The sequence below is a fragment of the Kribbella sp. NPDC049174 genome, assembly GCF_043197365.1.
In the GTDB taxonomy this organism is placed as follows: domain Bacteria; phylum Actinomycetota; class Actinomycetes; order Propionibacteriales; family Kribbellaceae; genus Kribbella.
Genome location: NZ_JBICSZ010000002.1, coordinates 163,266 through 219,075 on the forward strand (window position 1 = coordinate 163,266; position 55,810 = coordinate 219,075).

At 69.1% G+C, this 55,810-nt stretch carries 52 protein-coding genes (2 of these 52 only partly in view); 28 read left to right on the plus strand and 24 right to left on the minus strand.

Annotation, left to right across the window (positions count from 1 at the left end):
* The 5 genes from ACGFIF_RS11300 to ACGFIF_RS11320 all read left to right on the plus strand — a co-directional run.
* Positions 1-304, plus strand: partial view of a YgfZ/GcvT domain-containing protein gene (locus tag ACGFIF_RS11300; RefSeq protein ID WP_393154064.1) — the final stretch only. Its footprint begins 692 nt before the window's first position; the window shows 304 of its 996 coding nt (coding positions 693-996); the start codon falls outside the window, past its left edge; the stop codon is at positions 302-304.
* 58 nt (positions 305-362) lie between these two features.
* Complete coding sequence (locus ACGFIF_RS11305) at positions 363-1,319, plus strand: asparaginase (protein ID WP_393154066.1); 957 nt, start codon at positions 363-365, stop codon at positions 1,317-1,319.
* Between the two features lie 73 nt (positions 1,320-1,392).
* Complete coding sequence (locus ACGFIF_RS11310; RefSeq protein ID WP_393154068.1) at positions 1,393-1,893, plus strand: helix-turn-helix domain-containing protein; 501 nt, start codon at positions 1,393-1,395, stop codon at positions 1,891-1,893.
* 54 nt (positions 1,894-1,947) lie between these two features.
* A complete protein-coding gene (locus ACGFIF_RS11315) occupies positions 1,948-2,481 on the plus strand; it encodes a hypothetical protein (RefSeq protein WP_393154070.1) in 534 nt (177 codons plus the stop codon).
* 100 nt (positions 2,482-2,581) lie between these two features.
* Positions 2,582-2,935, plus strand: a complete 354-nt coding sequence (locus ACGFIF_RS11320) for a DUF2516 family protein (protein ID WP_132208725.1) — start codon at positions 2,582-2,584, stop codon at positions 2,933-2,935.
* Between the two features lie 55 nt (positions 2,936-2,990).
* On the opposite strand, the gene ACGFIF_RS11325 is transcribed toward ACGFIF_RS11320, so the two are convergent.
* The gene (locus tag ACGFIF_RS11325) at positions 2,991-3,782 is read right to left on the minus strand and encodes a L,D-transpeptidase family protein (protein ID WP_393154072.1); all 792 of its coding nucleotides are present in this window, start codon (positions 3,780-3,782) and stop codon (positions 2,991-2,993) included.
* Between the two features lie 133 nt (positions 3,783-3,915).
* On the opposite strand from ACGFIF_RS11325, the gene ACGFIF_RS11330 reads away from it, so the two are divergent.
* The gene (locus ACGFIF_RS11330) at positions 3,916-4,419 is read left to right on the plus strand and encodes an O-acetyl-ADP-ribose deacetylase (protein ID WP_393154074.1); all 504 of its coding nucleotides are present in this window, start codon (positions 3,916-3,918) and stop codon (positions 4,417-4,419) included.
* Positions 4,420-4,448: 29 nt separating this feature from the next.
* Here ACGFIF_RS11330 and ACGFIF_RS11335 read toward each other — a convergent pair whose 3' ends face one another.
* Positions 4,449-5,012, minus strand: coding sequence for a L,D-transpeptidase (locus tag ACGFIF_RS11335; protein ID WP_393154076.1), 564 nt, complete (start codon positions 5,010-5,012; stop codon positions 4,449-4,451).
* 198 nt (positions 5,013-5,210) lie between these two features.
* Complete coding sequence (gene typA / locus ACGFIF_RS11340; RefSeq protein WP_393154078.1) at positions 5,211-7,073, minus strand: translational GTPase TypA; 1,863 nt, start codon at positions 7,071-7,073, stop codon at positions 5,211-5,213.
* 282 nt (positions 7,074-7,355) lie between these two features.
* On the opposite strand from typA, the gene ACGFIF_RS11345 reads away from it, so the two are divergent.
* Positions 7,356-7,991, plus strand: a complete 636-nt coding sequence (locus ACGFIF_RS11345) for a TetR/AcrR family transcriptional regulator (RefSeq protein WP_393154080.1) — start codon at positions 7,356-7,358, stop codon at positions 7,989-7,991.
* Between the two features lie 77 nt (positions 7,992-8,068).
* Positions 8,069-9,364 (plus strand): erythromycin esterase family protein, encoded by a 1,296-nt coding sequence (locus ACGFIF_RS11350; protein WP_393154082.1) that lies wholly within the window; start codon positions 8,069-8,071, stop codon positions 9,362-9,364.
* On the opposite strand, the gene ACGFIF_RS11355 is transcribed toward ACGFIF_RS11350, so the two are convergent.
* Positions 9,358-10,107 (minus strand): SDR family NAD(P)-dependent oxidoreductase, encoded by a 750-nt coding sequence (locus ACGFIF_RS11355; RefSeq protein WP_393154084.1) that lies wholly within the window; start codon positions 10,105-10,107, stop codon positions 9,358-9,360. The genes ACGFIF_RS11350 and ACGFIF_RS11355 overlap by 7 nt on opposite strands.
* Positions 10,108-10,192: 85 nt before the next feature.
* On the opposite strand from ACGFIF_RS11355, the gene ACGFIF_RS11360 reads away from it, so the two are divergent.
* The 4 genes from ACGFIF_RS11360 to ACGFIF_RS11375 all read left to right on the plus strand — a co-directional run bounded on the left by ACGFIF_RS11360 (position 10,193) and on the right by ACGFIF_RS11375 (position 13,755).
* Positions 10,193-11,128: a hypothetical protein gene (locus ACGFIF_RS11360; protein ID WP_393154086.1), complete on the plus strand. Its 936-nt coding sequence runs from the start codon at positions 10,193-10,195 to the stop codon at positions 11,126-11,128.
* A gap of 134 nt (positions 11,129-11,262) precedes the next feature.
* Positions 11,263-12,513, plus strand: a complete 1,251-nt coding sequence (mshA, locus tag ACGFIF_RS11365) for a D-inositol-3-phosphate glycosyltransferase (protein WP_393155463.1) — start codon at positions 11,263-11,265, stop codon at positions 12,511-12,513.
* Entirely contained in the window at positions 12,510-12,998 is a 489-nt protein-coding gene (locus tag ACGFIF_RS11370) for a YbjN domain-containing protein (protein WP_393154088.1), read from the plus strand. The genes mshA and ACGFIF_RS11370 overlap by 4 nt, the downstream gene beginning before the upstream one ends.
* A 10-nt stretch (positions 12,999-13,008) precedes the next feature.
* Positions 13,009-13,755: a phosphoglyceromutase gene (locus tag ACGFIF_RS11375; protein WP_393154090.1), complete on the plus strand. Its 747-nt coding sequence runs from the start codon at positions 13,009-13,011 to the stop codon at positions 13,753-13,755.
* Between the two features lie 333 nt (positions 13,756-14,088).
* On the opposite strand, the gene ACGFIF_RS11380 is transcribed toward ACGFIF_RS11375, so the two are convergent.
* Both ACGFIF_RS11380 and phoU read right to left on the minus strand, forming a co-directional pair.
* Positions 14,089-14,322: a hypothetical protein gene (locus tag ACGFIF_RS11380; protein WP_393154092.1), complete on the minus strand. Its 234-nt coding sequence runs from the start codon at positions 14,320-14,322 to the stop codon at positions 14,089-14,091.
* A 71-nt stretch (positions 14,323-14,393) separates the two neighbouring features.
* Positions 14,394-15,101 carry a phosphate signaling complex protein PhoU gene (phoU, locus tag ACGFIF_RS11385; RefSeq protein WP_393154094.1) on the minus strand — a complete coding sequence of 236 codons (708 nt, stop codon included), beginning with the start codon at positions 15,099-15,101 and terminating at the stop codon, positions 14,394-14,396.
* 207 nt (positions 15,102-15,308) lie between these two features.
* Here phoU and ACGFIF_RS11390 point away from each other — a divergent pair, with 207 nt between their 5' ends.
* The 3 genes from ACGFIF_RS11390 (at position 15,309) to ACGFIF_RS11400 (ending at position 18,362) form a co-directional block, all read left to right on the plus strand.
* Complete coding sequence (locus ACGFIF_RS11390) at positions 15,309-16,523, plus strand: sensor histidine kinase (protein WP_393154096.1); 1,215 nt, start codon at positions 15,309-15,311, stop codon at positions 16,521-16,523.
* Entirely contained in the window at positions 16,520-17,197 is a 678-nt protein-coding gene (locus ACGFIF_RS11395; RefSeq protein WP_131353111.1) for a response regulator transcription factor, read from the plus strand. The genes ACGFIF_RS11390 and ACGFIF_RS11395 overlap by 4 nt, the downstream gene beginning before the upstream one ends.
* Positions 17,198-17,324: 127 nt before the next feature.
* Positions 17,325-18,362 carry an iron-siderophore ABC transporter substrate-binding protein gene (locus ACGFIF_RS11400; RefSeq protein ID WP_393154098.1) on the plus strand — a complete coding sequence of 346 codons (1,038 nt, stop codon included), beginning with the start codon at positions 17,325-17,327 and terminating at the stop codon, positions 18,360-18,362.
* A gap of 190 nt (positions 18,363-18,552) precedes the next feature.
* On the opposite strand, the gene ACGFIF_RS11405 is transcribed toward ACGFIF_RS11400, so the two are convergent.
* The gene (locus ACGFIF_RS11405; protein WP_393154100.1) at positions 18,553-19,131 is read right to left on the minus strand and encodes a hypothetical protein; all 579 of its coding nucleotides are present in this window, start codon (positions 19,129-19,131) and stop codon (positions 18,553-18,555) included.
* Between the two features lie 276 nt (positions 19,132-19,407).
* On the opposite strand from ACGFIF_RS11405, the gene ACGFIF_RS11410 reads away from it, so the two are divergent.
* The 3 genes from ACGFIF_RS11410 to ispF are packed head-to-tail and all read left to right on the plus strand — an operon-like array spanning position 19,408 to position 21,110.
* On the plus strand, positions 19,408-19,893 hold the full coding sequence (locus ACGFIF_RS11410; protein ID WP_012918679.1) for a CarD family transcriptional regulator: 486 nt from the start codon (positions 19,408-19,410) through the stop codon (positions 19,891-19,893).
* A gap of 54 nt (positions 19,894-19,947) precedes the next feature.
* Positions 19,948-20,643: a 2-C-methyl-D-erythritol 4-phosphate cytidylyltransferase gene (ispD, locus tag ACGFIF_RS11415; RefSeq protein WP_393154103.1), complete on the plus strand. Its 696-nt coding sequence runs from the start codon at positions 19,948-19,950 to the stop codon at positions 20,641-20,643.
* Entirely contained in the window at positions 20,640-21,110 is a 471-nt protein-coding gene (gene ispF, locus ACGFIF_RS11420) for a 2-C-methyl-D-erythritol 2,4-cyclodiphosphate synthase (protein ID WP_393154105.1), read from the plus strand. Before ispD ends, ispF begins: the two co-directional genes overlap by 4 nt.
* Here the strand turns inward: ispF and ACGFIF_RS11425 are convergent.
* The gene (locus ACGFIF_RS11425) at positions 21,104-22,081 is read right to left on the minus strand and encodes a nitrilase family protein (protein ID WP_393154107.1); all 978 of its coding nucleotides are present in this window, start codon (positions 22,079-22,081) and stop codon (positions 21,104-21,106) included. The genes ispF and ACGFIF_RS11425 overlap by 7 nt on opposite strands.
* Before the next feature lie 70 nt (positions 22,082-22,151).
* On the opposite strand from ACGFIF_RS11425, the gene ACGFIF_RS11430 reads away from it, so the two are divergent.
* Positions 22,152-23,015 (plus strand): LysR family transcriptional regulator, encoded by an 864-nt coding sequence (locus ACGFIF_RS11430; RefSeq protein ID WP_393154109.1) that lies wholly within the window; start codon positions 22,152-22,154, stop codon positions 23,013-23,015.
* Here the strand turns inward: ACGFIF_RS11430 and ACGFIF_RS11435 are convergent.
* From ACGFIF_RS11435 to ACGFIF_RS11445, 3 genes are all read right to left on the minus strand, one after another.
* A complete protein-coding gene (locus tag ACGFIF_RS11435; protein WP_393154111.1) occupies positions 22,984-24,336 on the minus strand; it encodes a M1 family metallopeptidase in 1,353 nt (450 codons plus the stop codon). The two genes, ACGFIF_RS11430 and ACGFIF_RS11435, sit on opposite strands and share 32 nt — an antisense overlap.
* On the minus strand, positions 24,336-28,262 hold the full coding sequence (locus ACGFIF_RS11440; protein WP_393154113.1) for a Pls/PosA family non-ribosomal peptide synthetase: 3,927 nt from the start codon (positions 28,260-28,262) through the stop codon (positions 24,336-24,338). The genes ACGFIF_RS11435 and ACGFIF_RS11440 overlap by 1 nt, the downstream gene beginning before the upstream one ends.
* Positions 28,263-28,352: 90 nt before the next feature.
* Positions 28,353-29,447 carry a neutral zinc metallopeptidase gene (locus ACGFIF_RS11445; RefSeq protein ID WP_393154115.1) on the minus strand — a complete coding sequence of 365 codons (1,095 nt, stop codon included), beginning with the start codon at positions 29,445-29,447 and terminating at the stop codon, positions 28,353-28,355.
* Between the two features lie 121 nt (positions 29,448-29,568).
* Between ACGFIF_RS11445 and ACGFIF_RS11450 the strand changes: the two genes are divergently transcribed.
* On the plus strand, positions 29,569-31,254 hold the full coding sequence (locus tag ACGFIF_RS11450) for a DUF2207 domain-containing protein (RefSeq protein ID WP_393154117.1): 1,686 nt from the start codon (positions 29,569-29,571) through the stop codon (positions 31,252-31,254).
* A 68-nt stretch (positions 31,255-31,322) separates the two neighbouring features.
* Here the strand turns inward: ACGFIF_RS11450 and ACGFIF_RS11455 are convergent, their stop codons facing one another.
* Together ACGFIF_RS11455 and ACGFIF_RS11460 are read right to left on the minus strand one after the other, a co-directional pair.
* On the minus strand, positions 31,323-33,314 hold the full coding sequence (locus tag ACGFIF_RS11455; protein ID WP_393154119.1) for a neutral zinc metallopeptidase: 1,992 nt from the start codon (positions 33,312-33,314) through the stop codon (positions 31,323-31,325).
* A 284-nt stretch (positions 33,315-33,598) separates the two neighbouring features.
* Positions 33,599-34,675, minus strand: coding sequence for a neutral zinc metallopeptidase (locus ACGFIF_RS11460; protein WP_393154121.1), 1,077 nt, complete (start codon positions 34,673-34,675; stop codon positions 33,599-33,601).
* 301 nt (positions 34,676-34,976) lie between these two features.
* Here ACGFIF_RS11460 and ACGFIF_RS11465 point away from each other — a divergent pair, with 301 nt between their 5' ends.
* On the plus strand, positions 34,977-36,656 hold the full coding sequence (locus ACGFIF_RS11465) for a DUF2207 family protein (RefSeq protein ID WP_393154123.1): 1,680 nt from the start codon (positions 34,977-34,979) through the stop codon (positions 36,654-36,656).
* Positions 36,657-36,710: 54 nt separating this feature from the next.
* Here ACGFIF_RS11465 and ACGFIF_RS11470 read toward each other — a convergent pair whose 3' ends face one another.
* The 4 genes from ACGFIF_RS11470 to ACGFIF_RS11485 all read right to left on the minus strand — a co-directional run bounded on the left by ACGFIF_RS11470 (position 36,711) and on the right by ACGFIF_RS11485 (position 40,883).
* A complete protein-coding gene (locus ACGFIF_RS11470; protein WP_393154125.1) occupies positions 36,711-38,000 on the minus strand; it encodes a peptidase C39 family protein in 1,290 nt (429 codons plus the stop codon).
* Between the two features lie 77 nt (positions 38,001-38,077).
* Entirely contained in the window at positions 38,078-38,635 is a 558-nt protein-coding gene (locus ACGFIF_RS11475) for a GNAT family N-acetyltransferase (RefSeq protein ID WP_393154127.1), read from the minus strand.
* Positions 38,636-38,730: 95 nt separating this feature from the next.
* A complete protein-coding gene (locus ACGFIF_RS11480; RefSeq protein ID WP_393154129.1) occupies positions 38,731-39,567 on the minus strand; it encodes a lysozyme in 837 nt (278 codons plus the stop codon).
* A gap of 104 nt (positions 39,568-39,671) precedes the next feature.
* Positions 39,672-40,883: a neutral zinc metallopeptidase gene (locus ACGFIF_RS11485; RefSeq protein WP_393154131.1), complete on the minus strand. Its 1,212-nt coding sequence runs from the start codon at positions 40,881-40,883 to the stop codon at positions 39,672-39,674.
* 70 nt (positions 40,884-40,953) lie between these two features.
* On the opposite strand from ACGFIF_RS11485, the gene cysS reads away from it, so the two are divergent.
* Positions 40,954-42,390: a cysteine--tRNA ligase gene (cysS, locus tag ACGFIF_RS11490; protein WP_393154133.1), complete on the plus strand. Its 1,437-nt coding sequence runs from the start codon at positions 40,954-40,956 to the stop codon at positions 42,388-42,390.
* Position 42,391: 1 nt separating this feature from the next.
* A complete protein-coding gene (gene rlmB / locus ACGFIF_RS11495; protein WP_393154135.1) occupies positions 42,392-43,354 on the plus strand; it encodes a 23S rRNA (guanosine(2251)-2'-O)-methyltransferase RlmB in 963 nt (320 codons plus the stop codon).
* 56 nt (positions 43,355-43,410) lie between these two features.
* Here rlmB and ACGFIF_RS11500 read toward each other — a convergent pair whose 3' ends face one another.
* The 4 genes from ACGFIF_RS11500 to ACGFIF_RS11515 all read right to left on the minus strand — a co-directional run bounded on the left by ACGFIF_RS11500 (position 43,411) and on the right by ACGFIF_RS11515 (position 47,620).
* Positions 43,411-44,295 carry a S1 family peptidase gene (locus tag ACGFIF_RS11500; protein ID WP_393154137.1) on the minus strand — a complete coding sequence of 295 codons (885 nt, stop codon included), beginning with the start codon at positions 44,293-44,295 and terminating at the stop codon, positions 43,411-43,413.
* A 128-nt stretch (positions 44,296-44,423) separates the two neighbouring features.
* A complete protein-coding gene (locus tag ACGFIF_RS11505; protein WP_393154139.1) occupies positions 44,424-45,302 on the minus strand; it encodes a S1 family peptidase in 879 nt (292 codons plus the stop codon).
* A gap of 48 nt (positions 45,303-45,350) precedes the next feature.
* The gene (locus ACGFIF_RS11510; RefSeq protein ID WP_393154141.1) at positions 45,351-47,018 is read right to left on the minus strand and encodes an alkaline phosphatase D family protein; all 1,668 of its coding nucleotides are present in this window, start codon (positions 47,016-47,018) and stop codon (positions 45,351-45,353) included.
* A 17-nt stretch (positions 47,019-47,035) separates the two neighbouring features.
* Positions 47,036-47,620, minus strand: a complete 585-nt coding sequence (locus ACGFIF_RS11515) for a TetR/AcrR family transcriptional regulator (protein WP_393154143.1) — start codon at positions 47,618-47,620, stop codon at positions 47,036-47,038.
* Positions 47,621-47,705: 85 nt separating this feature from the next.
* Here ACGFIF_RS11515 and ACGFIF_RS11520 point away from each other — a divergent pair, with 85 nt between their 5' ends.
* Positions 47,706-48,854 (plus strand): acyl-CoA dehydrogenase family protein, encoded by a 1,149-nt coding sequence (locus ACGFIF_RS11520; RefSeq protein ID WP_393154145.1) that lies wholly within the window; start codon positions 47,706-47,708, stop codon positions 48,852-48,854.
* Positions 48,854-49,621, plus strand: a complete 768-nt coding sequence (locus ACGFIF_RS11525) for an SDR family NAD(P)-dependent oxidoreductase (RefSeq protein WP_393154147.1) — start codon at positions 48,854-48,856, stop codon at positions 49,619-49,621. Before ACGFIF_RS11520 ends, ACGFIF_RS11525 begins: the two co-directional genes overlap by 1 nt.
* On the opposite strand, the gene ACGFIF_RS11530 is transcribed toward ACGFIF_RS11525, so the two are convergent.
* Genes ACGFIF_RS11530 through ACGFIF_RS11540 form a run of 3 tightly spaced genes read right to left on the minus strand, consistent with a single transcriptional unit; the run spans position 49,614 to position 53,244 of the window.
* The gene (locus ACGFIF_RS11530) at positions 49,614-50,876 is read right to left on the minus strand and encodes an alpha-galactosidase (protein ID WP_393154149.1); all 1,263 of its coding nucleotides are present in this window, start codon (positions 50,874-50,876) and stop codon (positions 49,614-49,616) included. The genes ACGFIF_RS11525 and ACGFIF_RS11530 overlap by 8 nt on opposite strands.
* Complete coding sequence (gene dgoD / locus ACGFIF_RS11535) at positions 50,870-52,015, minus strand: galactonate dehydratase (RefSeq protein ID WP_393154151.1); 1,146 nt, start codon at positions 52,013-52,015, stop codon at positions 50,870-50,872. The genes ACGFIF_RS11530 and dgoD overlap by 7 nt, the downstream gene beginning before the upstream one ends.
* Positions 52,012-53,244 carry an ROK family protein gene (locus ACGFIF_RS11540; RefSeq protein WP_393154153.1) on the minus strand — a complete coding sequence of 411 codons (1,233 nt, stop codon included), beginning with the start codon at positions 53,242-53,244 and terminating at the stop codon, positions 52,012-52,014. The genes dgoD and ACGFIF_RS11540 overlap by 4 nt, the downstream gene beginning before the upstream one ends.
* Positions 53,245-53,389: 145 nt before the next feature.
* On the opposite strand from ACGFIF_RS11540, the gene ACGFIF_RS11545 reads away from it, so the two are divergent.
* The 3 genes in view from ACGFIF_RS11545 to ACGFIF_RS11555 are tightly spaced (at most 10 nt apart) and all read left to right on the plus strand, a layout consistent with a single transcriptional unit that may run on beyond the window.
* Positions 53,390-54,175: an NAD-dependent epimerase/dehydratase family protein gene (locus ACGFIF_RS11545; RefSeq protein WP_393154155.1), complete on the plus strand. Its 786-nt coding sequence runs from the start codon at positions 53,390-53,392 to the stop codon at positions 54,173-54,175.
* A 10-nt stretch (positions 54,176-54,185) separates the two neighbouring features.
* A complete protein-coding gene (locus ACGFIF_RS11550; protein WP_393154157.1) occupies positions 54,186-55,550 on the plus strand; it encodes an ABC transporter substrate-binding protein in 1,365 nt (454 codons plus the stop codon).
* Positions 55,547-55,810: the 5' end (the start) of a carbohydrate ABC transporter permease gene (locus tag ACGFIF_RS11555; RefSeq protein WP_393154159.1), read on the plus strand. Its footprint extends 720 nt past the window's final position; only the first 264 of its 984 coding nucleotides appear in the window; its start codon is at positions 55,547-55,549; the stop codon falls past the right edge of the window. Before ACGFIF_RS11550 ends, ACGFIF_RS11555 begins: the two co-directional genes overlap by 4 nt.

Sequence of the window (55,810 nt, forward strand, 5' to 3'; positions counted from 1 at the left end):
GGTCGCCCGGGTGCACAACCTGGGTCGTCCGCCGCGGCGGCTGGTCCGGCTGCACCTGGACGGTTCGGTCGACCACCTGCCCGCCCACGGGTACGCCGTACGCGCGGGAGAGAAGCAGGTCGGGTTCATCGGGTCCGCGGCCCGGCATCACGAGTACGGGCCGATCGCGCTGGCGCTGGTGAAGCGGAACGTCGACACGGACGCCGTACTCGAGGTGGTGGCCGAGGATCAGCCGACGGTGACCGCGACGCAGGAGCTCCTGGTCGACCCCGAGGTCGGATTGCATGTCCGTTCCCGGCTGTGAGCGGGATCATTCGCATAACACCTTTTTGCACCTGACGTTTCACCCGTACAGTTCAGCCGTGACCGAACCTGTGATCCTGGCCGATGTCGTCCGCAGCGGTTTCGTTGAGGGCCATCACCGCGGCTCCGTCGTGGTAACGAATCCCGACGGCGCCGTCGAGTGGTCCGTCGGCGTGGTCGACCAGTCGATGTTCCCGCGCTCGTCGAACAAGCCGATGCAGGCTCTCGGCATGCTCCGCAACGGTCTTCCGCTCGACGGCAAGCTGCTGTCGCTCGCGGGCGCCTCCCACTCGGGCGAGCAGTTCCACCTGGACGGTGTCCGCGAGATTCTCGCGCTCGCGAACCTGGACGAGTCGGCGTTGCAGACGCCGCCGGCCTACCCGCTGGAGGATGCCGCCCGGGATGCCTGGGTACGCGCGGGGCATGGCCCCGAGCGGATCACGATGAACTGCTCGGGCAAGCATGCGGCGATGCTCCTGACCTGTGTGATCAACGGTTGGTCGATCGAGGACTACCGCTCGCCGGATCATCCGCTGCAGAAGGTGATCCGGACCGCGGTCGAGGACACCGCGGGCGAGAAGGTGTCGTACGTCGCCGTCGACGGCTGTGGCGCCCCGATCCTCGCCATCAGCCTGGCCGGCCTGGCCCGGTCCTTCGGCCTGTTCGCAGCGGCCGCACCGGGCACGCTCGAGGCGCGGGTGAAGGACGCGTTCCGCGCGTACCCGGAGTACGCCAGCGGGAGTACGCGCGACGAGGCCGCACTGATGCGGGCGATCCCCGGCCTGTTCTGCAAGGTGGGCGCCGAGAGCGTGTACGCCGTCGGCCTCGAGGACGGCCGTGGGATCGCGCTGAAGGTCGAGGACGGTACGCCGCGGGCCCGCGCCGTGGTGATGGCCGCCGTACTGCGGAAGCTCGGTCTCGAGCACGAGGTGATCGACCAGCAGTCCCGATTCCCCTTGTACGGCGGCGGCCTCGAGGTCGGCGCCGTCCAGCCACATCCTTCAACGTTCAGCTAGTCGCTACCCCGCGTGAGCGGGCTCACGGTCGGCCTGCTTGCAATTGCAAGCACCTTGCTAGCACACTGGACGCATGGCCAAGTTGAGTGATCGTGTTGCCGGATCGGTGGGCTCCGTCGGGGAGTACCTCGCCGAGCAGCGGCGGCATGCGCAGTTGTCGTTGCGGCAGCTGTCCGACCTGGCCGGTGTGTCGAACCCGTACCTCAGCCAGATCGAGCGCGGCCTGCGGAAACCGTCGGCCGATGTGCTGCAGCAGCTCGCGAAGGCGTTGCGGATCTCCGCGGAGACCCTGTACGTGCGGGCCGGCATTCTCGATCCGGACGACGGCTCCGACGAGACCCGGCGCGCGTCGGGTGTGGTCGACGCCGTACTGCTCGATCCCGCGCTGAACGAGCGGCAGAAGCGCGTGCTGCTGGACGTCTACGCGTCCTTCGTCCGGGAGAACACCCCCGAGTCCGACACCGCCCCCGATCATGAGGCCGCCGAGAAGCCGGGTCCTGCCAGACCGGCTGCCGCTGCTGCGAAGAAGTCGACGGCCAAGAAGACCCCTGCACCACAGCGCACGACCAAGTAGTTCACATCCTGCTGCTGAAAACACAGCCTGCTGAAAATCCCGAGGAGAAGCCTGATGGCTACCCGTACGCCCGTCACCCCGTTCTACGCCCTCGCCGGTGCCGGCGACCTGGCGGTGGAGAAGTTCCGCGCCGTCAGCGACGACGTCACCGCCCGGTTCGCCAAGCTGGACCAGAAGACCCTGCAGACCGAGCTGAGCAAGCGGCAGGCGGAGCTGGCCAAGCTGGTCGAGAAGCGTTTCGAGGCGATCGTCGCCGACGCGAAGACCGCTCCGGCCAAGCTGCGTGAGCTGCCGGCCACCGCGCAGGCCGGTTTCACCGTGGTGCTCGGCCAGGCCGAGGAGACCTACGAGGACCTGGCCGGCCGCGGCAAGGACCTGGTCGAGCGGATCCGCACCCAGAAGGCCACCGAGGACCTGGTCGCCCAGGCCAAGACCACGGTGAGCAAGGCCAAGGCCACCCGGACCACCGCGAAGAAGACCGCCGGCACCGCCACCCGCAACGTCAAGGCGACCGCGACCAGCGCCCGCAAGACCGCGAAGACCGCCTCCAAGGCCGCGTCGACCGCGGCCACCAAGGTCGGCGACTGAGAGTAACAACAGCCCACATCTGGGTGAATCTCAGGCCGGGCGGCCCACAATCTGCACTCAGCAGAGGTGGGCCGCCCGGTCTTTGGGTACGCTCGTACGCATGCTCCCACTCGCCACGTTCCCGAACCTCTTTCCCGGGTTCGCCGGTCCGCTCGAGATCATCTGGTGGGTGCTGCTCGGGATCAAGCTGGTCGCGCTGATCGATGCCGCGTTCCGGCCGCGGGCGGTGTTCGTCGCCGCGGACAAGCTGACCAAGCCCGGCTGGGTGCTGATCCTGGTCGTGTTCACGCTGAGTCAGATCTTCCAGGGCTGGCTGAGCTTCTTCGGCCTGATCGGCATCGTCGCCGCCGCGGTCTACCTGGTCGACGCCCGCCCGGCGCTGCGCGCCGCCGCCGGTCGTGGGCGGGGCGGCTGGGGCGCCATCCGCCGTCGCCGGGGCCCCCGCCCGCTGTAGTTCCCAGCGCATCCGTCGTACGCCGCGTAGCCGTCGTACGGACACCCGGACGCGGCTACGACCGGTAGACGATCACCTTGTCACCGACCTTGATCTGGTTGAACAGGGCCTGGATCTTGCCCAGGTCCCGCACGTTCACGCAGCCGTGCGAGGCGCCGTTGTACCCGCGGGCCGCGAAGTCCGACGAGTAGTGCACCGCCTGGCCGCCGCTGAAGAACATCGCGTACGGCATCGGCGAGTCGTACAGCTTCGACACGTGGTTGCGGCTCTTCCAGCCGACCGTGAAGCTGCCCTCGCGGGTGGCCGTCTTCTGCGCGCCGAACCGCACGTCCAGCTGCATCCTCACCACGCCGTCGACGACGTACCGCAGTTTGCGGCTGGACTTGTCGATGCAGAGGACGACACCGGTCGCGCAGCGCGCGTCCAGCTTCTTGCCGTTGACCACGGGAGCCGGCGGGTAGAGCTCGGTCTGGGTCGGCTCGCGGGTGACCGAGACCAGCTCGTCCCAGCTGTTCTGGTCGAGGTACCCGAGCTGCGGAATGCCCTTGGATTTCTGGAACTTCTTCACCGCGTTCCGGGTCATGGTGCCGAACTCGTTGTCCAGGTAGCGCTTCTCGAGCAGCTTGAGCTGGACCAGCCGGGCCTCGACCTTGCGCACGTTCGTCCCGGTGGAGCCGTTCTTCCACAGGGCCTTCGGGTAGATCGGCAGTTCGCCGCTGACCTCGAAGGGCACCGTCTTGAGATCGGTCGGGGCCGCGGAGGCGGTCGTTCCGAAACTGAGAAGTGCAGCAATGCCGGCGCCGACGACCAGTCCGCTCACCATCTTGCGAATAACCAGTCCGCGCATCGGACACCCCTCTGAGTAGACCCCGTCCTACGCTCGTAGGACGTCCTCACCGGTCTTTTGGTTGGCGCCCCAGCGTAGGTTGAGAACTGCACGATGTGCAGCTCTTGTGAGCAAGTCGTGACCGGAGGAGTCGATGGAGATCGTCCTGAGCACCGCCGACATCACCACTGTGCCGGTGGATGCGATCGTCAACGCGGCCCATCACGCGCTGCGGGGCGGCGGGGGCGTGGACGGTGCGATCCACCGGGCCGGCGGGCCGGAGATCCTGGCCGAGCTGATCGAGCGGTATCCCCACGGTGCCGCGACCGGCGAGGCCGCGTGGACGACGGCGGGTGCGCTGCCGGCGTCGTACGTGATCCATGTGGTCGGGCCGAACTACACCGCCGGTCAACGGGATCCGGCGTTGCTCGAGTCCTGCTACCGCAACGCGTTGCGGATCGCGGACGAGCTGGGCGTCACGACGCTCGCGCTGCCCGCGGTCTCGGCCGGGATCTACGGCTGGCCGGCCCGGTCCGCCGCGGACATCGCCGTACAAACACTTCGCCGTACGGCGACCGACGTCGGGACCGCCACCTTCTGCCTGGTCGAACCCAGGCTGTACAAGGCCTTCCAGAACGCGGCAGCGGCCGGAGAGTAAGGACTCTCCGGCCGCTGTGGAAGCGCGTCTCAGCCGTTGTAGACGACGACCTTGTCGCCGATCTTCACCCGGGCGAAGATCCAGGCGATCTTCTTCTTGTCCCGGATGTTCACGCAGCCGTGCGAGGCGCCGTTGTAGCCGCGGGCCTTGAAGTCCGACGAGTAGTGCACCGCCTGGCCGCCGCTGAAGAACATCGCGTACGGCATCGGCGACTTGTAGATCGACGACACGTGGTTCTTCGACTTGCGGTAGACCTTGAAGACACCGTTGCGGGTCGGCGTCTTACGGCCGCCGAACCGCGCGTCGGCGATCTGAATCGGCTTGCCGTTGACCAGGTACACCAGCTTGCGGGTGCGCTTGTTGATGCACAGCACCCGGCCCTTCGTCATACAGCGCTTGTCGATCCGCAGCTTCCCCGGGACGACCGCGGACGAACTCGCCGCCGCGGTCGCCTGCTGCGGCGCGACCACGACCTGGGGCGCAACCTTCGGTGCGACCGTGGCGGCCTCGGCCGTCGTGGTGGCGGTCAGTGCGCCCACTCCCACGAACGCGGCAGCCGTGACGGTGGCGCCGAGCTTACGCAGAATGCCCATGTTCCTTGTTTCCTTCCCCCAACTGAATCTTGCTTGCACATGACAGACGTCGTCACCGCACGTCTGGTTGGTAACGATCCGGAACTGCTTCCCCCGCCCACGGACCGATGAATGGTGTATCACACCGATGTACTTCAGTTCGCCCCAACTCGGGCGACCGTTTCCACTTCGTGCTGTCGCCTGCGGAGCAGGCGCCGGTCAGGCCTTGTTCTTGCGTCCCAGCTTCGAGCGCTCCACCTGGGTCAGGGCGACCTTTCGCATCCGGACGGCGTCGGGGGTGACCTCGACGCACTCGTCCTCGCGGCAGAACTCCAGCGACTGCTCGAGTGACAGCTTGCGGGCCGGGACCAGCTTCTCGAACTCGTCCGCGTTCGAGCGGACGTTCGTCATCTTCTTTTCCTTGGTGATGTTCACGTCCATGTCGTCACTGCGCGAGTTCTCGCCGACGATCATGCCCTCGTACACCTCGGTGGCCGGCTCGACGAACAGCGTGCCGCGCTCCTGCAGGTTGATCATCGCGTACGACGTGGCGGCGCCGGCCCGGTCGGCCACCAGCGAACCGCTCGGCCGGGTGCGCAGCTCGCCGAACCAGGGCTCGTAGCCCTCGAACACGTGGTGCGCGATACCGGTACCGCGGGTGTCGGTGAGGAACTCGGTGCGGAACCCGATCAGGCCGCGGGCCGGGACCAGGAACTCCATCCGGACCCAGCCGGTGCCGTGGTTCGTCATCTGCTCCATCCGGCCCTTGCGGACCGCGAGCAGCTGGGTGACGGTCCCGAGGTACTCCTCCGGGCAGTCGATGGTGAGCCGCTCGACCGGCTCGTGCCGCTTGCCGTCGATCTCGCGGGTGACCACCTGCGGCTTGCCGACGGTCAGCTCGTAGCCCTCGCGGCGCATCTGCTCGACCAGGATGGCCAGCGCCAGCTCACCACGGCCCTGCACCTCCCAGGCGTCCGGCCGCTCGGTCGGCAGCACCTTGATCGACACGTTGCCGACGAGTTCCTTGTCCAGCCGGTCCTTGACCAGCCGGGCGGTGACCTTGGTGCCCTTGGTGCGGCCGGCCAGCGGGGACGTGTTGGTACCGATCGTCATCGAGATGGCCGGCTCGTCCACGGTGATCAGCGGCAGCGGCTTCGGGTTCTCCGGGTCGGCCAGGGTGTCGCCGATCATGATCTCCGGGATCCCCGCGATCGCGCAGATGTCGCCGGGGCCGGCCGAGTCACCGGGCACCCGCTCGAGCGCCTCGGTGATCAGCAGCTCGGTGATCTTGACCCGCTCGACGCTGCCGTCGTGCTTGCACCACGCGACCTGGGCGCCCTTCTTCAGGGTGCCCTCGTGGACCCGGACCAGCGCGAGCCGGCCGAGGAACGGCGAGGCGTCCAGGTTGGTCACATGCGCCTGCAGCGGGGCGTCCTCGACGTACGTCGGGGCCGGCACGTTGGCCAGGATCGTCTCGAACAGCGGCTCGAGGTCGTCGGAGTCCGGCATCCCGCCGTCGGCGGGCTGGGTCAGCGACGCGCGGCCGGCCCGGGCGGAGGCGTAGACGACCGGGAAGTCGAGGGCGCTCTGGTCTGCGTCGTGGTCGAGCAGGTCGAGGAACAGCTCGTAGGTCTCGTCGACGACCTCGGCGATCCGGGCGTCCGGCCGGTCCACCTTGTTCACCACCAGGATCACCGGCATCTGCCGGGCCAGCGCCTTGCGCAGCACGAACCGGGTCTGCGGCAGCGGGCCCTCGGAGGCGTCCACCAGCAGCACGATCGCGTCCACCATCGACAGGCCGCGCTCGACCTCGCCGCCGAAGTCGGCGTGACCGGGGGTGTCGATGATGTTGAGCGTCATCTGCTCGCCGTTGGCCATCTTGTGCCGGACGGCGGTGTTCTTGGCCAGGATCGTGATGCCCTTCTCACGTTCCAGGTCGCCGGAGTCCATCGCCCGCTCGTCCACGTGCTGATGCGCGCCGAAGGCGCCGGACTGCCACAGCATCGCGTCGACCAGGGTGGTCTTCCCGTGGTCGACGTGGGCCACGATGGCCACGTTGCGCAGGTCGTTACGGACAGGCATGGGGAAGCGCTCCAAGCAATCAGAAGGGTTCAGGCGGTGGCTACGGCTTGTTCACGTGCCACTCGACACAGGGCGCAGCCCGTCCATCCTACCGGCGACAGCTCCCGGCCGACGAATCCGGACAAGCCCTTTGACATTGATTGACTGGACGTCCAGTCTATAGACGGGACGCCTGGGGAGGGGTCCGGTAACAAAGGGGGGGTCCACGCCCGGGAGTGCCGAGCATGATGTGGGGGGTTGCTCGGCCCTCCGGGGCAACGACCAGCAATCGGGGAAGGAACCGTGCCGCGCTCGGCCACCGCGAACCAGGAGCTGCGGGAACGCTCCCGTGAGCGCATCCTCGGCGCCGCACTCGAGGTCTTCGCCGCGAAGGGCTACGAGGCCGCGTCGATCTCCGAGATCACCTCCGCCGCGGGTGTCTCCCGCGGCCTGGTCTCCTACTACTTCGCCACCAAGGAGCAATTGGCCGCCGAGCTGCTGGACCGCTGGCTCGACGGCATCACCGCGATCCTCACGCTGGAAGGTACGCCGGACGAGCGCCTGGCCGGCATCATCGACGGAGCCCTGATGGCGGCCGCCACCACCCTGCCGATCCAGCGCCTGGCCATCACGCTGATGATGCAGCCCACCACCCATGACGTGTTCGCCCAGGTGGAAGCCGACAAGAGCACCCGCCTCGCCCAGGTCGAGGACGCCATCCGCGCCGTCTTCGCCGCCCGCGGCGCCGCCGACCCGGCCGTCGAGGAAATGTTGCTCAGAGCAACCTTGGAGGGCGTCACGGTGAAGCTGGCGATCTACCAGCAGACCTTCCCGCTCGAGGCCGTCCGCCGCCGCCTCTACGTCAGCTACGACCTACCGGCGCCGGCCGCCCCGCTGCCGGTCCCGTCACCGCCGGTCCACCGCCTCCGCGCCAAGTAGGTACGTCGTACGGCGTACAAGCGGAGCCGCCCGCTGACGGATGTCCAGGTCGCCCGGAAACGCCAGTGTTGTGAGGCATGAACAAGACTGGGGTTTCCCGGAGAACGTTGTTGGGTGGCGCGCTCGGTGTCGCCGCGGTCGGCGGCCTGGGGGTGAACAGCTCTGCGTCTCCGGACGAATCGCTCGGCCGATGGATCAGACGGAACGCGGTGCCGCTGGACTCCACCGCTGTGGACGCGTCGTTGCGGGATCTGGAGCACCTGCGCCGATCCGTCGGTAGTGCGCAGATCGTCGGGCTGGGCGAGCCCGTGCACAGTACGGCGGAGATCACCCGGCTGAAGCACCGCATACTGCGGTACCTCGTCGAGCGGATGGGATTCCGGACGATCGCGTTCGAGGACGACTGGTCGCTGTGCACGCAGGTGAACGACTACGTGCAGACCGGTCGTGGCGATCTGCGCGCATTGGTCGGGCAGATGAGCACCGCCTGGCGCTCGGAGGAAGCCGCGGACCTGTTCGAGTACCTGCGTGCCTACAACGCAACGCATCGCGACAAGGTCTACTTCGCTGGTGTCGAGTACTTCGCCACCAGACAGCTCTCGTACGACGCCATCGACCGGTACGTCGCCCGTCATGCGCCCGATCGGTTGGCAGAACTACGCCGCAGCCTGGAGCCGATCACGCCGGACACGACCGACATGGGCAAGTACGTCTGGTGGTACTGGAAGGAGGTCGACAACAAAGCGCCGTACATCAGCAAGGCGAAGGCCGTGTACGAGCTGGTCCGCGCACTGCGGGAGCCCGACGACGTCATCGTGCATCACGCGCGGCAGATCGCGTCGTTCTACGAGGCGTTCAGCCTGCCGGAGGACGAGATCCCGGTCTACCGCGACGCCCGGGCGGCGGAGAACGTGCGCTGGTTGCACCGGCACGGCGACGAGAAGGTCGTCTACTGGGCCGCGAGCGCCCACACCGCGAACGCACCAGGCCTGCGCACGATCGCCCCGCCGTACCCGGACATCGTCTACCCGAGCGCCGGTTCCTACATCACGCGCTGGTACGGCGACCGCTACCGCTCGCTGGGCTTCACCTTCGACAGCGGTACGACGCTCGGCCCGATGGGACCGATCGACATGCCACCGGCGTCACCTGACTGGTTCGAGTATCAGCTGCATGCGGCCGGCACCGACCTGTTCAGCCTGGATCTCCGCAGGCCGGCCAACGGCGCAGTCCGGGAGTGGCTGAACAGTACGGCGAAGACTCGTGGGTACGCGGAGGTCGGGCCGGCGTCGTACATGACCGGCGGCAGCGTCGCCGAGTGGTTCGACGTACTGATCCACTGCCGCCACGTCACCGCGGTGCACGGCTACTGAACGCGGTGCACCTTGTGCTGGGCGGCCTGGGCCCGGGGGCGCACGGTGAGCCGGTCGATGTTCACGTGCGGCGGCCGGGTGGCGATCCAGGCGACGATGTCGGCGATGTCGTCGGAGGTGAGTGGTTCGGCGACACCGGCGTACACGGCGTCGGCCTTCGCTTGGTCGCCGTCGAACCGGGTCAGCGCGAAACCCTCACTGCGCACCATGCCCGGGGCGATCTCGCAGACCCGCACCGGCTGGTCGTACAGCTCCAGCCGCAGCGTGTCGACGACGGCCTTGGCCGCGTGCTTGGCGGCGACGTACCCACCGCCGCCCTCGTAGGCGACCTGGCCGGCCGTCGAGCCCATCACGATGATCGTGCCGCGCCCGGCGATGAGGGCCGGGAGCAACGACTTCGTCACCGCCGCGACGGCGATCACGTTCACCTCGAACATCTGCCGCCAGGCGTCCAGGTCCGCCTCGGCGACCGGCTCGAAACCGAACGCGCCGCCGGCGTTGTTCACCAGTAGGTCGAGCCGGTCGCCGACCGCCTCGGTCAGCGCGGCGACGTCCTCGGCCGAGGTCACGTCGCACTGCACCGCCCGGCCGTCGATCTCCTTGGCCAGAGCCTCGATCCGGTCCAGCCGGCGGGCCGCACAGATCACCTCGAAGCCCTCTCGGGCCAGATGCCGCGCCGACGCGGCTCCGATTCCACTGCTCGCTCCGGTGACGACGGCAAGGGGACGCGCATTCGAAGTCATGTCTCCGAGTCTGGCAGCCCGGTTGCCTTCAGCGGGAACCAGTCCGCACAGTAGAACGTCGAGGTTTTCGGGGAGGGGGCGCGAAATGGACACTCAGCCGAGCGGCGACGACCCGTCCGAGCCTGACCGCGTCCTGCTCTTCTCGCCCGACGTACCGCCGGCGACCCGGAAGCTGCTGTCCGCCCACCCGGATGTCCTGATTCCTGCGAGCACGCCGAAACAGGACGTGGTCGGGCGGCAACCGGTCGGTGAGACGGTTGGCGGTCTGGTCCTGTTCGCCGGGATCGAGTTCGGCCTGTGGATGGCCCTGCGCTGGTTGCTGTACGCGATCTTTCCCGACGGCCTGGCTGTCTGGCTGAGCGGCGGCGCCGCGGTGCTGGGTGGTCTGTTGTTCATCGCCGCGATCGCCGCGATGACCGGCGAGTCCAGGGCTCGCTCGGTCGCCCGCAAGTTCCAGGGCAGGTACTTGCTCGCCGAGGATTGGGACGAGGACGCCGCGGCGCTGATGCGGCGGGCCCAGTTGGCGGTCGACACGATCCAGGACTCCGAGGTGAACCAGCGCGGCCTGCTCGACGCGGCCAAGAACGACGTGATCCTGCCCGAACAGCTGTGGGACATCGGCCGCGTCCTTCAGCAGCTGTCGTCGCTGCGAACTCGTCAGGCCGACATCGAGGAACAACTGCAATCCGCCCGCCTGGAAGCGGTCCTCCAGCCGCAGCGCCAGGCCCTCGAGCTGTCGGCGACCGCGATGGAGACGAAGGTCGCCAAACTCGAGCAGTACGCCGACCAGGTCCGCGAGGCCGACGCCGTCCTCAAGGTCGAGACCGTCCTGGAGGGCGCCCTCCAGGACCGCGATCGGTACGTCGAACTCCTGTCCAGCACCGAGGTCGCCGGCCGGAACGATCTGATCGAAGAGCTCAGCAAGGAGTCCGCCGACCTCCGGGCGGCCTTGTCACGCAGAGTCGCAGCCGCACTCGAAACCGGCCAGGCCCTCGCCCTGCCGACGGAACAGCCGGACTGAGCTCAGACCTGCTTGACGGGCTGGGCTGCTCGCCAGTTGGGCGGCGCCCGAGCACGAGCGGTCGCAGGCGGCGCCGGAGTTACGCTGACCACGTGAGCCTTCCCTCCGCAGACCGTCCGCTCCGGCGGGTCGCGATGATCAGCCTGCACACGTCGCCGCTCGATCTGCCCGGTACCGGGGATGCCGGCGGGATGAACGTCTACGTGGTGGAGCTGTCGAAGCGTCTCGCCGACCTGGGGATCGAGGTCGACGTCTTCACCCGCGCGACCTCCTCCGCCCTGGCCGCCCGCGTCGAACTGATGCCCGGCGTGATGGTCCGCAACGTCGCGGCCGGTCCCTACGAAGGGCTGACCAAGAACGAGTTGCCCGCCCAGCTGTGCACTTTCGCCCGCGCCGTACTGCGGGCCGAGGCGATCCACGAGCCCGGGCACTACGACGTGATCCACTCGCACTACTGGTTGTCCGGCCAGGTCGGGCTGCTCGCCCGCGACCGGTGGGCCGTCCCGCTCGTCCACACCATGCACACGATGGCCAAGGTGAAGAACGCCAGCCTTGCCGACGACGACGTACCGGAGCCGCCCGCCCGGCTGCTCGGTGAGGAACAGGTCGTCGAAGCGGCCGACCGGCTACTCGCCAACACAGCGGACGAGGCGAACGAGCTGATCACCCTGTACGGCGCTCAACCGGCGAAGGTCGGTGTGGTCAACCCGGGCGTGGATCTGGACATGTTCAGCCCGGGTGACCAGGCGGCGGTCCGGCGGTCGATCGGGCTGCCCGAGGATGCCGTCGTACTGGCGTTCGTCGGGCGGATCCAGCCGTTGAAGGCGCCGGACCTGCTGATCCGGGCGGCCGCGCGGATGCTCGAGCGGGATCCGTCGTTGCGGTCGCGCCTCGTGGTCGCGGTGATCGGAGGACCGTCGGGGAACGGCATGGAGCATCCCGAGTCGCATGCGGAACTGGCCCGGGCGTTGGGGGTCGAGGACGTGACCCGGTTCGTCAAGCCGATGGAGCGATCCGCGCTGGCCGACTGGTACCGATCTGCCTCGGTCGTCTGCGTTCCGTCGTACTCGGAATCCTTCGGGCTGGTCGCATTGGAGGCGCAGGCCTGCGGTACGCCGGTGGTCGCGGCGGCCGTCGGCGGGCTGACCACCGCGGTCGTGGACGGGCAGACCGGGTTGCTGGTGCCCGGCCACGGGGTCGACGACTTCGCCGACGCGCTGACCCGGATCGCGACGGATCCGCTCACCCGCGAGACCATGGGCCGGGCGGCGGTCAAGCACGCCCAGGGCTTCGGCTGGGAGCTGACCGCCAAGAAGACGCTGGCCGCGTACCGGGTCGCGACCGAGACGATGGCTGCTGAGCTGGCCGCGGAGGTAGCTGGATGAGAGTGTCGGCGGCGGACGTGATCCGCCAGGTGCTGAAGGAGAACGAGCTCGAGTTCACCGAGAGCGAGCCGGGCGCTTTCACCGCGGACCTGCCGGGGGAGCGGAAGCTGAAGACGACCTGCACGCTGACGGTCGGCGCGCAGGCGGTCCACGTGCACGCCTTCGTCGCCCGGCACCCGGACGAGAACCACGAGGCCGTCTACCGCTGGCTGCTGGAGCGGAACCTGAAGATGTACGGCGTCGCGTTCGCCGTCGACCACCTGGGTGACATCCACCTGGACGGCCGGGTCCCGCTGCACGCGATCACCCCGACCGAGGTGGACCGGCTGCTCGGCGCGGTACTCGAGTACGCCGACTCGTCCTTCAACACGATCCTCGAGCTCGGCTTCTCGTCCTCGATCCGCAAGGAGTACGAGTGGCGGATCTCGCGCGGTGAGTCGACCCGGAATCTGGACGCATTCAAGGGCTGGCTGGAGCCCCAGTAGGCTTGCCGCCATGACCTATCGCCTGATCCTGCTCCGCCACGGCCACAGCGACTGGAACGCGAAGAACCTGTTCACCGGCTGGGTGGATGTCGACCTGAACGCCCAGGGCGTCGAGGAGGCCCACCGCGGTGGCGAGCTGCTGCGCGACCGCGACCTGCTCCCGGACGTCCTGCACACCTCGGTGCTGCGCCGGGCGATCCGCACCGCGACCATCGCCCTCGAGGTGGCCGAGCGCCAGTGGATCGACGTACGGCGGTCCTGGCGGCTGAACGAGCGTCACTACGGCGGGCTGCAGGGCAAGGACAAGAAGCAGACGCTGGAGGAGCTCGGCGAGGAGCAGTTCATGCTGTTCCGCCGCTCCTACGACACCCCGCCGCCGCCGATCGAGCGCGGCTCGGAGTACGACCAGGCCGGCGACCCGCGGTACGCCGGGCTCCCGTCGGAGCTGCTGCCGTCGACCGAGTGCCTGAAGGACGTCGTCGAGCGGATGCTGCCCTACTGGTACGACGCGATCGTCCCGGATCTGCGGGCCGGCAAGACCGTGCTGGTCACCGCTCATGGCAACTCGCTCCGCGCCCTGGTCAAGCACCTGGACAACCTGGACGAGCAGACCATTGTCGGCCTGAACATCCCGACCGGCATCCCGCTGTACTACGAGCTCGACGAGGACTTCCACCCCGTCACCCCCGGTGGCGAATACCTGGACCCCCAGGCCGCCAAGGAAGCCATCGAAGCCGTCAAGAACCAGGGCCGGTAAGCACGCATAAAGGACGCGCCTTCGGCGCGGCTGTTTTGTTGCCGGCTTCGCCGGGTGCGCGGGGTGTGGTCACGAGTCGGCGCGCTCGGCGGCAGGCACCGTGGAAGCGAGGCTTGGCGACCTCGGGTGCGATCGAGGCGGTCATGAGCCGGGGTCGGTAGGTATGCACGCGTGATGGACGCGCCTTCGGCGCGGCTGTCTCGTGGTCCGGCTTCGCCGGGTGTGCGGGCTGTGGTCACGCGTCGGCGTGGTTGGCGCCAGGCACCGTGGGAACGGGTTTGGCGACAAGGGCGCCATCAAGAACCAGCTCCGCTGAAGTTCGGCAGTGCCGGGTCAATCACCGGCTTCGGTGGCCCCTTTCAGGTCCACGGTGCGCAGATAGTCGAGTCGCGCTTGCAGCTGGGGGCGGTCGGCGAGTAGCTCGGCGCTGGCTTCCAGGAGGTCGAGCTCGGCTTTCAAGAGGTCCTTCATCCGTCGCTCGACCGAGTCGAGATGGTCCAGCATCTCCTCGCCGGACAAGTTGGACACATCGGTGCTGATCAACCGCTCGGTCTCTGATTCGTCCATGCCACGGAAGGTATCCCGAAAGGCGCCCCCGGCAACTGCTGCCGGGGGCGCCTTCGGGGTGTTCGGGGGCTTTAGTTGCCGTTCGGGTTCGGGGTGGAGGCGCCGGCTCCGGAGCCGGCGGCGGTGCCGCCGACGGCGACCGGGAGCTCGCCGGTGACCAGGTAGACGACCCGCCGCGCCATCGAGACGGCGTGGTCGGAGATGCGCTCGTAGTACCGGCCGAGCAGGGCGATGTCGACCGCGACCTCGACGCCGTGCGGCCAGGAGTCGTCCATCATCAGCCGGAACTGGTTGGTCCGCAGCCTGTCCATCTGGTCGTCGGTGGCCTCCAGCTTGCCGGCCGCCTCGACGTCACGGGTCTGGATCACGTCCCCGGCCGCGTCGACCATCTTGCCGGCCACGGTGCCCATCTCGGTGATGACGCTGTGCAGCTCGTCGGGGATGGCCGGCGCCGGGTAGCGCAGCCGGGCGATCTTGGACACGTGCGCGGCCAGGTCGCCCATCCGCTCCAGGTCCGCGACCATCCGCAGCGCCGCGACCAGCATCCGCAACTCGTTGGCGACCGGCGACTGCCGCGCCATCAGCTCGAACACCTTCTCCTCGACGCCCTCGCCGGCCGCGTCCAGTTGGATGTCGGCCGCGATGACCTCTTCGGCCTTGCGGATGTCGGCCTCCAGCAGCGCCGCGGTCGAGCGTCGTACGGCGGTGGACACCGTCCGGGTCATCCGCTCCAGCTCGGCGAGGATGTCGTCGAGCTGCTCGTGGTAGGTGTCACGCATTGTGTTCGTTTCCGATCTGTGGTGTCCGGGTGCCGCGGGGGGCGGGGAGGCCGGCACCGCCTGGTACCCGCCCAACGGTGACCGTATGCCGTCGAGGTTGCCGGACGGCGACGAGTGGTGAACGCCTGATGAACAGTTAGGTCGCGTCCCGGTCATCCGGTGATCATTCGGTCTTTCCCTGCTGGTTGCCCGCGTAGCATCGTTGCCGTGGACCCCACGCTGGCTGCGGTGCTGGGCGGCGTCATCGGCGCGGCCCTGGCCCTGCTTTCACTCGGTGCGATGATGCTCAGTGAGCGGGCCCAGCACAAGATCCCGGAGTCCCCGGAGCCGATCGTTCCGAGCGGTGTCGCCACCGTCTTGTCGGTGCTCCGCTCGTCCGCGGTGGTGATGGGCCCGGAGGACCAGGTGCTCCAGGCCAGCGCCCCGGCCCACGTGCTCGGCATCGTCCGGGGCGAGCGGCTGGTGGTCGAGGACCTGCTGACCATGGTCCGGGCGGTCCGCCGCGACGGCGAGATCCGCCAGCAGGACCTGGAGATCGTCCGCGGCCGGCTCGGTGCGACGCAGTACGTGAGTGCCCGGGTGGCGCCGCTGGGCAGCCAGTTGGTGCTGGTCCTGGTCGAGGACCGGACCCGGGAGCGCCGGCTGGAGGCGATCCGGCGGGACTTCACCGTCAACGTCAGCCACGAGCTCAAGACCCCGATCGGCGCGCTGATCCTGCTCGCCGACGCGGTCTCGGAGGCGTCCGACGACCCGGAGGCGGTGCAGCGGTTCTCCGGCCGGATGCGGGTCGAGGCGTCCCGGCTGAGCCGGCTGGTGAAGGAGATCATCGAGCTGTCCCGGCTGCAGGGCGACGACCCGTTGGAGAACCCCGGCCCGGTCGACATCAACGGCGTCATCGACGCCGCGGTGGACCGCTGCCGGGTGGACGCGGAGGACCGCGACATCAAGATCGTGGTGAAGACCGAGCCGGACCTGGAGGTGATGGGCAGCGAGGACCAGCTGTCCATCGCGATCGGGAACCTGGTCGAGAACGCGGTCAACTACAGCCCCGACGGCACCCGGGTCGCGGTCGCGGCACACCCGATCGGCGACCTGGTCGAGGTGACCGTCAGCGACCAGGGCGTCGGCATCCCCAGCAGCGACCTGGAACGCATCTTCGAACGGTTCTACCGGGTCGACCGGGCCCGGAGCCGTGAAACCGGTGGTACCGGTCTCGGCCTCTCCATCGTCAAACACATCGCCTCCATCCATGGAGGCGATGTGCGGGTCTGGAGTGTCGAGGGCCAGGGCTCCACCTTCACCGTGAGACTCCCGCTGCGGCTCGAACCCGCCGCGGGTCAGACCGACTCCTCCAGCCAGGACGAGCCGGCCATCTACCTGGCGCCTACCCCGTCAGACAGAACCAAGGAGGCAGCTTCGTGACCCGAGTGCTGGTCGTCGAAGACGAAGAGAGCTACAGCGACGCGTTGTCGTACGTGCTGCGCAAGGAAGGGTTCGAGGTCGCCGTCGCGGAGACCGGACCGGACGCGCTGGACGAGTACGACCGGGCCGGTGCGGACATCGTCCTGCTCGACCTGATGCTGCCGGGTCTGTCCGGCACGGAGGTGTGCCGGGCACTGCGCAGCCGGGGCAACGTCCCGGTCATCATCGTCAGCGCCAAGGACACCGAGGTGGACAAGGTGGTCGGCCTCGAGCTGGGCGCCGACGACTACGTGACCAAGCCCTACAGCCCACGGGAGCTGCTCGCCCGCATCCGCGCCGTACTGCGGCGTGGTCAGGACGTGGAGCTGCTGCCGGACACGCTCGAGGCCGGGCCGGTCCGGATGGACGTGGAGCGGCACGTGGTGACCGTGTCCGGGACCGAGATCCGGCTCCCGCTGAAGGAGTTCGAGCTGCTCGAGATGCTGCTGCGCAACACCGGCCGGGTGCTCACCCGGGGGCAGCTGATCGACCGGATCTGGGGTGCCGACTACGTGGGCGACACCAAGACCCTGGATGTCCACGTGAAGCGGCTGCGCTCGAAGCTGGAGAAGGACCCGTCGAATCCGCAGCACCTGGTGACGGTGCGTGGTCTCGGCTACAAGTTCGAGTCCTGACGTACAACAGGCCGGGCTCTCGCCGCCCGGTCCGAGTCCTGAGTCACATCGCCCCAGGCTGCACAGGCCGTGGTGGTTAGCTTAGGCTCTCCTTAGTTGAGGCAAGTCATTCGCTAAGGAGAGTCCCATGTCCTGGTCCCGTTCCCGGGCGGCCCTGCGGCCGGCCCGAACCGCCGCGCTGGCGGTCGCCACCGTTCTGGTCGCGACCACGCTGGCCGCGTGCGGCAGCGACGCCGGCGAGCAGAGCAGCGGCTCTGCCAGTACGGCGGCCGCCGGGTTCCCGGTCACGTTGAAGAACACGTTCGGCGAGACCACCATCACCAAGAAGCCGGAGCGCATCGTCACGCTCGGCTGGAACGCCCAGGACGTGGTCTACGCGCTCGGTGAGACGCCGGTCGGGATGCCGAAGGTGACGTACGGCCCGACTCCGGCCGGGGTGACCGCGTGGGATGCGGACAAGTTCGACGCCGCCAAGACCGAACTGCTGGACACCAGCGACAAGTTCCCGTTCGAGAAGATCGCGGCGCTGAGGCCGGACGTCATCCTGGCCCCGTACGAGGGCTTCGACGCGGCCACCTACAAGACGCTGTCGGATATCGCGCCGACCGTCGCCTACCCGGGCGCACCGTGGCAGACCACCTGGCAGGACCAGACCCTGCTGGTCGGTCAGGCGCTGGGCAAGAAGGCCGAGGCCGAGAAGCTGATCGCCGGGATCGACGAGAAGATCAAGCAGGTCGCGACCGAACACCCGGAGTTCAAGGGCAAGACGATCACCGTCGGCTCGTTCGGCGCCGACAACTACGTCTACATGCCTACCGACCCGCGGGTGCAGATCCTGAACGAGATGGGCTTCGTGAACGCCCCCGGCGTGGAGAAGCTGCAGGCCGGCAACACCAAGAAGGAGTTCGCGCTCACCATCAGCAAGGAGAAGGTGCCGGACATCGACGCCGACGTGGTGGTCGCGTACGTCGACGGGCTCGGGGCGCAGAAGTTCCAGGCCGACCCGGTCTACTCCTCGCTGGCCGCGGTCAAGCGCGGCAGCGCGTACGTGATGGAGGACCAGCAGGTCATCTCCGGGATGAGCGCCGTCAGCGTGCTCAGCGTCCCGTGGGTGCTGGACAAGATCATCCCCAGCCTGTCCAAGGCTGCCCAGGCCGCGGGCTGACCGTCCGCCGGGACCTCGGCCACAGGTCCCGCCGGTACGACGAACGGGCCGTCCCGCGCCGGGGCGGCCCGTTCGGCTGTCTCAGGCCCGGGTACGACGCCCGCTCAGGCCTGACGGACGCTCGCTCAGGCCCGGGGTACGGACGCTCGCTCAGGCCCGGGGTGCGGACGCTCGGCGTCGTACCGGAGGCTCAGCCGTGCGACTCCCCATCGGCGCGCGGAGACGGGGAGTAGTGGTCCTCGGTCAGGACCGGGATGTAGGCGGTGATCGGGGCGGCCTCGCCGAACGTGATCACCACGTTGATCATCTGGCCCGGCTTGCCGCCGGTGACCGTGATCGGCTCACCGGGCGCCTCGGCGTTCTCGGCGAGCTCCGGGGCCGGTTCCGGCGGCAGTAGGGTCGACGTCCCGGCCTTCAGGTCCAGGGGCTTGACGTTGCCGAACGTGACCTCGGTCGGCTGGTCGCCGCCGGCCTGGCCGTCCTGGGTCCCCGGCGGCGCCTGCTCGATACCGACCAGGGTGTCGTCGGAGCCGCCGTTGTTGACGATGACGGCGTGCAGCTCGCCCTTGCCGTCCTCGGAGGCGATGACCAGCGCGTTGCGGACCGCGATCGACCCGGAGTCGGCGTTGGTGCCCTCGGCCGGCTGGTAGTTCTGCAGCGTCTGGGCGTTGAAGTTCGCGCCGCAGGCCGCCAGCACGAAACTCAGGGTAGCGGCGGCTCCCGCCAGCGCGGTGCGCCGGACGGGCCGCGAGGACAACGTGATCGGCACTGGAATCCCTCTCCTGCAAAGCTGTTCGACGCCGTCAGGCAGCGGCCTCCGGCGCGTCACAGCGTAGCTCTCGCACCTGCCGGAGCCGACGGCGGGATGCCCATCACGGGCTGTCGCGAGGGTGTCCCGGGCAACCATCCGGGCGCGATTCACGCGCGCACAAGGCACGGCTGAGAGCGTTTGTCAAGCCAGGAAGTGGCCTCTGACCAGCGCAAACGCCCCGGCCGGACCATTGGCCACGTGGTAGGATGGAGCTTGGAAAGGGGCACGTGACATATGACTTTCACAGTCGGCGAGACGGTTGTTTACCCCAATCACGGTGCGGCCGTCATCGAGGACATCGAGACCCGTCAGATCAAAGGTGAGGACAAGACCTATCTGGTCTTGAGGATCGTCGCTCAGAACGACCTGGTCGTCCGGGTCCCCGCGTGCAACCTCGATCTCGTCGGCGTGCGTGACGTCGTGGATCAGGCTGGCCTGGAGCGCGTCTTCGACGTGCTGCGCGCACCGCACACGGAGGAGCCGACCAACTGGTCGCGACGGTACAAGGCGAACCTCGAGAAGCTGCACTCGGGTGACGTAATGAAGGTGGCAGAGGTCGTCCGCGACCTGTGGCGCCGTGAGCGTGACCGGGGTCTCTCCGCCGGTGAGAAGCGGATGCTGGCGAAGGCTCGCCAGATCCTGGTCTCCGAGCTGGCCCTGGCCGAGCACACCAACGAGGACAAGGCGGAAGCCATCCTCGACGAGGTTCTCGCTTCCTGACCCCGGTCGGACCGAGTCGAAGTACGTGATCCTGCCGTCCTGCGCGGGCTCGACATGAGCACCGCGGCCATCATCCCGGCGGCCGGTCTCGGGCTGCGGCTCGGTGGCGAGACACCGAAAGCATTTCGAGAGGTCGGTGGCGAATCGCTGCTGGTCCACGCCGTACGTGGACTGAAGGCAGCGACCGCCGCCGACCTCGCCTGTTTTGTGGTTGCCGTCCCGGCCGGCACCGAGGACGCGGTCCGCAAGGAACTCGAGCCGTACGCCGGGGATGCCCGGCTGCTCGTGGTCGCGGGCGGCGCCGAGCGGGCCGATTCGGTCCAGGCGGCGCTGGAGCTGGTCCCGGTCGACGGGATCGACTGCATCCTCGTCCATGACGCGGCCCGCGCCTTCGTCCCGGCCGCTGTCGTCGAACGCGTCGTTGCCGCGGTGCGTGGCGGGGCCTCGGCCGTCGTACCGGCCGTGCCGGTGACGGACACGATCAAACGGGTCTCCGCGGCCGGTGAGGTCGTCGACACGCCCGATCGCTCGACGCTGGTCGCCGTACAGACTCCGCAGGGGTTCGATCCCGCCGTACTGCGTCGTGCGCATGCGGCCGGTGGCGCCGGGGCGACGGATGACGCGATGCTGTGTGAGCGGCTCGGCGTGGCCGTGCTGACGGTCGAGGGCTCCGAGGACGCGTTCAAGGTGACGCGGCCGCGGGACCTGCTGCTGGCCGAGGCGTTGCTGGCGGACAGGAGGCTGACGTGAAGGTCCCACGGGTCGGGAACGGCGTCGACGTACACCCGCTGGAGGAAGGCCGGCCGATGTGGCTGGCCGGCCTGCACTGGCCCGAGGAGACGTCCGGGTTGGCCGGTCACTCCGACGGTGACGCGGCCGCGCACGCGATCTGCACCGCGCTGCTGAGTGCGGCCCGGCTGGGCGATCTGGGGTCGAACTTCGGCACCTCCGAGCCGGAGTGGGCCGGCGCCTCGGGCGTTGCGCTGCTGGCCGAGGCGGCGCGGCGGGTCCGGGCGGCCGGGTTCGAGATCGGAAATGTCTCGGTCCAGATCGTCTGCAACCGCCCCAGGATCGGCCCCCGGCGGGAAGAGGCCGAGAAGGTCCTCAGCGCCGGCTGCGACGCCGAGGTGTCCGTCAGCGCGGCGACCACCGACGGCCTGGGTTTCACCGGCCGGGGCGAGGGCATCGCGGCCATCGCCACGGCGCTCATCTACTGACGGCTCGGCTTCGAGAGGCTGACGGGGTCGGGCGAGAAGCGGGCTGCCCTCGGGTCCAGCTCGTCCCCGGTCCGCTCGGTCAGTACGCCGTACAGCTCGGGACGGCGGCCGCGGAGCCAGCGGCGGCCCGTTGCCAGCGGCACCAGCTCCAGGTCGAGGTCGGCGATCACCACGGACTCGGCCGGCACCGGGGTCTCCGCGAGGAGCCGGCCGTACGGGTCCAGGATCATCGCGTTGCCGGTGCGGACCTCGTCGTCGTCCCGGCCGACACCGTTGCTGAACAGCACGAACAGGCCGTTGTCGTGGGCCCGGGCCGGCAGCCAGCGCATCAGCCAGCCACGGCCGTTCGGCCCGTTGAACGCTTCCTCGATCGCGGCCTGATCCCCGCTCTCCCAGAGCTCCAGCGGGATGGGTTTCATCCCGTGCGGGCTGCGCGAGTTCGTCCCGCCGGTCTGGTGCGGCGCCAGCAGGACGGTTGCCCCGAGCAACGCGGTGATCCGGACGTTCTCGACCAGGTTGTTGTCCCAGCAGATCAGCACCCCGGCCCGGAACCCCCAGGGCGTGTCGAAGACCGTGTACGTCGACCCGCTCGCGATCGCCTCGTGCTCGAACGCATGCAGCTTCCGGTGCACGTGGACGTCCCCGGTCGGCAGGCAGACGGCGTACGAGTTGAACAGCTTTCCGTCGGCCACCTCGAGGAACCCGACACCGATGCCCGCGTCGAGTTCCTTGGCGAGGGCAAGGACCTGGCCGACCAGTGGGCCGTCCACGCGCGAGGCCAGCTCGTGCAGGCGCGCGGCGGTGTGCCGGCGGAGGTGCCAGTAGCCGAGCAGGCACATCTCCGGGAACACCACCAGCCGGGCGCCGCCCGCGACCGCCTCGCGGGCCAGCCGCTCGACGGTCGCGAGGTTGGCCGGCGGCTGGTCCGGGACCGGTTCGAACTGGACGACCGCGCTGCGAAAGAGGTTCATGAGCCCATCGAAACGCCGAAGGTTCTATGACGTCCAATAGTTGTTTGGTCAGATTCCATATCGTGGAGTTATGGATCTCCGATTGCTCCGGGCGTTCGTCACGGTCGCCCGGCTGCGCAATTTCGGGGCCGCGGCCGAGGAGCTGTCGACCAGCCAGCCCGCGCTGACCAAGCAGATCCAGGTGCTGGAGCGAAAGGTCGGTTCGGTGCTGTTCAGTCGCGGCCGGCATGGTGCCCGGCTGACGCAGGCCGGCGAGCTGTTGCTTCCTGACGCTCTGGAGTTGCTCGACCGATCGGAGGCGTTCGATCGGCGCGCGGCGCAGGTCGCAGCGGGTAGTGAAGGGTCGCTCGCGATCGGGTTCGGGCTGTCCGGGATCGAGTTGGCACCACGCGCAGTAGCGCTGTTCCGGAGCCGCTGGCCAGGTGTCTCGGTATCAATCGACGACATGTCATCAGCGGTCCAGTGCGAACGGCTGCTCGCGGGCAGTCTGCAGGTCGGGTTCGTCCGGCTGCCCGTCCCCGCCGGCCTTGAACACCTACGGTTACGGCGCGACCGGCTGGCTCTCGCGGTCCCTGCCGGAGTCGACGTACCGCGTGACATCGGTCGCTGGCTCGACGGCCGGCCGCTCGTCCGTCTCACCCCGGCACGAGGGCCCGGCCTGACCGCCCAGATCAACGGCCTGTACGGCGAACTCGGCTGCCACCCCACCGTTCTTCAGGAGACCGCCGACCTGCAAACCGTGCTGGCCTTGGTTGCCGCCGGCGCCGGTCCGGCCGTCGTACCGCAGTCCGCCGAACGGATCGCACCGCCGGAGCTCCGCCTCGTCCCGCTGCCCGGCCGAGCCGCCACCTGGTGGATCGGCGCGGCCTGGGCCACCCGGACGCCGCTGACCGAACGCTTCGTCAAGGCCGCAGCCGAAATCGCCCGCTCCTGAAGGCAGGCAGCTCCGTCGAGTCCAGCCACTGGGCGAACAGGTGGCGTACGGCGCCCTCGTCCGGGCTGAACGACACGGCCAGTGCGATGAACTCGTCCGTCGTCACCGAGCCGTGCCGGTAGGACTTGGTCCACGTGCGCAGAAGTTCGAAGAACGCGTCGTCGCCGAGGTGCTGACGCAGTACGTGCAAAGTGATCGCGCCGCGCTTGTAGAGCCGGTCGTCGAACATCAGCTCCGGACCCGGGTCCGACAGCAGCAGGTCCTGCGGCAGGCCCTTCAACCGCGTGTGTGCCTTCGACACCTGCTGCGTCGCGGTCAGACCGCCCGACGCCTCGGACCACAGCCACTCGGCGTAGCAGGCGAACCCTTCGTTGAGCCAGATGTGCTGCCAGCTCGACGGCGTCAGACTGTTGCCGAACCACTGATGCGCCAGCTCGTGCGCGACCAGTCGCTCGGATCCGCGCCGTCCGTCCAGATGGTTGCTGCCGAACACCGAGATGCCCTGCGCCTCCAGCGGAATCTCCAGCGGGTCGTCCGTGACCACGACCGTGTACGCACCGAACGGGTACGGCCCGAACAGCCGGAAGAACAGCTTCATCATGTCCTGCTGCCGGCCGAGATCCACTTTCGCGTTGGGGATCAGGGCCGCGGGCAGCACGGCCCGGGTCGTCACCGGTGACGCGGCCAGCTCGATGACGTCGTACCGGCCGATCTGCACGGTCGCCAGGTACGTCGCCATCGGTGCGGCCTGGTCGAAGACCCACGTGGTCCGGCTGGCCTTCACCCGCCGTGACACCAGCCGCCCGTTCGCAACCACCTGGTACGGCGAATCAGTGGTGACCGTGATCCGGTAGTGCGCCTTGTCGCCGGGGTGGTCGTTGCACGGGAACCAGGTCGCCGCGCCACTCGGCTGGCTCGCGACGATCACACCCTCGGTGAGCTCCTCCCAGCCCAGCTCGCCCCACGGACTGTCCTCGGGCCTGGGACTCCCGCCGTACTGGATGTCGACGGTGAATTCGGCGCCGTCCATGATGTTCGCCGAGATGTGCAGCTTCCCGGCACGGTGGGTGTAGCGCTGGGGCCGGCGACCGTTGACCGACACCTTGGTGACCCGCAGGCCGGACAGGTCGAAGCTGATCCGGGACAGGGCCTGGGTGGCCACGGCGGTGATGGTCGCCTTGCCGGTCAGGCGGTTGCTGCTGACCCGGTAGTCCAGGTCCAGCTCGTACGACTCGACGTGGTAGCCCCCGTTGCCGTGGGAAGGCACGTAGGGATCGCAGGCGGTCGCTGCCCCGGGCAGCCCGTTGTTGCGGGCAACCATCAGCTCTGCCAGGGGGCGATCGGGTTTCCGGCCCAGCGCGTCCCGGCAGGTACACCTTCACCACGCATCACAAGAGACACCGGCCCGATGGTAGCTCCTGCTCCCACACTGGCGGCCGGCAGGACGATGCCGTGGGGCCCGAGGGTCGCTCCCGGCCCGAAGGTGACTGTGCTCATGGAGAGAACTCGATCATGAAACAGGTGCGTCTGCAGCACGCAACCGCGATTCACCGTGGCACCGTCGCCGAGCGTGACCAGATCGGCCTCGGGCAACCAGTACGTCTCACACCAGACGCCCTTGCCGATCTTGGCCCCGAGGGTCCGCAGCCAGAGCGCGAGGACCGGCGTACCGGCGGCGGCGTTCGCGAACCACGGCGCCGCGACCAGCTCGACGAAGCTGTCGACCACCTCGTTGCGCCAGACGAACGAGCTCCACAGCGGGTACTCGACCGCGCGGGTCCTGCCCACGATCACCCACTTGGCCACCGTCGCCATCCCGCCCGCGACCGCGCCGGCGGCGAGCATCACCGCGCCGGACAGCAGCACCGTGAGCCATGGCCCCAGCCACATGTCGAGCGCCTGCAACGCGAACAGCACGCCGAGCGCGATCACCACCGTGCACATCATCGGCACGAACCGGCACAGCTCGACCAGCGCTCTGGCCACCTTGAGCTTGAACGGCGGGTTGAACGTCCGGCTCTGGTCACCCGCGACCGCCTGCCGCCGGAGCTTCACCGGCGGCGATCCGAGCCACGACGTACCGGCCTTCGACTTCTTCGGCGCCGCCGACAGGACTGCTACCAGCCCGTTCTTCGGCACCGACCGGCCGGGTGCGGCCATCCCGGAGTTCCCGAGGAACGCCCGCTTCCCGACCTTCGCACCGGCCACGTGCAGCCAGCCGCCACCCAGTTCGTACGACGCGATCATCGTGTCGTCGGCCAGGAACGCGCCCTCACCGACCGTGGTCATCTTCGGCAGCAACAGCACCGTCGACGCCTCGACATCCCGGCCGATCTTCGCCCCGAGCGCACGCAGCCACCACGGCGTCAGCAGACTCGCGTACAGCGGGAAGAGCAGCGTGCGGGCCGAGTCCAGCAGCCGCTCGGTCGCCCAGACCTGCCACCCGATCCGGCTCCGGACCGGATAGTGGCCCGGCTTGATCCCGATCCCGAGCAGCCGGACGCCGATCAGCGTCAGCACGGCGAGCATCACGAAACCGACGAGCGTCATCAGCGGTACGGCGGTGAGCGCCTTGAGCGCGGCCTGGCCGAGTGTCTCGGTGCCTTGCAGCGCATTGCCGAGTACGACGATCGCCGCCGCGGCCGCGGCGACCGGCAGCAACGACATCACCGCGGACTGAGCGCCGTACGCGAGGACCCACCACGGCGCGCGAGCCGGGCGGTGGTCAGGCCACGGGCGCCGGGCGCGGCCGAAGCGGGTCGCGGGGGATCCGGACCAGCGCTCGTTCGGCGGCACCTTGCCGGAAACGGCCGAGCCGGCCGCGATCTCGGCATTGCGGCCGATCTCCGCACCGGGCAGCAACGTACTGCGGGAGCCGATGACTGCCTCGGCGCCGACGGTCACCGGGCCGACGTGCAACTGGTCGCCGTCGATCCAGTAGCCGGCCAGGTCCACCTCGGGCTCGATCGACGCGCCGCGACCCATGGTCAGCATCCCGGTGACCGGTGGGAGCGTGTGCAGGTCGACACCGCGGCCGATCTTCGCGCCGAGAGCCCTTGCGTAGTAGGCGATCCAGGGCGCGCCGGCCAGGTTCGCCGCGCCGGCCGCGTCGGCGAGGTTCTCGGCCGCCCAGAGACGGACGTGGACGCTGCCGCCTCTGGGGTAGATGCCGGGCTTGAGGTTGTGGAGCAGGATGCGCGCGCCGACGACGGCGATACCCATCCGGCCGGCCGGGGTGATCAGGATCAGCCAGCCGGCCAGGATCCACCACCACGAGACGGTCCGCAGCCAGGGAAGCGGACCGGCGAACTCGGCGAGCAGGTTGTTCAGGGTGAACAGGTAGACGAGCCATCGGACGCCGACGACCGTCTGCAGGACCAAGGTCAGCGCGGTCTGGAGCAACTGCGTCGGCTTCGGCGTCGGTCTGATCTCGCGGAGCTCGACCGGCGCGGCGCTGACGGTGGACTCGTCCAGCCGGTCGGCGAGGGCTCCGAGCCGCGGGTACTCGTAGATGTCCGCGACGGTCACATCCGGGTAACGCTCGCGGAGCGCCGACACGAGTTGCGCGGCCGCGAGACTGCCACCGCCGTGCAGGAAGAAGTCGTTGTCCGCGTCGGTGACCTTGGCGCCGAGGACCTTCGTCCACCGCTCTGCCAGCCACCCCGCTGTCCCGTCGAGCTCGGCCGCTGGTTCGTCGCTGTCCATGCCCTCGAGTGGCCAGGGAAGCGCGTTGCGGTCCACCTTGCCCGAGGTCCTGGTCGGCAAGGTGTCGACGATCGCCAGGAGCGGTACGAGTGCTGCGGGCAGGGCTTTCCGGAGCTGCTCGGTGGCCGCCTTCTGGTCGAACACGGTCGGGTCCTCTGGTACGACGTACCCGACGAGCAACTGGTTACCGGCGGCGCTGGCCCGGACGGCTGCTGCCGCGCCGGAGACGTTGGGCAACCCCTGCAGGGCGGCGTCGACCTCGCCGAGCTCGATCCGGCGGCCGCCGAGTTTGATCTGCTCGTCGGCGCGGCCCTGGAAGATGAGGCCCTCGGGCTCATAGCGGACCAGGTCGCCGCTGCGGTACGCGCGTTCCCAGCCGAGCGTCGGCATCGGGGCGAACTTCTCCGCGTCCTTGGCCGGGTCGAGATAGCGGGCCAGGCCGACGCCGCCGATGATCAGCTCGCCGATCCCGCCCTCGCCGATTTCATTGCCTTCGGCATCTACTACGGCGAGGTCCCAGCCGTCCAGCGGCAGGCCGATCCGGACCGGGCCCTCCCCGGTCAGCTGAGCGCCGCAGGCCACCACGGTCGCCTCGGTGGGGCCGTACGTGTTCCAGACCTCGCGGCCGTCCGTCGCCAGTCGTTCCGCGAGCTCGGGCGGGCAGGCCTCACCGCCGAAGATCAGCAGCCGGACCTGGTCGAGCGCGTCGGCCGGCCACAGTGCGGCGAGGGTCGGAACAGTGGAGACAATCGTGATTCCCTGCGCGACCAGCCAGGGGCCGAGGTCCATGCCGCTGCGGACGAGCGACCTCGGTGCCGGCACCAGGCACGCACCGTGACGCCAGGCCAGCCACATCTCCTCGCAGGACGCGTCGAACGCCACCGAGAGCCCGGCCAGGACGCGGTCGTCGGGGCCGATCGGTTCGTGCTGCAGGAAGAGTCGTGCTTCCGCGTCCACGAAGGCCGCCGCGGATCGGTGCGAGACGGCGACGCCCTTGGGTACGCCGGTCGAGCCCGAGGTGAAGATGATCCACGAGTCGTCCTCCGGCTCCGGGCCGCCCACCCTGACCGGATCCAGTTGTGCCGAGTCCATCCGGGCGGAGTACGGGAAGTCGAAGTAGCCGTCGGCGTTGTCGTTGTCCGGCGGCGGACCGGCCGGTGCTGCCCGGAGCAGCTCGAGCTCCAGGTCGTCGGTCACGATGGCAGCGACCGCGGCCTCACCGAACACCAGCTCGGCGCGCTCGTCCGGGTCGTCCGCATCCACCGGCACGTACGCCGCCCCGGCCTGCAACGTGCCGAGGATCGCGACGTACAAGTCGTTGTGACCGGACGAGATCCGCACCCCGACCCGATCCCCCGGCCCGATCCCACCCGCGGTCAGCCGCCCGGCGAACTTGGTCGTCTGCTCGAGCAACTCCCGATAACTCAGACTCACACTGCCGTCATCGAGCGCCGGCTCGTCCGCAAACTCAGCCGCCGTCTCTTGCAACACATCCACCAGCGTCCGCGCGGGTGGCGCCCACTCCCCGCGTCGCAACGTCACGCCCGGATGATACGCCTCCCAGTTAACACAACCCGAACCTCGAACAACCGTAAGAAACTCACGCGGTGACCACGGACCAGGTTCTCGTTGTTACTGGACCAGGTTGGCGGGGGCGGCGTAGGTGTTGCAGGCTTTGTTCTCGGAGATGTTGAAGCCGTTCTGGATCCAGAAGCCCTGGCTGGTGGCCAGGCCGTGGGTTCGTTCTTCGGGTGGGGTGCTGGGGGATTCGCCGAAGCTGTTGGACGACTGTTCTTTGAACTCGTTCATGCGGTTGGTGAGCGGGTAGGTGTTGGCGACCGCTTTGCTGAAGACGCCGGCGAAGCAGGAGGCCTGGAGCTCGTTGCGGCGGGAGTACTCGAGCTTCTTGTCCGGGTGGTCCTGCAGGTACGCCGCTCGCGCATAGAACAGCCCGGTGACGCCTTGGACGTGGTGTCCGTACTCGTGCGCGATGGTCATCAGGTAGGCGAGATCCTGCTGCGGCCCGAACGCCTTGTTCATCTGCTGGACGTCGGTGTACATCACCTGATTGCCGTAGCAGTAGAACGCCAGCACCCGGCCGGACAGCGGCGCGAAGTTGCCGCACGGTGTGACGACCGGCTTGTCGAACACGACCAGGCCCGGGTCCGGCTTCTCCTGGTCGAGGCCCTTGAAGATCGGCCGCCAGGCGTCGTTCAGGCAGGTGAACAGCTTCTGGTAGTACACCTTCTGCGCCGCGAGGCTGCCGTTGCCGAGGTTCGCGGCCCTGCAGTTCTGCTCGGGCAGCGCGCCGCTGCGGTAGATCTCGGCGTTCAGCAGGTAGTCCTCCGCCGAGCCCTTCTGCGGGTTGGTGGTCGCCGTCGGCACGATCGACGGCCCGGTCACCCCCGGCTGTGCGGCGTCGTCGGTGCTGCCGCCGGTCAGGATCACGCTGATGGCGACCAGCGCCCCGCAGAGGATGGCGAGCACAGCGAAGCCGAACAGGATGAGCCGGACCGCTCCACCCCGCCGCCGCTGCGGCTGGAAGCCGTTGAACTGGCCCGGCCCGCCGTAGTACGGCTGAGCCCACTGACCCTGGTACGGCGCTCCCTGCTGGAACTGACCAGGCGGTGGGGCGAACTGACCCTGTGGTGGCGCGTATCGGCCGGGCAGCGGACCGCCGTACGGGGCTGACTGCGGCGGCGGCAGGACGCCGGGCGGTGGGCCCACGGGCCGATCCTGTGGACGGCCCCCGTAGCCGTACGGGCTGCTCACCGGTGTTGCCCTCCTGCCGCTGGACTGGCCTGACTCGGGTTCGCTGGACGAACCGGCACGAGACTACTCTCGACCCATGTCACTGAAGCGCCGCCTCCTGCCGGCTGCCCTGATGATCTCCCTGACCGTCCCGTTCGTTGCCCTGGGCACGTTGCCGGCCCAGGCCGCCGACGACCAGGTCACGGCGTACGCCGCCGAGGCGACGCTGACCAAGGACGGTGCGCTGCAGGTCAAGGAGACAGTGGACCTGACGGCCGGCGGGTCGACGTTCAGCCGGACGCTGACGACCCGAGTCCGAGCCGACGCCGAGCGGGACCGGACGTACGACGTCAGCGACGTGTCGGCCACCGTGAACGGCCAGCCGGCGCAGGGCTTCGAGAACGCGAGCACCGACGACGGCCGCCTGCTCACGCTGAACGTGTCCGGTCAGTCGAAGATCGTCTACAGCTACACCGTGGACAACGTGGTGGCCGAGTCCACCGAGGGCCGCGAGGTGAGCTGGCCGATCGTGCAAGGCTTCGGTACGGCGATCCCGAAGGCCTCGGTGACTGTGGACGTGCCCTTCGCGACCTGGGTGACCTGTATCTCCGGCCGGGTCGGCTCGAGCATGCCGTGTACGTCGTCCCAGTTGGCCGAGTCGGCCGCGCTGCAGATCGACCAGAACGGCGTACCGGCAGGTGGTCGGCTGACCTTCCTGACCGGGCTGAGCGACCAGGCGACAGTCCAGCCGAATGCGGAGTTCACGACTCGCTGGAGCCTCGGCCGGGCATTCACCGCCGACTCGAGCACGATCGGCCTCTCCGCGCTCGTGTTCGGTATCGGACTGCTCGGTGCGGTGGCGCTGTGGTTCTTCCGCGGTCGTGACGCGGCCAAGGTTGGTGGCGGTGCACCGGAGCGGCCGGTGCTGGACAGCACCGACGGGCCGCAGTTCGCTGCACCGGACGGCATCCGGCCGGGTCAGGTCGGCACGGTGGTGGACGAGACGGCGGACGTCGTCGACATCACGGCGACGCTGCTGGACCTCGCCGTACGGAACTACCTGACCATCGTGGAGCTGCCGCGGCAGAGCCAGTTCGGCAAGCTGGACTGGGAGCTGCACCGGCTGAACCAGGGCGGTCCGGAGCTCCTGCCGTACGAGAAGGCTCTGCTGGACGCAGTGTTCGCGGACGGCGACTCGGTCGTCGTCTCGGCGCTCGGCGCATCGCTGCGGCCGCGGCTCAACCTGGTGCGCGAGCAGTTGTACGCCGACGTCGTGACGCAGGGGTGGTTCAACAACCGGCCGGACGCCGTCCGGAACCGCTGGACCACTGCGGGCGTGGTGCTGCTCGGTGCCGGCGTCGTACTGACGATCGTGCTTGCCATCGTGACCAAGTACGCCCTGGTGGGCTTCGCGGTGATGCTGGCCGGACTGGTGCTCGCACTCGTCGGTCAGGTCGCGCCGGCTCGCACTGCGCGTGGTGCCGCCGTACTTGGACGCGTGGCCGGCCTGCAGCGGTACCTGCTCGACGAGACCTCGGCGGACCTGCCGCAGAGCCACCGGCTCGAGTTCGCCTCGCGGTGCCTCCCGTACGCCGCTGTGCTCGGGCTGACCGAGAAGTGGGCGCTGGAGATCGCCGCGACCGATGACGACGACGACCCGGACGCCGGCATCGGCTGGTACTCCGGACCGGAGAACTGGCACCTGTCCGACATCGGTGAGTCGCTCAGCAACTTCGTCACGTCCTTCGGCGGCTCGCTCACCACGGCTCGCCGCCTCTTCTGAGCCACACACAGAAGCCCGGGTCCAGTGCGTGAACCGGGCTTCTCTGTTGTGCTGCTAGGGATGGAGCGCTAGGCCACGCGGGCCTCGTCCGCGGTGTAGGTGTTGCAGGAGTTGGGCTGCTTGGTGTTGTACCCGGCGAGGGACCACTGGTAGTTGCTGACCCGGTTGCCGTGGTCGTGCACCCGCGGCCGGGCGTAGTCGTCGCCGGTGTGGGTGATCAGGAACTTCCAGTTGGCCAGCAGCGGGTTGCGCATCGGGATGAACGCCGCGTTCGCACCCAGGTACGCCGCACCGAGGCACGTGGCCTGCAGCTCACGGCGACGGCTCTCGAGCAGCTTCTGGTTCGGTGTCATCTTCTGCTGCCGGGTGACCGAGGCCGCCAGGATGCCGCTCAGGTTCTGGACGTGGTGCCCGTACTCGTGCGCGAACGTGTTCAGCATGATCGCGCGGGCGTACACCGGGTTGTTCTTGTAGTACCGGTTGTCCACGGCGAACGGGAGATAGATGGTCTCGTTCGCACCGCAGTACGCCGCCCGGACGCTGCGCTGCATGCCACACGGGGACGACAGCTTGCCGGCGTACACGGCGACCTTGGGCGCCCGGAACGGCAGACCGGCCTTCTTCGTCGCCAGCAACCAGGTGCGGTTGAGGCACGGCACCAGGCGGTTGTAGTAGTTCCGCGCGGCGGTGAAGTTGATCGGCGCGAACGCCGGCTCGGCGCACTTCGACGCCGCGATCGGGCCGACGGTGTACAGCTTGTTCGCGGTGACGATGTCGTCGACGGTCGGCGCGGCCGGTGCGGGCGGTGTCTCGGACGCCGGTGACGGGCTCTCCGACGGCGACTCGGACGGGCTCTCGGACGGCTGCACCGAGGGGCTGTTGGTCGTCTGCGGGGCTTCGTCGCCGGTCATGCGCACGAGGAGGGTGACGCCGGAGCCGACGACCAGTACCGCGAATACGACGAGACCGATCAGCAGACCGCGCGTCCGCGTCTTCTGCTTCCGTCGCCGGCCGCCGCCTGGTGGCTGCGGGATCGGGATCGGCGGGTACTGCCAGGTGGGTGCCTGCTGTACCGGCTGTCCCATCGGGCCGAGCTGGCTGCCGGAGCCGTGGCCGCTGAAGCCGGTACCGAACCCACCGGCACCGCCCTGCTGCCCGCGCTGGGCCGCGTGGCGAGCGCCGCCTTGCTGTTTGTTCGGGGGTAGTGCGTTGCTCCACGGTGACGGTGCTTGCGGGGGAGGCCCGGGCTGTGGCCAGCCACCTTGTGTGGCTGGACCTTCCGAGGAGGGGCCCCAGAGATAAGAGCTCTCCGAGCGCGCACCCGTGCCGCCGGCCTGGGGTCCACCGGCCTGGGGTCCACCGGCCTGGGGTCCACCGGCCTGGGGTCCGCCGGACTGGGGTGCACCGGACTGGGGTCCGGCAGACGGTCCAGCGGTGTCAGGAGCGCCTGCCTGAGGGCGGCCGCCTTGCGACGGGCCGGCGGTGGGTCCGGCGCTCTGCCAAGGTCCGGAGCCCTGCTGCGGTCCGACCTGCTGCGGGCCGGTGCCTTGCTGAGGTCCGGTCCGCGGGGGCTGCGGCGGGCTGCCGTACGCCGGCGCCGACTGCCAAGAACTCACCGGCGCAGTGCCGGACTGCCCCGCGCCACCCGGCCCACCGGCCTGAGCACTGCCCTGGGCGCTGCCGGCCTGCCCAGCGCTGGACTGGCCGGCAGTGGGCTTCGCCGGACCGGATTGGCCCGGACCGGTTTGCCCCGGACCGGACTGGGTGGGACCGGATTGAGGGCCGGGCTGGGTGGGGCGGGACTGCTCGGGGCGGGTCTGCCAGGTTGGGTCCTGGTCGGGGTCTTCGGGGCGGCGGTTGGTCCAGCCGTCACCGAACCAGTTGTTCGCCGGGCGCTCGTCCTGGGACGCGGTGGGGTCCTGGAACTCGCGCTTGGCGTCCTTGGCCTCGCTCCACCACGTGGGCGACTGGCCATCCCCGGCAGGCTGCTCCGGCGGACCGGCCGGCTGGTCGCCGTCAGCCGGTTCGCGCCCCGGGGGTGGATTCCAGTTGTCCGACATCGATACTCCTCACGACCTTCTGGGTGTAGCCGTCAACGTGGTGCGTCCGGCGCTGTTCGGGGTGCCGACGCCGCGCCGGGTCGTGCGTCCCCCCGGACAGACTGCTCGCCCCCGGACATACTTTGCGTGATCCGGACGCACCAGGCTAGCCAGCCCGGCCAGTCTCCGTCTGCAGCCCGGTGCTCCGTGACCGAGACCACTATGACGTGGTGTGGTACCGCACCCGTTCCCGCGGCACGCCGACCCGCCGACGAGCTGCTCGTGGACGGCCGTCGTACCCGGGGCTACTGCACCTTGGCGGAGGACACGGCGAAGGTGTTGCAGACGCTCGGGTTGCGGCTGTTGAAACCGCGCGTCGCCCAGTACCTGTGGTTCACCCCGTCCCCGTGGTCGTTGTTGTAGTCGGTCCAGTGCAGGATCAGCCACTTCCACTGGAACAGCGACTGACCCGTGATCGGGTAGCTGCGCTTGTTCGAGCCGATGAAGATGTCGCCGAAGCAGGACGCCTGCAGCTCGAGTCGCCGGCTGCCCTCCAGCTCCAGCGCCTGGGTCGGGGCCTGGTACCGGATCCGGTGGTTGGCCGCGAGGATGCCGGTCAGGTTCTGGACGTGGTGGCCGTACTCGTGGGCGAACTGGTGCAGCATCCACATCCGCGCCCACACCTTCTGGTACGCCTGCGGGTAGCGGTTGTAGTTGCCGATGTCCTCGGTGAGGTTCATGTAGATGGTCTCGTTGCTACCGCAGTAGAACGGTGGACCGGAGTCGTTGCCGGTCCCGCACGGCGTGGTGACGGTCCCACTGAACGGCTGCACAGTCGGCGGCCGGAACCGGGCGCCGGACTTGGCCACCAGCGCCGGCCAGGACTTGTTCAGGCACTTGAGCAGGTTGGCGTAGTTGGCCCGCGCGCCCGACACGTTCGACGGGCGGGACCCGGACTCCTTGCAGTTCACCGCCTTCATCGCCCCGGCCTTGTACAGCTTGTTGCGCAGCACCAGGTCGGTGTCGGTCGGCCCGGGCTTGGGCTTCGGCGTGGACGTCGTCCGCGGTGCGGTCGGTTTGGTCGCCGTCGGCCGGGTCGTGGTCCTGGTCGGCGTACTCGTCGGAATGGTCCGCGCGACCGACGGCGACGCGGACGGCCCATACGTCGGGGTGTAGCTGGAGGACGAGTACGACGGGCTGGTGTACGAGTCGTTGTCGTTCAACGCGTTCGCGACCCCGAAGAGCCCGACCCCGCCGAGCACGACCACCCCGAGCACCACGAGGACCGCCTTGCCACCGCCACCCTTCTTCCGGGGCGGCTGCCCACCCGGAGGTCCACCAGGCGGAGGTCCCCAGCCGAACTGCGGCTGGCCCGGCGGCATCCCGCCGTACTGCGGACCCGGCTGCCACTGCTGCGCACCATAAGATGGGGACTGCGCACCGTAGGGAGGCTGTGGTTGCTGCCCGGGCGGCGGGCCCCACTGGTTGCCAGACACCCGCCAGACGCTAGCCGAGCCCAGGCTCACCGACAGTTGCCCAGCTCAACAGACGGACCCAGCTCACCTTGCCCGGCGCAGCCATGAAGGTGTTGCACTTCCCGAGAGGCCTTGAGGACCGCATGAGACAGCCGTCACGGTATGGTGCCCGAGTCAACTGACCCTCTCTTTACGGTGTGATTGGGCGATGCGTCTACGTCTGCTCGGGCTAACCCTGTGTGCCCTCGGTCTCTCGGCCCTGACCGGCGTCCCGGCCGGTGCGACCGATACCCACGGTGCGGCCGACCCGGTCGTGACCAACTTCGACAGTCAGATCCGGGTCGAACGCGACGGCCTGCTGAGGGTTTCCGAGACCTGGAAGCTCAGCAATGTGACCGGGACCTTCACCCGGTTCGTGGTCACCCGCTACCACCTGCCCGACGACATCGACCACGTGCAGGAGCTCCAGGATCTGAAGGTCACGGCCGGCGGCCAGGACAAGCAGACCGAGATCAGCACGAACGGTGACGTCACCTCGGTGGCGGTCGCGGACGTCAGCGGCGCCACCCAGCTGGACTTCACCTACACGGTGAAGGGCGCGGTCGCGAAGACGCTGAACGGCACCGAGGTGCGGTTCGCCCCGCTGACCGGGATCAACCTGACCGTCCAGCAGGCGAACATCGTCTTCAGTACGCCGGAGGTCACGCACGTCTCCTGCTTCGCCGGCGCGATCGACAGCAACACCCCGTGCACGCTGGCGCAGCTCGGTGAGACGGCCGGGCCGACGTTCCAGCAGCAGGGCCTGCCGCCGGGGAACACGGTCCGGATGACGGTCGGCTTCCCCGAGGGCGAGATCGCCGCGAACTCGATCGTCGAGTACCGCAAGACGCTCAAGCGAGCCTTCTCCACCGACACCGCACAGTTGCTCACCGCGCTCGGCGTCCTGCTGCTCGGCGCGATCGCCTTGCTGCTGCTCTACCGGGTCCGCGGCCGCGACCGGGTCGACCCGCGTCGCGTCGTACCGGCGTCCCTGTTCAGCCTCGGCGCCGACACCCGGATCGACTTCACCCCGCCGTCCGACCTGCGCCCCGGTGAGGTCGGCACCCTGATCGACGAGCGGATCGACCCGGTCGACGTCACCGCCACCATCATCGACCTGGCCGTCCGCGGGCACCTCACGATCATTGAGCAGGAGCACGACTCCGAGTACGCCCGGCCGGACTGGGAGCTGCGCCGGGTCGCGAACGCGCCGTCGGAGGAGCTGCAGCGGTACGAGAACGTGCTGATCCGGGCGATCTTCGGCGACTCCGACTCGGTGCTGGTCTCCGAGCTCGGCCGCCAGGTCCGGGCGAACCTCGGTCAGGTCCAGGACGCCTTGTACGACGGTGTGGTCAAGCGCGGCTGGTTCACCGAGCGCCCCGACCGGACGAGGTCGCTGTGGGCCACGATCGGCATCGCCGTCACCGTGCTGGGTGTCGTGCTGACCGTCGTCCTCGCACTGCTGTCGACCTGGGGCCTGCTCGGGCTAGCGATCACCGCGGTCGGGGTCGGCCTGATCGTGGTCGGCCGCTACATGCCGGCCAAGGCTCCGGCGGCAGGCCGGGTGCTCGGCCAGGTCGCCGCGATCCGGGGCGAGCTGCTCGAGATGGACGTCAGCGAACTGCCGTCGGACCAGCACGCGGAGCTGTGCTCGCGCGCCCTCCCGTACGCCGTCGTCCTCGGCGGCTCGGAGCGCTGGATCGACGCGCTGGTCGCGACCGACGACGACGTCGACGAGGACGAGGGCTTCCCGTGGTACCGCGGCCCGCGCGGCTGGCACCTTCAGTACCTGCCGGACTCGCTCCGCAACCTCACCACCAACCTCACCGGTGCGCTCTTCGCCCGCTGAGCAAGGACAGAACAAGCGCCCGCGCACCGCCTCGGTGTGCGGGCGCTTGTCGTCTCACCAGTTGGCCTGCGCCCCCACCGGTGGCAGCGGCATCCCCGCCGGGTGGATGACGTAGACCAAGCCGCCGGAGTGCGGCACCCACGCGTTCTCGAAGGCGGCCCGGTCGTACGTCGTCCGCACCTCGTCGTTGCTCGCGATCAGGTGCGACGCCGGGTCGTTCACCACCACGTTGCCGTCCGGGTCGAACCCGACGATCACCATCAGGTGCCCGTTCGTCCCGTATCCGGCTCCGGGCAGATCGCCCTTCTTGAACGACAGCGACGCGATCAACGGGATCCCCGCCTTGATGAACTGCTCGGCCTCGGTCAGCGACCGCAGCCGGGTGACGAACCCGTCGATCCCGCGGGTTCCGGCGTACGCCGTGTTGAACGGCCAGTTCCCGGCGCCGTCGTACGCGTAGTCGAAGACCGAGCGGGCCGCGTGGTCCACCTGGGGATCGGCGTCGGACGGATCGACCCAGGCGGTCTCCGCGGCGGTCGGCCCGGCGCCGTAGTAGTCGAGCACCATCGCGGTCGACGTCGCCGAGCACCAGGCCTCGCCGCCGTTGTCCCACTGCGGGTAGTGCCCGATATGGGTCTCCTGCGAGTACGTCGGTACGTCGAGGACGATGCCCTCAGCGCCGCCAAGGGGGCTGACGGCAACCTTCTTCGCATCCGGCAGCCAGGACGCCGCCGCACCGACGGACCGGACGATCGGGGTCTGCGACGTACCGCTGAGCCGGTAGAGGGTCACCTTCAGCTGCCACCGGTCGAGCGAGCGGTCCTTGGCCGCGACGAAGGTGTCGACGGCAACCGATCCGTTCGTGTCGCCCTGGGCCGGGACCGAGGTGCGGTGGATGTCGCCGGCCGCGGTGTCGTCGCCGCTCGACCAGCGGCCGAGCACGTACCACTTGGTCGAGGTGCCGAGATCGGTGCGGCCGGACATCGCCACTTCGACCCAGGTCCCGGGCGGCGTGGTCGCGTTCCAGGACGCGATCAGCTCGGTCAGGCCGAAGCCGGGGGTGACGACCGGCGACGTCCAGCTGGTCCGGTCGTAGCTCTTGGCGGTGCCGTCACCGAACGGATCGACGTACGACGTGGTGCCGGTCGACGTACCGAAGGTGAGGGCGCCGTCGGCGACGGTGGTGCCGGAGTGGGCACCGGCGAGGAAGTCGTCGGTCGACGTCCACGTGGTGTACGCGATGTCGCGCAGTTGCGGCACCTTGACGGCCTCGCTGGGCAAGGTGCCGGACGTCAGCACGACCACACCGGCGAGCAGCGCGGTGAGACTGTGGGCGGTGGTCATGTTTTGACCGTAGACCCGGCCCTGCGCGCTGTCGCGGTGAACGCGTGCCGCGGTTGTGGCTTAGGCCGGTCAAATAGTTACGAGCGTTTATTCCACTCGTCCGCGAGCATGGCGAAGACCGCTTCGTCGGTCCATTCGCCCTTCAGGAACTCGTTCCGGACGAAGTGCGCCTCCTGGCGCATCCCGAGCCGCTTCAGCAGGTTCGCCGACCCGGTGTTGCGCGCGTCCAGCCGGCCGATGATCCGGTGCATCCCGAGCTCCTCGAACCCGAGCCGCAGCAGCTCCACCGAGGCTTCCCCGGCGTACCCACGCCCGTGGAAGTCCGGGTGGAACACGAACCCGATCTCGCCACACCGATGCTCCGCGCTCTGCACGAACAGCGTCACCTCACCGACGTGCTGCCCGGTCTCCCGCAGAATGACGGCCAGCGTCAACGCCTGCCCGTCCGTGTCCATCGGTACGTCGGCCAGCCGGCCGGCCAGCGATTCGCGGACCTGCTCCGGTGTCTTCGAGTCGTACAGCAGGAAGCGCGTCACGTCGTCGTTGGACTGCAGTTTCAGCAGGTCGTCGTAGTCGGTCTCGAGGTAGCGGCGGAGGGTCAGACGGTCGGTCTCGATCGGCAGCGAAGGGGTCACCCTTCGAGCCTATGAGATGCCCGCAAGTCAATAAAACAAGGCAGGCCAGGCCCTCCCACGCGCAACAGTGGGAGGGCCTGTCTCCTTCCCCCGGCTCAGCCGTTCGCGAGGGCTACCAGACGGGTCTGGTCGCCGTTGAAGCGGTTCTGGTCGATCGGGGTCGAGCTGTACTGCCAGATGGTGTGGAACGGCCAGCCGCCCGGCAGGGTGCCCGGCGCCGAGGCGTAGCGGGCGACCCAGAGCGGGTTGGTCGCGTTGAAGGCGGTGCTGTTACCGGTGCAGCGCGTCCACCAGTCGAGGTTGGTGTAGATGACCGCGTCACGGGTGGTGCGGGCCTTGTAGGTGTTGAGGAAGTCCCGGATCCAGCTGACCATCGCGGCCTGGCTCAGTCCGTAGCAGGTGGCGCCGTACGGGTTGTACTCGATGTCGAGGGCACCCGGCAGGGTCTTGCCGTCCCGGGACCAGCCACCGCCGTTGCCGGCGAAGTAGTTGGCCTGGGTGGCGCCGCTGGACGTGTTCGGGGTGGCGAAGTGGTAGGCGCCGCGGATCATGCCGACGTTGTAGGAACCGTTGTACTGCTGGGCGAAGTACGGGTTCTTGTACGACGTGCCTTCGGTCGCCTTCACGTAGGCGAACCGCTTGCCGGCGGTCCACTGCGCTGCCCAGTTGACGTTGCCCTGGTGGCTGGAGACGTCGATACCTTCGACGGTCGCGGCGGGTGCCACCACGGCCGGTGCGGCACTGGTCGTCGTGTTCTGCAGCCAGCCCATGTAGGCGTCGCCGTCCTTGGCGATGCCGTGCTGGCGTGCCTGTGCGGTCGGCTGCTGAGCTGCGGTGGACTGGGGATCGGTGGGACGTGCTTGGGCGGGGCCGATCGAGGCCAGGAACAGGCCAAGAGTCACGGCGGCACCCGTGAAAAGGGCGGACTTCACGGTGAACCTCCACAGAGCGATGAGGGGCGGAACAGAGCGCTCGGCGGAGGTTTTACCCGCGTTTCGTAAGAATCAACCGTCGATCTATAGCTGAATGTGAGTATTTACCGAACGTTGGTCGCCGCGGCGACGTACGTGTTGCAGGACACCGGACTGCGGGTCTTGAACCCGGCGTTCGCCCAGCGCGGCAGGACCTCCCGGCTGCCGTGGTCCCGGCGGGTCCCGTACTCGTCGCCCTGGTGCGCGTGCAGCCAGTCGAGCTGCGACTTGAACAGCCCGCCGTTGAGTCCGTAGCTGCTCTTGTTCGCGCCGAGGAAGACGTTGCCCAGGCAACTCGCCTGGAGCTCCAGCCGGCGGCTCATCTGCAGCGCCGCGTCACCGGACCGGTCGTACTGGATGTTCGACGACGCCCGCAGGATCCCGGTCAGATGCTGGAGATGGTGCCCGTACTCGTGCGCGACCGTGTCCGACATGTCCGCACGCAGGAAGGCCATCGCCGTGGTCCGGTTGGGGTAGCTCAGGAACTGCCGGTATCGCTTCAGATCGGTCGCCGCGTCCATGTAGATGGTCCGGTTCGCCGAGCAGTAGAAAGAACTCGGTGCGTTGCCGCTGCACGGCGTACTGACAGGCCCGGTGAATGCGATCAGCCGTGGTGCGGCGAAGGTCTTGCCGGACAGCGCGACCTGCCGCGGCCAAGCGCGGTTCAGACAGTTGAGGACTGCGGTGTAGTACTTCCGTGCGTTCGCCGCGCTGTTGGCGCGGGCGCCCGACTCCCGGCAGTTCACCGAACGCTGCACGCCGGTCTTGTAGATCCGGTTCTTGGTGACGACGTCGGAGTCCGACGGCGGAGGAGTCGTCGGCGTCGTCCTGGTCGGCTGCGGCTGCGTCGGCCGGGTGGTCGGCACCGTGGGCTGGGCGGTGTTCGTCGGTTCCTCAGTCGGCTCGTACGTCGATGAGTAGGTGGGCTGTGGGGACGTGTAGTCGTCGCCTGGGCCGTTCGACACCTGGGTCCACATCCACAGCGCAACGGCCCCGGCCACCACGACCACGATCGGCAGTACGACGAAGGGTGCATTGCTCTTCTTCTTGGGCGGCGGCGGGAACCCGTTCGAGCCCCACCCGAAACCAGGCCCCTGCGGCGGCGGCCCCCACTGCTGCGGACCGGGCGGACCGTACTGCGGCGGCGGCGCCTGGTACTGCGGTGGAGGCCCGTACTGCGGCGGTGGTCCTTGGTACTGCGGTCCCTGCGGTGGCGGTCCCTGGTACAGCGGTGGGCCCTGGGGCGGCGGTCCGCCGTACGGGGGCTGGTTCGACAAGGGGGTCCTCCTGAGGCTGGTCCGGACAATATTGTCAAGAGCAGGTGTCAACTCCCGTTACCCTTGATCGGTGACACTTCGCTTGTACGACACCGCGACAGCAGCAGTGAGGGATTTCGAACCGGTCCATCCGGGCAAGGTCGGGATCTACCACTGTGGGCTGACGGTGCAGGGTGCCCCGCATGTCGGGCACATCTACAAGGAGGTCGTGTTCGACGTCCTGCGGCGCTGGCTCGAGCGCTCCGGGTACGAGGTCACCGTGATCGCGAACGTGACCGACATCGAGGACAAGATCCTGGCCAAGTCGGCCGAGCGCGGCGTCCCGTGGTGGGCGCACGCCTACGAGTTCGAGCGTGAGCTGCACTGGGCGTACGACGTGCTCGGCTGCCGCCCGCCGACGTACGAGCCGCGGGCCACCGGTCACATCCCCGAGATGCTCGAGATCATCGACCAGCTGATCGAGCGTGGGCACGCCTACATCGCCCCGGACGGGTCCGGCGACGTCTACTTCGACGTGAAGTCCTGGCCGAAGTACGGCGAGCTGTCGAACCAGAAGATCGAGGACATGGAAGCGGCCGAGGACGCGGACCCGCGCGGCAAGCGCGACCCGCGGGACTTCGCGCTGTGGAAGGGCCACACCGAGGGCACACCGCGGACGGCGTCCTGGCCGACGCCGTGGGGCCGCGGCCGCCCGGGCTGGCACCTGGAGTGCTCGGCGATGGCGGGCAAGTACCTCGGCGAGGAGTTCGACATCCACGGCGGCGGGCTCGACCTGCGCTTCCCGCACCACGAGAACGAGCTGGCCCAGTCGACCGCGATCGGGCAGCGGTTCGCCCGGTTCTGGATGCACAACGCGCTCGTCACCACAGCCGGCGAGAAGATGTCGAAGTCGATGGGCAACAGCGCGGTCGTGCGCAACGTGGTCGAGCGGGTCCGGCCGATCGAGCTGCGGTACTACCTGGTGCAGTCGCACTACCGGTCCGTGGTGGAGTTCTCGTTCGGTGCGCTGGAGGAGGCGGCGACGAGCTTCCAGCGGGTCGAGGGGTTCATCACCCGGGCCACCGAGGTGACCGGTGGGGTCGAGCCGGCCGCCGGGTTGCCGGCCGACTTCGTCGCCGCGATGGACGACGACCTGGGGACGCCGGGTGCGATCGCCGTACTGCACAACACCGTGCGGGACGGCAACAAACTGGTCGCTGACGGGGATTCGCCTGCGCTGCGGGAGAATCTGGCCTCGGTCCGCGGGATGCTCGGCGTGCTCGGGCTGGATCCGCTGGCCGAGCCGTGGGTGTCCAGGACCGGTGCCACCGAAGAGCTCAACGAGGTGGTGGACGGGTTGGTCAAGGCGCTGTTGGAGCAGCGGCAGGCCGCCCGGGAGCGCAAGGACTATGCCGCGTCGGACGAGATTCGCGACCGGCTGAAGGCGCTCGGCGTCGTCGTCGAGGACACCCCACAGGGGCCTCGCTGGTCGATCGCCGCCGCGCCGACGACTACCGAAGGAAGCTGACGTGCCAGGCAACAGCCAGCGCAAGGGTGCCATCCGGAAGAAGCCTCGTGGGAACCCGACCGCCGGATCCGGTGGCCGGGTCCGCCGTGGGCTGGAGGGCAAGGGCCCGACGCCGAAGGCGGTGGACCGGGTCAAGCACCCTGCGCACAAGCGGGCCAAGGCGCAGGAGCGCGCCAAGGAGCGCGAGCGGAGCCGTCGCCCGGCCCGGAAGGACACCGACTCGTCCGTCGAGTGGGTGTACGGCCGCAACCCGGTGGTGGAGGCGCTGCGCGCTGGGGTGCCGGTCGCCGCGCTTCATGTTGCCGAAGGCACCGAACGGGACGCCCGGCTGCGGGAGGCGCTGCTGATCGCGGTCGAGCATGGCATCTCGGTGCTCGAGGTGCCGCGGACCGAGCTCGACCGGGTGACCAGCAACGGCGCCCACCAGGGTGTCGCGGTGCAGATCCCGCCGTACGAGTACGCGCATCCGGACGACCTGCTCACCCGCGCGTACGACGCCGGCGAGGTGCCGCTCGTGGTCGCGCTCGACGGGGTGACCGACCCGCGCAACCTGGGTGCGATCACCCGGTCCGCGGCGGCCTTCGGCGCGCACGGCGTACTGGTGCCGGAGCGTCGTACGGCGTCCATGTCGGCGTCGGCGTGGAAGACGTCGGCCGGTGCGGCGGCCCGGATCCCGGTGGCCCGGGCGACCAACCTGAACCGCGCGCTCAAGTCCTACAAGGACGCCGGCCTGATGGTCGTCGGCCTGGACATGGGCGGCGAGGTCGAGCTGCCCGAGCTGGACGCCGCGACCGAGCCGCTGGTGCTCGTGGTCGGCTCGGAAGGCAAGGGCCTGGCCCGTCTGGTCCGGGAGAACTGCGACATCATCGTCTCGATCCCGATGACGAGTGCCACCGAGTCCCTCAACGCGGGGATCGCGACCGGTGTCGCCCTGTACGAGATCTCGCGGCGCCGGGCGAGCTGAAGACAGCGAGCGACGCCCCGGACCCACTGTGGGTCCGGGGCGTCGTCTGCGTTGGGTCAGTAGACGCTGACGCCGTAGCGGGACAGAACTTCGGTGACGGGCTGGAAGTAGGTCGTGCCGCCGGAGGAGCAGTTGCCGGAACCGCCGGAGGTCAGACCCAGGGCCACGGTGCCGGCGAACAGCGCACCGCCGGAGTCGCCGCCCTCGGCGCAGACGTTGGTCCGGATCAGGCCGGTGACCGTGCCCTCGGCGTAGTTCACCGTGGCGTTGGTACCGGTGACCGAACCGCTGCGCAGACCGGTGGTGCTACCGCTGCGCTTGACCGCCTGGCCGACGAACGCGTTCCCGGCCGAGGTGATGTCCTGCGTCGATCCGTTGTAGAGGTTCACGTTGCCGGGGTGGTTCGTGTACGACGTGCTGTACCGGACGATCCCGTAGTCGTTGCCCGGGAAGCTCGTCCCGTAGCGGGTGCCGAGCAGGGTCGTCTTGCTGGAGTTCGCGTACCAACTGGACGCGATGTTGGTGCAGTGACCGGCGGTCAGGAAGTAGTACGTGCTGCCGCTGCGGACGTTGAAGCCGAGCGAGCAGCGGTACTGCCCGCCGTAGATGGCGTCACCGCCGCGGATGAGCTTCGACAGCTTGCCGGACATCTTCTCCAGCGTGACCCGGTCACCGAACTGCTTGGTGACACTGGTGAGCGCCGTCAGCTTCCCACCGGTGACCGTGTCGTCGTACGAGACGATGATCCGGCCGTCCGGGTTGGTCTGCCAGGCGGTGCCCGGGATGGATGCGTCCTTGGACAAGGTCGCGGTGATGGCCGTCGCGGACAGGGCGGATGGGTCGACCGGGGCCGCCGAGGCCTGCGTGGAGAGCAGACCCGCGGCGGTCAGCCCGGCAGCTGCCAGGATCGCGGCGGTACGGCGAATGGGCGGAAATTTCACGGTTTCAGCCTCCTCACGATGAGGACGCGCTCGGGGCGGGTGCGTCCTTGACTTCAACCGTGTCCACTCGTACCCCACTGAGCCCCTGAGTATTCAGGTGAATTCGGAGAGTGAGGGTAATCCTGCACTCAGTAGACCGACACGCCGTACGCGTTGAGGGCCTCGACTACTGGCTGGAAGTAGGTCACGCCGCCGGAGTCGCAGTCGCCGGAGCCGCCGGAGGTCAGGCCGAAGGCCCAGTGCCGGTAGAACAGCGGGCCGCCGGAGTCGCCGGGCTCGGCGCAGACGCTGGTCCGGATCAGACCCGCGACCCGGCCGTCGCCGTAGTTGACGGTGGCGTTCAGACCGGTGACGCGGCCGCTGTGCAGACCGGTGGTGATGCCGGCGCGGTACACGTACTGGCCGATGCCGGGGTTCATCGCCGTGGTGATGTCCTGCGAGCGGCCGTTGTAGAGGTACACGCTGCCGCCCGGCGGACGGATGACGGTGGGGTAGATGATCAGGGCGTAGTCGTTCCACGGGTAACTGGAGTGGTGCAGCTTGCCGAGGTAGAGGTCGTGGTCGTCGTCCTGGTACCAGGTCGTGGCCTCGTTGCCGCAGTGCCCGGCGGTCAGCAGGTAGTACTTGCCCTTCCGCTGGACGTTGAAGCCGGCCGAGCACTTGACCTCGCCGCCCCAGATGCCGGTGCCGCCGCTGACGTACTTGGTCAGCTTGCCGGGCAGCTTCTCGACGACGACGTTCTCGCCGAGCTTCTTGGTGACGTTGGTCAGGGCGGTGAGCTTCCCACCGGTGACGGTGGAGTCGTAGGAGACCAGGACCTTGCCGTCCGGCCGCGTCATCCACGCGGTCCCGGGGGTGTTGACCTCATCGTTGAGGGTGGACGTGATGGCGGCCGCGGACAGCCGGGGCGGCTTGACCGGGTCGGCCTGCGCCGGCGGCAGCGCGGCCAGTGACAAAGCAGTCGCGGCGACGATCGCCGCCGTACGTAGGAGGGTGGAAGATCGCATGTCATAAGCCTTCCGTAACGAGCCGCGGGCGAACGGGCCGTGGCAGCTTCAGGACATCAAGCGCTTGGATGGCGAGTCTAAGCGTCCGTAGGTCAACGTCCGCTCGAGCAGCTGCCGCTCGCCGCGCAGTTCGGCATGGTCGACCTCCACCCCCCAGTCCTCGCCCGACAACGTCACCGTCATCGCACCGTTGGCGAACCACGGCCCGTGCGCGATCCGCCAGTCCGCGGCCACATCCCGGACGCCGGCCGACCGCGCGAGTTTGTGCAGCAGTGTCGTCATCCAGCGCTTGTCCAGCAGGTGATTCGCCCATTGGATGTGTCGCGGCACCGGGTTCCGGAACGGCGACATGGTGAGCTGGCGGATCGCCGTACCGGGGTGCTCGACGGCCGCGAGGTGTGCCTCGGCGAGGTAGCTGCAGTGCACGTCGCCGGACAGCATCAGGATCGACGCCGGCGGATCCTCGCCGCCGACCACCTCGGCGAGCAGGTCGGTCACGTCGTCGAGCGACTTGCGGAACGAGGCCCAGTGCTCCAGATCCATGCCCTGCCGGATCCTCTCGCCGATCCGCGAGCCACGCCGTCCCCAGGCGCCGGACGAGATCGCCTCGTCCCACCCCTCCAGGTGATGCAGCCCGGGTGCGAGCAGGAACGGCAGTGTCGACGCGAGCAGCAGATGGCGGATCGGGCGGGACGCCTCGACGGTGTGCCGCCGGACCCACTCCCACTCGTGCGCGTCGACCATCGCCCGCTCGTCCGGGTCGAGATGCCGTGAGCAGCGTGAGTCGACCGCGACCAGCCGGACCCCGCGGGACGCCGCGCCGAAGTCGCGGTAGAAGCTCCACCGGGTCGAGGCTGGATCCTCGTCCGCCGTCCACGCGACGCTGTCGAGGTACGCCGTCCGCTCGTCGTCGTCCTCGATCGTGAGCATCGCCCGGTACGTCGCATCCTGGTCGAGCTGCTCAGGCGACAGGTTGCCGACGTGCTGATAGACCCAGTACGACGCGTAGGCGCCGACGACCCGGTCATGCCACCACGGCTGCGAGGTGACCCAGCGACGCCAGGTCAGCGAGGTGTTCCAGTCGTCGCGCAGGTCGTGGTCGTCGAGCAGCATGCACAGCGGCACCGTGGAGAACAGCCACCGCACGGCCGGCGTCAGCCACGAGTCGTCGTACAGCCAGGTGTACTCCTCGAAGTTGCCGATCTCGTCGGCCACCTCGGACCCCTGCCGGCCACCGTGCGCCTCCCGGAGCTTCTCGAGGACGGCGTCCGACGGGTCGTCGGCGTACACCTGGTCGCCCAGGAGCAGGACCGCGTCCGGTGGTGCGTCGGTGCCGGCCGCCATCCGCTCGGCGAGCGCGACCAGTGCGTCCGGGCCGAACTCCTTGAACCCCTTCGCGTCGAACGGCGCCGACCGCCGGCACGATCCGAACGTCAGCCGGAAGGTCCCGTCCGCCCGTGGCGTCCGGATCACACTGGGGCCGAAGTCATTGTCCAGGGGCCAGGCTTTCCGGCCGTCCAGGTGTACTTCGTACGGCGTGGCGCTGTCGGGAGCGAGCCCCTCGATCCGGACCAGCGCGTAGTGGTGCCCGTGCACCGACCAGGTGCGGGCGTGGTGGCCGAGCACCTCGACGTCGCAGGGCGTGCTGGTCTCGACCCAGACGGTGGCCCGAGTCTCGTCGACGTACCGCAGCAGCGGCCCCAGCCTGAGTTCCATCCCGAAAAGCTACAAGCTCAGTCCAACCGGAGGGAGTGGAGGACGAAAGAAGCCAGCTCCCGGTAGGCCTCCGCGTCGTTCAGGCCGGTCCGGCGGGCGATGTCGCCGCGCTGGATCGCCTGCATGGTGTGCGCGATCATCTCGGCCGCGAACGCGATGTCGACCGGCCGGAACGCCTTGTTGTTGATGCCGTCCTCGATCAGGGTCCGGACCCGGTCGGCCGCGATCCGGGTGTTCCGCTCGTAGACCGAGCGGGCCGGCGCGAACCGGGCCACGTCGTCCAGGAAGGTCCGGCTGGCCGGCCGGAGCGCGTCCGCGACCGCGTTCAGGTACGCCGCGATCCGCCGGTCGTGCCGGGTCTGCCGGGCGACCGCGGACTCCACCTCGGCGGTGGCATTCTTGAAGTAGTGCTTCACCACCTCGACGGCGAGCTGCTCCTTGCTCGGCGCCAGCGCGTACAGGGTCGTCTTGCTACAGCGCAGCTCGGCGGCCAGGTCGTCCAGGGTGAACCGGCTGAAGCCCTGTGTGAGAAACAGGGACAGGAGCCGGTCGAGCAGCTCGGACTGCCTGCGGGTACGGCGCCCCGGAACGACTGTCGTCATATCGAGACAGCATAGAACGATACTGAAGTATAGTCCTCAGTATCGCTCGTAGTATCATTCCAACAGCCGTTGAGAGGGGTGCCTGATGGCTGTCGATCGTCTGCTGCCGACTGAGGAATCAACCGATCTGCTGGCTCTGGTGCGCGACCTGTGCACGCACGAGCTGGCGCCGTACGCCGCTCAGGCCGAGGAGAGCGAGACGTTCCCGCGGGACGCGTTCCGCACGCTCGGCAAGGCGGGCCTGCTCGGCCTGCCCTACCCGGAGCAGTACGGCGGCGCCGAGCAGCCGTACGAGGTGTACCTCCAGATGCTGGAGGAGGTCGCCGCCGCCTGGATGTCGGTCGGCGTGGGGGTGTCGGTCCACACCATGACCAGCTATGCCGTCGCCACCTTCGGCACGGAGGAGCAGCGGGCCCGGCTGCTGCCCGACATGGTCGGCGGCGAGCAGCTCGGCGCCTACGCGCTGTCCGAGCCGCAGGCCGGTTCCGACATCAGCGCGATGACCACGAAGGCGGTCCGCGACGGTGACGAGTACGTCCTGACCGGGACCAAGGCGTGGATCAGCCACGGCTCGCACGCCGACTTCTACACCACCTTCGCGCGGACGTCGGACGACCCGAAACACGGCATCTCCGCCTTCCACGTGCCGGGCACGTCGGAGGGCCTCAGCTTCGGTGCGCCCGAGCGCAAGATGGGCCTGACCGGATCGACCACGACGCTGGTCAACTACGACCGCGTCCGGGTCCCGGCGGGGAACCTGATCGGCGCCGAGGGGCAGGGCATGCGGATCGCGCTGTCCGCCCTGGACTCCGGTCGGCTCGGGATCGCCGCGTGTGCGACCGGCCTGGCTCAGGCCGCGCTCGAGGTCGCCGCGTCGTACGCGCTGGAGCGGCAGCAGTTCGGGCACGCGATCGCCGACTTCCAGGGTGTCCAGTTCCTGCTCGCCGACATGGCCGCCGCGGTCGAGTCGGCCCGGTCGACGTACCTGCAGGCCGCCCGCCGGCGCGACCTCGGCCGGCCGTTCACCCAGCAGGCGGCGATCGCCAAGCTGGTCTGCACCGACGCCGCGATGAAGGTCAGCACCGACGCCGTCCAGGTGCTCGGTGGGTACGGTTACACCCGCGAGTTCCCGGCCGAGCGGTACATGCGCGAGGCCAAGGTCACCCAGATCTTCGAAGGAACCAACCAGATCCAGCGGCTCGTCATCAGCCGTGATCTCTTGAGGAGCGTTTGATGAAGCTTGGCCGGTCCGACGTAGCCCTGGTCACCGGTGGCGGTTCCGGGCTCGGAGAGGCGACGGTACGGCGGTTGGCCGCGGAGGGGATCGGGGTCGTGATCGTCGACCTGCCCTCCTCGGCCGGCAAGGCGGTCGCCGACGAGCTGGGCGACCGGGTCGTCTTCGCACCGGCCGATGTCACCGACGAGACCGCGGTGACCGCCGCGCTGGACGCGGCCGAATCGCTCGGGACCCTGCGCGTGGTCGTCACCTGCGCGGGCATCGCCACGCCGGGCCGGGTCGTCGGCCGCAAGGGTCCGTTGCCGCTGGCAACCTTCCGGCAGGTGGTCGAGGTCAACCTGATCGGCACCTTCAACGTGCTCCGGCTGGCCGCCGAGCGGATGATCGCCCAGCCGGCCGTCGACGACGGTGACCGCGGCGTCGTGGTGATGACCGCGTCCATCGCGGCGTACGACGGTCAGGTCGGGCAGGCGGCGTACGCGGCCAGCAAGGGCGGTATCGTCGGCCTCACCCTGACCGCGGCCCGCGACCTTGCGGACAAGGGCGTCCGGGTCGTCACCATCGCCCCGGGCACCATGGAGACCCCGATGCTGGCGGGCCTCCCGGAAGAGACCCGCACAGTCCTCGAGCAGCAGGTCCCGCACCCGTCCCGCCTCGGCCGCCCTTCCGAGTACGCCGCCCTCGTCGCCCACGTCATCGACAACCAACTCCTCAACGGCGAAGTAATCCGCCTCGACGGCGCCCTCCGGATGCCACCTAGGTAAGACGCAACCAGCGCACACCATGCGCTGGTACGTCGTACTCGAGCTGGTCGCTCGCGTCCTGAGCTGTGCCGTCCCACAGGTCATGCGCTGCCGAGGCGCCGGCACCGACTGACGCCAGCGGCACGGACACCTTCCGCGCGGAGGCGCCGGTCCAGAAGATCGCCACGTAGGTGGACTCCTGCGATCGGGCCGTCCACACGATCAGTTCGCCGTCGTCTGTCGGCTCGCGGGTGATCTCGCGGCCGTCGTGGGACGAGCGCAGCAGCTCGGACAGGGCGGGGTTGGCCAGTAGGTCGAGGGTTGCGGCGTCGGTGGTTGGGAGGTCGCCACCCATCATCAGGGGTGACCGTCCCATCGCCCACAACGTCAGCAGCGTCTTCTGCTCGTCCATCGTCAGGCGACTGGACCGGTCGTCACCGCGCTCCGCCCGGATCCCGATGTGCCCGAGCGGGAGCATGTCGGCGTCCGCCCACCCGCCGGGCTGCTGGAACGGCGCCCATCGGGCCAGCCGGGCGAACTGCGCGTGCACGTCCTCCCAGCGATCCCACAGGTCGTCGGAGATGCGCCACATCTGCGCGTTGGCGCGCAGATGGTCGAGATGGTGTGTCGACAGGTGCGTACCCGGTGACAGCGACAGCACGATGTCCCGGCCGCTGCGCTCGATCGCTCGCGCGTACGCCGCGATCTCGCGATCGTGGTACGGCGCCAGCATGTCGTCGGCCTTGATGAAGTCGACACCCCAGGCGGCGAACTGGGCCACCTGTGCGTCGTAGTACGCCTGGGCGCCGGAGTGGTCGTGGTTCAGCCCCAGGTTGTCCGGGTTCCAGCCGCAGACGTTCTCCGCGTCGGCGATCTCCCGCGCGGTCCAATCGGTGCCGAACACCGGCAGATCGAGCTCGACCGCGCGCCGCGGGATGCCGCGCATGATGTGCAGCCCGAACTTCAGCCCGAGGTCGTGCACCTTCGCCGCGAGCGGGCCGAAGCCGGCGCCGTCGACCGCCGAGGGGAAGCGGTTGGGCGCCGGCAACTGGCGGCCGTGATCGTCCAGGATGATCGGCGCATCGGCGTTGTAGCCGTGCGACCGGGCGGTCGGGTCGTACCACGCGATGTCCACGACGATCGTGTCCCAGCCGGACGCGAGCAGCCTGTCGTGCATCACCTGCGCGTTTGCGAGGGTCTCGGCCTCGGTGACCGTCGTACCGAAACAGTCCCAGCTGTTCCACCCCATCGGCGGGGTCTGCGCGCGGGTCACCATTCGGCGAAGGAGCCGTCGGAGTGGCGCAGTACCGGGGATCTCCAGGTGTGGCCCTCGGCCGCGGCCGCGCAGACGGCGTCCTCGTTGACCTCGATGCCGAGGCCGGGACCGGCGAGCCGCTCGATGTGGCCGTCCACGAAGTTGAACACCTGCGGGTCGACCAGGTAGTCGAGCAGGGCGCTGCCGCCGCCGTACTCGATGCCGAGGCTCTGCTCCTGGATCAGGAAGTTCGGTATGGCCAGGTCGATCTGCAGGCTCGCGGCCAGCGTGATCGGCCCCAACGGACAGTGCGGCGCGACGGCCACGTCGTACGCCTCGGCCATCGCGGCGATCCGGCGCACCTCGGAGATGCCGCCCGCGTGCGAGATGTCCGGCTGGGCGACGGCGATGCCGGCCGGGAGCACGTCGCGGAAGTCCCACCGGGAGTAGAGGCGTTCGCCGATCGCGATCGGGATGCTGGTCGACTCGGTGATCCGGCGCAGGTCCCGGGCGAACTCGGGCAGGACCGGCTCCTCGACGAACATCGGCAGCAGCGGCTCGAGCAACGGCAGGATCTGCCGGGTGGCCGCCATGCTGAACCGGCCGTGGAAATCGAGTGCGATGTCGATCTCGTCACCGAGTGCGTCGCGCAGGGCGGCGACGCGGCCCACCATCGCGCGGATCTGCGCGGCGGACGGGATCGGCGGCAGTGCCTCGGCCAGGTTGAGCTTGATCGCCGAGAAACCCTTGGCCACCTTGGCTTGAGCGTCGTCGACGAGCGCGGCGGTGTCGCGGCCGTGGACCCAGGTGTAGATGCGGATGCGTTCGCGGACGGGACCGCCGAGCAACTCGTGCACCGGTGTCTCGTGGTAGCGGCCCTTGATGTCCCAGAGAGCCTGGTCGATCCCGGCCAGCGCACTCGAGAGCACCGGACCGCCGCGGTAGAAGCCGCCCTTGGCCAGGGTCTGCCAGTGGTCCTCGATCCGCAGTGGATCGGTGCCGACCAGATACTCCATCAGGGCGGTCACCGCACCCTGGACCGCTTCGGCCCGGCCTTCGACGATCGGCTCACCCCAGCCGCTGATGCCCTCGTCGGTGTCGATGCGCAGGAACTGCCAGCGCGGTGCTACCAGGAATGTCTCGTACCCGACGATCTTCACACTGCCTCATTCGGTCGAAGTTCCGCGCCGGCCAGCAGCGCGGCGACGAGTTGGTCGGTCTGCCGCAGTACCAGGGCGGCGGCGCCGGACGCGCCGGCCCGGACACCGAGGTCGAGCGCCGCGGCGACCACCTCGGCGTCGCGGGTGAGTGCCATCGCGGACCGGCGCAGGGTGGCCCGGATCGGCTCCAGGATGAGGTCGCCGGTCCGGGCGAGCTCACCGCCGATGATGATCAGGCCGGGGTTGAGCAGGTTGCAGATGTTCGCGAGCACCCGCCCGGTCACCTCACCCGCCTCGCGCAGGACGCGCACGGTGTCCGGGTCACCGGCGTTCGCCGACGCGAGCAGCTCGTCGATCTCGTTCAGCCCCAAAGCCTTCAGGACGGCAGGAAGTGACGCGTACTGCACCAGGCAGCCGCGGTTCCCACACGGGCACGGATCGCCGGCCGGGTCCGCCGAGATGTGCCCGGCCTCGCCGCCGCCACCGCGCGCACCACCGTGATGAAGGTTGCCGTCGACAAGCAATCCGGCCCCGATCCCGGTGGACAGCCCGAGGAACAGGACGTCGCGGGCACCCCGGCCCGCACCCCAGGTGAATTCGGCGACCGCCTCGAGCCGGGTGTTGTTCTCCACCAGCAGCGGTACGGCGAGGTGCCGGCCGAACTCGGCCGAGACGTTCACTCCCGCCCACGCCTGACCTGGCAGGGACGGGCCGACCACCCCGGTCTGCAGGTCGATCGGTCCTGGTACGCCGATCGCGCAGCCGACGAGTGCGTCGCGATCGAGCCTGGCCTGGGTGAGCAGGTCGTCGAGCAGGCCAACGCCGGCTGTCAGCCGCTCCTGCCACGGGGTGTCCCGGGCCGTGGTGACTCCGGCGCTGGCGAGCGTCGTACCGGACAGGTCGGTGACGTGGCCCCAGACGCGCTCGAGGGTGAAGTCCAGGCCGGCCGCCGCGCCCGCCCCCGGGTTCGCCTGCAGGAAGCCGCGGGCGCGTCCGTCCACCTCCGAGGCGTCGATCCCGGCCTGTGCGACCTGGTCGCCGACCGCCTCGATGACGACGCCGCCGATGATCAGGTCCGCGACGATCGTCGACACGGTCGTCCGGGACAGGCCGCAGATGCGCGCGAGCTCGGCGCGGTGCAGCGCGCCGTGCTCCATCAGGCTCGAGAGCAGCCGTTCGGAGTTGGTGCGCCGCAGCGCTCGCAGTGATCCGGTGTCCTTGGCAGCCACCCGACGAGTATCGGCGCCTGGTCACGGCGGCGTCAACAAAACTGACATGCTGCGTTCAGACTCTTGACACAAACCCGGAAGTGCTCGAACAATTCCGGACACAGTTCGGGTATCGATCCCGGCCGGGCGACATGGATGGCACGACATGGGCGCTGTGCGGAACGACCGTGAACCGCTGGTGGTGATCACCGGCGGGCTGGGCCGGGTGGCCGGTGTGGTCCTGCCACAACTGCGGAAGCACTACCGAATCCGGCTCGTCGACCGGTCCGCACCGGCCGGATCCGGCGACGAGGTCCGGCAGGCCGACATCGGCGACCCCGATGAGGCGTACCAGGCCTTCGAGGGAGCTGACGCGATCCTGCACCTGGCCGCGAACAGCAGTCCGTGGCAGACCTGGGACAGCGTGTACGCCGCCAACGTCCGGCCGACCCAGAGTGTGCTCGATGCGGCTGCGGCGCGCGCCGTACCGAAGATCGTGCTGACCAGCTCGCTGCACGTGGTGGGCGAGTACAACCGGTCGCAGTACCGGCCGGTCGATCCACGGCTCGATCCCCGTCCGTGCTGCCCGTACGGCCTCGGCAAGGTCGTGCTGGAGGCACTGGGCCGGACGCACGCGGCACGGACCGGCGCCTCGGTCACCTGCCTGCGGCTCGGCCTGACCGGCTGGCCGCTGACCGAGCGGCGCTATCTGGGCCAGTGGCTGTCCGACGGCGACGCCGGCCGGCTGGTGCTGGCGGCGCTGAACACCCGGGAGCACTACGGCGTGCATTTCGGAGTGTCCGCCAACACCCGCAACCACTGGGACATCACCTCGGCCCGGCACGAGCTCGGCTACCGGCCCGAGGACGACAGCGAGCTGCTGGCGGATCGGACCGGCCCCTCCTCCGGCCCGGTCTGCCGGCTCTTCGACGACTCACAGCTTTCGGAATGAGAGGTTTGACATGACCACCACGAACCCAGGGCTCTCCCGCCGCCGGTTCCTTGCCCTCTCGGGTACCGCCGTCGGGGGTGCCCTAGCGGTCGGTTGCTCGCCCGCGTCCTCGACCAACACACCGGCCGCGGGGCCGAGCGCGGGCTCGACGGCCAAGGGGACTGTGACCGTGATGTCGCAGTCGGGTGAGTTCGGCCCGAAGGAGGCCAAGGCGGCCGCACAGGCGCTCGGCCTCACCGTCAAGACGGTCGAGTACGACCTGACCAAGCTGACCGCGATGCTGGCCAGCGGCAACCCACCCGACGTCGTCCGCGGGATGGGTGCGACCGAGACGCCGTACCTGGTTGCACGTCAGGTGGCCGAGAACCTCGATCCGTACTTCGAGAAGAGCACGCTGATCAAGGCCGACGACATCGATCCGGTCAACGATGTCTGGCGGTACGACGGAGAGAAGCAGGGCAGCGGGCCGCGGTACGGGTTCGCGAAGGACTACTCGCAGGACTGCACCCTCTGGTACAACGGCGCGCTGTTCGACGCCGCGAAGGTGGCCCGCCCGAGTGCGACCACGCCGCTGCTGCTCGACGAACTGCTCGAGGAGGGCAAGAAGCTCACGAAGCGGCAGGGCGCCAAGGTCAGCGTCTACGGCCTCAACCCGAACGGGCTGGGTCTGTTCACCCAGCTGACGTGGCTGACCGACCTGGCCGGCGGGAAGCTGACAGCCGACGATCTCGCGTCGGTCGACTTCAGCAGCCCGGAAGCCCAGCGGGCACTGACCTGGTATCTGGAGTACGCCAAGGCCGGCATCGGCCCGACCGTCCTCAACCCCGACCCGAACGGCTGGGACGGTCCGACGTTCCAGGCCGGCAGGATGGCGGCCACGCTGAGCGGCTACTGGCTGGGCGGGCTGTTCTCCGGCGACGCCAAGTCCGCCAAGGTCGCCGGCTTCGCGCCGGCGCCGCAGTTCGACACCGGCCGCCGGGTCAGCCCGTGCTTCGGCGGCACTGGGCTGTGGATCCCGAAGGCCAGCAAGAACAAGGATGCGGCGTGGGCGGTGATGGAGTGGTTCCTGGCCGGTGACCCGGCCAAGGCGCGGGCGGCCGGTGGCTGGGGGATCCCGCCGCTGAAGTCGCTGCAGAAGCTGATGCCGCAGAAGCTGCCGTACCAGAAGCAGGCCTACGAGGTGCAGATGGCCGAGAAGGAGCACTTCTCGGTGATGTCGTTCACGCCGTACGTGCGGCTGGACGCGATCAACACCGTCATCGGCCGTGAGTTGCCCAAGGCAATCAAGGGGACGGTCTCGGCCGGTCAGCTGGCCGACACGCTGAACTCGCAGCTCAACGCGCAACTGGCGGACGGAAAGAAGCGGTTGCGGTGAGCTCCGCGCTGACCGAGGTACGACGCCCCGCCGCGCCGGCCGCGGCGGAACCGGCGGACCGGGGTAGGAAGAAGCCGCCGAGCCTGCGCAAGGCGCGGACCTTCTACCTGTTCGTCGCGCCGTGGATCATCGGGTTCGTCGCACTGACCGTGTTCCCGCTGGGCTATGCGTTCTGGCTCAGCCTGACCGACTCCGACGGCCTCTCCCCGAAGACCCACTTCGTCGGATTCGCCAACTACGTCGAGATCTTCCAGGACCCG

Bases quoted from the DNA above. Each gene is read 5' to 3' on its own strand.
- ACGFIF_RS11310 (WP_393154068.1), top strand. From the start codon at position 1,393: ATGGCCAAGTTGAGTGATCGTGTTGCCGGATCGGTGGGCTCCGTCGGG.
- ACGFIF_RS11315 (WP_393154070.1), top strand. From the start codon at position 1,948: ATGGCTACCCGTACGCCCGTCACCCCGTTCTACGCCCTCGCCGGTGCC.
- ACGFIF_RS11320 (WP_132208725.1), top strand. From the start codon at position 2,582: ATGCTCCCACTCGCCACGTTCCCGAACCTCTTTCCCGGGTTCGCCGGT.
- ACGFIF_RS11325 (WP_393154072.1), bottom strand. From the start codon at position 3,782: ATGCGCGGACTGGTTATTCGCAAGATGGTGAGCGGACTGGTCGTCGGC.
- ACGFIF_RS11330 (WP_393154074.1), top strand. From the start codon at position 3,916: ATGGAGATCGTCCTGAGCACCGCCGACATCACCACTGTGCCGGTGGAT.
- ACGFIF_RS11335 (WP_393154076.1), bottom strand. From the start codon at position 5,012: ATGGGCATTCTGCGTAAGCTCGGCGCCACCGTCACGGCTGCCGCGTTC.
- typA (WP_393154078.1), bottom strand. From the start codon at position 7,073: ATGCCTGTCCGTAACGACCTGCGCAACGTGGCCATCGTGGCCCACGTC.
- ACGFIF_RS11350 (WP_393154082.1), top strand. From the start codon at position 8,069: ATGAACAAGACTGGGGTTTCCCGGAGAACGTTGTTGGGTGGCGCGCTC.
- ACGFIF_RS11355 (WP_393154084.1), bottom strand. From the start codon at position 10,107: ATGACTTCGAATGCGCGTCCCCTTGCCGTCGTCACCGGAGCGAGCAGT.
- ACGFIF_RS11360 (WP_393154086.1), top strand. From the start codon at position 10,193: ATGGACACTCAGCCGAGCGGCGACGACCCGTCCGAGCCTGACCGCGTC.
- mshA (WP_393155463.1), top strand. From the start codon at position 11,263: ATGATCAGCCTGCACACGTCGCCGCTCGATCTGCCCGGTACCGGGGAT.
- ACGFIF_RS11370 (WP_393154088.1), top strand. From the start codon at position 12,510: ATGAGAGTGTCGGCGGCGGACGTGATCCGCCAGGTGCTGAAGGAGAAC.
- ACGFIF_RS11375 (WP_393154090.1), top strand. From the start codon at position 13,009: ATGACCTATCGCCTGATCCTGCTCCGCCACGGCCACAGCGACTGGAAC.
- ACGFIF_RS11380 (WP_393154092.1), bottom strand. From the start codon at position 14,322: ATGGACGAATCAGAGACCGAGCGGTTGATCAGCACCGATGTGTCCAAC.
- phoU (WP_393154094.1), bottom strand. From the start codon at position 15,101: ATGCGTGACACCTACCACGAGCAGCTCGACGACATCCTCGCCGAGCTG.
- ACGFIF_RS11400 (WP_393154098.1), top strand. From the start codon at position 17,325: ATGTCCTGGTCCCGTTCCCGGGCGGCCCTGCGGCCGGCCCGAACCGCC.
- ACGFIF_RS11410 (WP_012918679.1), top strand. From the start codon at position 19,408: ATGACTTTCACAGTCGGCGAGACGGTTGTTTACCCCAATCACGGTGCG.
- ispD (WP_393154103.1), top strand. From the start codon at position 19,948: ATGAGCACCGCGGCCATCATCCCGGCGGCCGGTCTCGGGCTGCGGCTC.
- ACGFIF_RS11425 (WP_393154107.1), bottom strand. From the start codon at position 22,081: ATGAACCTCTTTCGCAGCGCGGTCGTCCAGTTCGAACCGGTCCCGGAC.
- ACGFIF_RS11430 (WP_393154109.1), top strand. From the start codon at position 22,152: ATGGATCTCCGATTGCTCCGGGCGTTCGTCACGGTCGCCCGGCTGCGC.
- ACGFIF_RS11435 (WP_393154111.1), bottom strand. From the start codon at position 24,336: ATGGTTGCCCGCAACAACGGGCTGCCCGGGGCAGCGACCGCCTGCGAT.
- ACGFIF_RS11450 (WP_393154117.1), top strand. From the start codon at position 29,569: ATGTCACTGAAGCGCCGCCTCCTGCCGGCTGCCCTGATGATCTCCCTG.
- ACGFIF_RS11455 (WP_393154119.1), bottom strand. From the start codon at position 33,314: ATGTCGGACAACTGGAATCCACCCCCGGGGCGCGAACCGGCTGACGGC.
- ACGFIF_RS11460 (WP_393154121.1), bottom strand. From the start codon at position 34,675: ATGCCGCCGGGCCAGCCGCAGTTCGGCTGGGGACCTCCGCCTGGTGGA.
- ACGFIF_RS11465 (WP_393154123.1), top strand. From the start codon at position 34,977: ATGCGTCTACGTCTGCTCGGGCTAACCCTGTGTGCCCTCGGTCTCTCG.
- ACGFIF_RS11470 (WP_393154125.1), bottom strand. From the start codon at position 38,000: ATGACCACCGCCCACAGTCTCACCGCGCTGCTCGCCGGTGTGGTCGTG.
- ACGFIF_RS11505 (WP_393154139.1), bottom strand. From the start codon at position 45,302: ATGCGATCTTCCACCCTCCTACGTACGGCGGCGATCGTCGCCGCGACT.
- ACGFIF_RS11510 (WP_393154141.1), bottom strand. From the start codon at position 47,018: ATGGAACTCAGGCTGGGGCCGCTGCTGCGGTACGTCGACGAGACTCGG.
- ACGFIF_RS11515 (WP_393154143.1), bottom strand. From the start codon at position 47,620: ATGACGACAGTCGTTCCGGGGCGCCGTACCCGCAGGCAGTCCGAGCTG.
- ACGFIF_RS11520 (WP_393154145.1), top strand. From the start codon at position 47,706: ATGGCTGTCGATCGTCTGCTGCCGACTGAGGAATCAACCGATCTGCTG.
- ACGFIF_RS11525 (WP_393154147.1), top strand. From the start codon at position 48,854: ATGAAGCTTGGCCGGTCCGACGTAGCCCTGGTCACCGGTGGCGGTTCC.
- ACGFIF_RS11530 (WP_393154149.1), bottom strand. From the start codon at position 50,876: ATGGTGACCCGCGCGCAGACCCCGCCGATGGGGTGGAACAGCTGGGAC.
- ACGFIF_RS11545 (WP_393154155.1), top strand. From the start codon at position 53,390: ATGGGCGCTGTGCGGAACGACCGTGAACCGCTGGTGGTGATCACCGGC.
- ACGFIF_RS11550 (WP_393154157.1), top strand. From the start codon at position 54,186: ATGACCACCACGAACCCAGGGCTCTCCCGCCGCCGGTTCCTTGCCCTC.